The sequence below is a fragment of the Acidovorax sp. GW835-FHT14B10 genome (assembly GCF_058793725.1).
Map to the genome: position 1 here is coordinate 1 of NZ_JBXAGC010000010.1, position 54,935 is coordinate 54,935.

At 59.6% G+C, this 54,935-nt stretch carries 58 protein-coding genes and 4 pseudogenes (1 of these 62 running past the window's edge); 42 read left to right on the top strand and 20 right to left on the bottom strand.

Features of this window, described 5'->3' with window-relative positions; all coding sequences use genetic code 11:
• Both AC1Q5S_RS09350 and AC1Q5S_RS09355 read left to right on the top strand, forming a co-directional pair.
• Window positions 1-279: pseudogene (locus AC1Q5S_RS09350) on the top strand (hypothetical protein); the annotation flags it as partial.
• Between the two features lie 100 nt (window positions 280-379).
• Entirely contained in the window at window positions 380-730 is a 351-nt protein-coding gene (locus AC1Q5S_RS09355; protein ID WP_008904206.1) for a DUF4148 domain-containing protein, read from the top strand.
• A gap of 407 nt (window positions 731-1,137) precedes the next feature.
• Here the strand turns inward: AC1Q5S_RS09355 and AC1Q5S_RS09360 are convergent, their stop codons facing one another.
• Both AC1Q5S_RS09360 and AC1Q5S_RS09365 read right to left on the bottom strand, forming a co-directional pair.
• Window positions 1,138-2,526, bottom strand: coding sequence for a heavy metal sensor histidine kinase (locus tag AC1Q5S_RS09360; protein ID WP_492238699.1), 1,389 nt, complete (start codon window positions 2,524-2,526; stop codon window positions 1,138-1,140).
• Window positions 2,527-3,210, bottom strand: coding sequence for a heavy metal response regulator transcription factor (locus AC1Q5S_RS09365; protein WP_011804755.1), 684 nt, complete (start codon window positions 3,208-3,210; stop codon window positions 2,527-2,529).
• Window positions 3,211-3,355: 145 nt separating this feature from the next.
• Between AC1Q5S_RS09365 and AC1Q5S_RS09370 the strand changes: the two are divergent.
• The 11 genes and pseudogenes from AC1Q5S_RS09370 to AC1Q5S_RS09420 all read left to right on the top strand — a co-directional run.
• Window positions 3,356-3,507 (top strand): annotated as a pseudogene (locus AC1Q5S_RS09370) (cupredoxin domain-containing protein); the annotation flags it as partial.
• A 33-nt stretch (window positions 3,508-3,540) separates the two neighbouring features.
• A complete protein-coding gene (locus tag AC1Q5S_RS09375; RefSeq protein ID WP_492238700.1) occupies window positions 3,541-3,885 on the top strand; it encodes a copper-binding protein in 345 nt (114 codons plus the stop codon).
• A 90-nt stretch (window positions 3,886-3,975) separates the two neighbouring features.
• Entirely contained in the window at window positions 3,976-4,449 is a 474-nt protein-coding gene (locus AC1Q5S_RS09380; RefSeq protein ID WP_492238701.1) for a hypothetical protein, read from the top strand.
• 25 nt (window positions 4,450-4,474) lie between these two features.
• Entirely contained in the window at window positions 4,475-4,750 is a 276-nt protein-coding gene (locus tag AC1Q5S_RS09385; protein ID WP_066691667.1) for a DUF2933 domain-containing protein, read from the top strand.
• Complete coding sequence (locus tag AC1Q5S_RS09390; protein ID WP_119558837.1) at window positions 4,747-5,415, top strand: methyltransferase family protein; 669 nt, start codon at window positions 4,747-4,749, stop codon at window positions 5,413-5,415. Before AC1Q5S_RS09385 ends, AC1Q5S_RS09390 begins: the two co-directional genes overlap by 4 nt.
• Before the next feature lie 51 nt (window positions 5,416-5,466).
• A complete protein-coding gene (locus AC1Q5S_RS09395; protein WP_011804760.1) occupies window positions 5,467-5,760 on the top strand; it encodes a heavy-metal-associated domain-containing protein in 294 nt (97 codons plus the stop codon).
• A gap of 84 nt (window positions 5,761-5,844) precedes the next feature.
• Window positions 5,845-6,096 (top strand): DUF2933 domain-containing protein, encoded by a 252-nt coding sequence (locus AC1Q5S_RS09400; RefSeq protein WP_066691671.1) that lies wholly within the window; start codon window positions 5,845-5,847, stop codon window positions 6,094-6,096.
• Window positions 6,097-6,099: 3 nt separating this feature from the next.
• A complete protein-coding gene (locus AC1Q5S_RS09405; protein ID WP_305335783.1) occupies window positions 6,100-8,433 on the top strand; it encodes a heavy metal translocating P-type ATPase in 2,334 nt (777 codons plus the stop codon).
• A 20-nt stretch (window positions 8,434-8,453) separates the two neighbouring features.
• Window positions 8,454-10,292 (top strand): DUF3141 domain-containing protein, encoded by a 1,839-nt coding sequence (locus AC1Q5S_RS09410; protein WP_492238702.1) that lies wholly within the window; start codon window positions 8,454-8,456, stop codon window positions 10,290-10,292.
• 104 nt (window positions 10,293-10,396) lie between these two features.
• Window positions 10,397-11,443 (top strand): YVTN family beta-propeller repeat protein, encoded by a 1,047-nt coding sequence (locus AC1Q5S_RS09415; protein ID WP_087748589.1) that lies wholly within the window; start codon window positions 10,397-10,399, stop codon window positions 11,441-11,443.
• An 80-nt stretch (window positions 11,444-11,523) separates the two neighbouring features.
• Window positions 11,524-12,108 carry a hypothetical protein gene (locus AC1Q5S_RS09420; RefSeq protein ID WP_087748571.1) on the top strand — a complete coding sequence of 195 codons (585 nt, stop codon included), beginning with the start codon at window positions 11,524-11,526 and terminating at the stop codon, window positions 12,106-12,108.
• Window positions 12,109-12,350: 242 nt separating this feature from the next.
• Here the strand turns inward: AC1Q5S_RS09420 and AC1Q5S_RS09425 are convergent, their stop codons facing one another.
• Together AC1Q5S_RS09425 and merR (AC1Q5S_RS09430) are read right to left on the bottom strand one after the other, a co-directional pair.
• On the bottom strand, window positions 12,351-12,686 hold the full coding sequence (locus AC1Q5S_RS09425) for a YnfA family protein (protein ID WP_087748572.1): 336 nt from the start codon (window positions 12,684-12,686) through the stop codon (window positions 12,351-12,353).
• A 2-nt stretch (window positions 12,687-12,688) separates the two neighbouring features.
• A complete protein-coding gene (gene merR, locus AC1Q5S_RS09430; protein ID WP_087748573.1) occupies window positions 12,689-13,096 on the bottom strand; it encodes a mercury resistance transcriptional regulator MerR in 408 nt (135 codons plus the stop codon).
• Window positions 13,097-13,138: 42 nt separating this feature from the next.
• Here merR (AC1Q5S_RS09430) and merT (AC1Q5S_RS09435) point away from each other — a divergent pair, with 42 nt between their 5' ends.
• From merT (AC1Q5S_RS09435) to AC1Q5S_RS09480, 10 genes are all read left to right on the top strand, one after another.
• Window positions 13,139-13,510, top strand: a complete 372-nt coding sequence (merT, locus tag AC1Q5S_RS09435) for a mercuric ion transporter MerT (RefSeq protein WP_087748574.1) — start codon at window positions 13,139-13,141, stop codon at window positions 13,508-13,510.
• Between the two features lie 12 nt (window positions 13,511-13,522).
• Window positions 13,523-13,807 carry a mercury resistance system periplasmic binding protein MerP gene (gene merP / locus AC1Q5S_RS09440; RefSeq protein WP_087748590.1) on the top strand — a complete coding sequence of 95 codons (285 nt, stop codon included), beginning with the start codon at window positions 13,523-13,525 and terminating at the stop codon, window positions 13,805-13,807.
• Complete coding sequence (locus AC1Q5S_RS09445; protein WP_406564148.1) at window positions 13,804-14,025, top strand: GDCCVxC domain-containing (seleno)protein; 222 nt, start codon at window positions 13,804-13,806, stop codon at window positions 14,023-14,025. The genes merP and AC1Q5S_RS09445 overlap by 4 nt, the downstream gene beginning before the upstream one ends.
• Window positions 14,026-14,457: 432 nt before the next feature.
• Window positions 14,458-14,595, top strand: coding sequence for a hypothetical protein (locus tag AC1Q5S_RS09450; RefSeq protein ID WP_198314822.1), 138 nt, complete (start codon window positions 14,458-14,460; stop codon window positions 14,593-14,595).
• The gene (locus AC1Q5S_RS09455) at window positions 14,592-15,872 is read left to right on the top strand and encodes an MgtC/SapB family protein (RefSeq protein WP_492238703.1); all 1,281 of its coding nucleotides are present in this window, start codon (window positions 14,592-14,594) and stop codon (window positions 15,870-15,872) included. Before AC1Q5S_RS09450 ends, AC1Q5S_RS09455 begins: the two co-directional genes overlap by 4 nt.
• Window positions 15,873-15,928: 56 nt before the next feature.
• A complete protein-coding gene (locus tag AC1Q5S_RS09460; RefSeq protein ID WP_086926362.1) occupies window positions 15,929-16,186 on the top strand; it encodes a DUF2789 domain-containing protein in 258 nt (85 codons plus the stop codon).
• Entirely contained in the window at window positions 16,176-17,447 is a 1,272-nt protein-coding gene (locus tag AC1Q5S_RS09465) for a TolC family protein (protein ID WP_369825320.1), read from the top strand. Before AC1Q5S_RS09460 ends, AC1Q5S_RS09465 begins: the two co-directional genes overlap by 11 nt.
• Window positions 17,444-19,057, top strand: coding sequence for an efflux RND transporter periplasmic adaptor subunit (locus AC1Q5S_RS09470; protein WP_492238704.1), 1,614 nt, complete (start codon window positions 17,444-17,446; stop codon window positions 19,055-19,057). The genes AC1Q5S_RS09465 and AC1Q5S_RS09470 overlap by 4 nt, the downstream gene beginning before the upstream one ends.
• Window positions 19,058-19,072: 15 nt before the next feature.
• Complete coding sequence (locus tag AC1Q5S_RS09475; protein ID WP_024815539.1) at window positions 19,073-22,252, top strand: efflux RND transporter permease subunit; 3,180 nt, start codon at window positions 19,073-19,075, stop codon at window positions 22,250-22,252.
• Between the two features lie 147 nt (window positions 22,253-22,399).
• Window positions 22,400-24,049 carry a hypothetical protein gene (locus AC1Q5S_RS09480; protein ID WP_291324367.1) on the top strand — a complete coding sequence of 550 codons (1,650 nt, stop codon included), beginning with the start codon at window positions 22,400-22,402 and terminating at the stop codon, window positions 24,047-24,049.
• Between the two features lie 388 nt (window positions 24,050-24,437).
• Here AC1Q5S_RS09480 and AC1Q5S_RS09485 read toward each other — a convergent pair whose 3' ends face one another.
• On the bottom strand, window positions 24,438-24,860 hold the full coding sequence (locus AC1Q5S_RS09485) for an HU family DNA-binding protein (protein WP_492227209.1): 423 nt from the start codon (window positions 24,858-24,860) through the stop codon (window positions 24,438-24,440).
• Between the two features lie 188 nt (window positions 24,861-25,048).
• Here AC1Q5S_RS09485 and AC1Q5S_RS09490 point away from each other — a divergent pair, with 188 nt between their 5' ends.
• A complete protein-coding gene (locus AC1Q5S_RS09490) occupies window positions 25,049-25,678 on the top strand; it encodes a hypothetical protein (RefSeq protein WP_086926367.1) in 630 nt (209 codons plus the stop codon).
• Window positions 25,679-25,808: 130 nt separating this feature from the next.
• Window positions 25,809-26,915, top strand: a complete 1,107-nt coding sequence (locus tag AC1Q5S_RS09495; RefSeq protein WP_492238705.1) for an IS5 family transposase — start codon at window positions 25,809-25,811, stop codon at window positions 26,913-26,915.
• Window positions 26,916-27,161: 246 nt separating this feature from the next.
• On the opposite strand, the gene AC1Q5S_RS09500 is transcribed toward AC1Q5S_RS09495, so the two are convergent.
• Window positions 27,162-28,046 (bottom strand): EamA family transporter, encoded by an 885-nt coding sequence (locus AC1Q5S_RS09500; RefSeq protein ID WP_492238706.1) that lies wholly within the window; start codon window positions 28,044-28,046, stop codon window positions 27,162-27,164.
• 294 nt (window positions 28,047-28,340) lie between these two features.
• Between AC1Q5S_RS09500 and AC1Q5S_RS09505 the strand changes: the two genes are divergently transcribed.
• From AC1Q5S_RS09505 to AC1Q5S_RS09515, 3 genes are all read left to right on the top strand, one after another.
• Window positions 28,341-28,964 (top strand): cytochrome c oxidase subunit 3, encoded by a 624-nt coding sequence (locus AC1Q5S_RS09505; RefSeq protein ID WP_492238707.1) that lies wholly within the window; start codon window positions 28,341-28,343, stop codon window positions 28,962-28,964.
• 9 nt (window positions 28,965-28,973) lie between these two features.
• Entirely contained in the window at window positions 28,974-29,252 is a 279-nt protein-coding gene (locus AC1Q5S_RS09510) for a hypothetical protein (protein ID WP_492238708.1), read from the top strand.
• 254 nt (window positions 29,253-29,506) lie between these two features.
• Complete coding sequence (locus AC1Q5S_RS09515) at window positions 29,507-30,613, top strand: IS5 family transposase (protein ID WP_492238709.1); 1,107 nt, start codon at window positions 29,507-29,509, stop codon at window positions 30,611-30,613.
• Between the two features lie 163 nt (window positions 30,614-30,776).
• On the opposite strand, the gene merR (AC1Q5S_RS09520) is transcribed toward AC1Q5S_RS09515, so the two are convergent.
• The gene (merR, locus tag AC1Q5S_RS09520) at window positions 30,777-31,211 is read right to left on the bottom strand and encodes a mercury resistance transcriptional regulator MerR (protein ID WP_005798840.1); all 435 of its coding nucleotides are present in this window, start codon (window positions 31,209-31,211) and stop codon (window positions 30,777-30,779) included.
• Between the two features lie 71 nt (window positions 31,212-31,282).
• Between merR (AC1Q5S_RS09520) and merT (AC1Q5S_RS09525) the strand changes: the two genes are divergently transcribed.
• Entirely contained in the window at window positions 31,283-31,633 is a 351-nt protein-coding gene (gene merT / locus AC1Q5S_RS09525; protein WP_012806011.1) for a mercuric ion transporter MerT, read from the top strand.
• A 60-nt stretch (window positions 31,634-31,693) separates the two neighbouring features.
• Here merT (AC1Q5S_RS09525) and AC1Q5S_RS09530 read toward each other — a convergent pair whose 3' ends face one another.
• The 4 genes from AC1Q5S_RS09530 to AC1Q5S_RS09545 all read right to left on the bottom strand — a co-directional run bounded on the left by AC1Q5S_RS09530 (window position 31,694) and on the right by AC1Q5S_RS09545 (window position 34,008).
• Window positions 31,694-32,839, bottom strand: a complete 1,146-nt coding sequence (locus AC1Q5S_RS09530; protein ID WP_180987928.1) for an acetate/propionate family kinase — start codon at window positions 32,837-32,839, stop codon at window positions 31,694-31,696.
• Window positions 32,840-32,852: 13 nt separating this feature from the next.
• Complete coding sequence (locus AC1Q5S_RS09535) at window positions 32,853-33,101, bottom strand: hypothetical protein (RefSeq protein WP_172734524.1); 249 nt, start codon at window positions 33,099-33,101, stop codon at window positions 32,853-32,855.
• A gap of 33 nt (window positions 33,102-33,134) precedes the next feature.
• Window positions 33,135-33,443 (bottom strand): flagellar hook-basal body complex protein FliE, encoded by a 309-nt coding sequence (gene fliE / locus AC1Q5S_RS09540; RefSeq protein WP_013722284.1) that lies wholly within the window; start codon window positions 33,441-33,443, stop codon window positions 33,135-33,137.
• Window positions 33,444-33,699: 256 nt separating this feature from the next.
• On the bottom strand, window positions 33,700-34,008 hold the full coding sequence (locus AC1Q5S_RS09545) for a hypothetical protein (RefSeq protein ID WP_005794613.1): 309 nt from the start codon (window positions 34,006-34,008) through the stop codon (window positions 33,700-33,702).
• 243 nt (window positions 34,009-34,251) lie between these two features.
• Between AC1Q5S_RS09545 and AC1Q5S_RS09550 the strand changes: the two genes are divergently transcribed.
• The 5 genes from AC1Q5S_RS09550 (at window position 34,252) to AC1Q5S_RS09570 (ending at window position 38,326) form a co-directional block, all read left to right on the top strand.
• Window positions 34,252-34,518, top strand: a complete 267-nt coding sequence (locus tag AC1Q5S_RS09550; protein WP_422204160.1) for a hypothetical protein — start codon at window positions 34,252-34,254, stop codon at window positions 34,516-34,518.
• Window positions 34,515-35,945, top strand: a complete 1,431-nt coding sequence (locus tag AC1Q5S_RS09555; RefSeq protein WP_492238710.1) for a TolC family protein — start codon at window positions 34,515-34,517, stop codon at window positions 35,943-35,945. Before AC1Q5S_RS09550 ends, AC1Q5S_RS09555 begins: the two co-directional genes overlap by 4 nt.
• 16 nt (window positions 35,946-35,961) lie before the next feature.
• Window positions 35,962-37,374, top strand: coding sequence for a multicopper oxidase family protein (locus AC1Q5S_RS09560; RefSeq protein WP_005794621.1), 1,413 nt, complete (start codon window positions 35,962-35,964; stop codon window positions 37,372-37,374).
• 33 nt (window positions 37,375-37,407) lie between these two features.
• The gene (locus tag AC1Q5S_RS09565; RefSeq protein WP_348682439.1) at window positions 37,408-37,899 is read left to right on the top strand and encodes a cupredoxin domain-containing protein; all 492 of its coding nucleotides are present in this window, start codon (window positions 37,408-37,410) and stop codon (window positions 37,897-37,899) included.
• Window positions 37,900-37,978: 79 nt separating this feature from the next.
• Window positions 37,979-38,326, top strand: a complete 348-nt coding sequence (locus AC1Q5S_RS09570) for a copper-binding protein (RefSeq protein WP_005794624.1) — start codon at window positions 37,979-37,981, stop codon at window positions 38,324-38,326.
• A 547-nt stretch (window positions 38,327-38,873) separates the two neighbouring features.
• On the opposite strand, the gene AC1Q5S_RS09575 is transcribed toward AC1Q5S_RS09570, so the two are convergent.
• Together AC1Q5S_RS09575 and AC1Q5S_RS09580 are read right to left on the bottom strand one after the other, a co-directional pair.
• Window positions 38,874-39,685, bottom strand: a protein-coding gene (locus AC1Q5S_RS09575; RefSeq protein ID WP_492238711.1) for an IS5 family transposase whose coding sequence is annotated in 2 segments (ribosomal slippage) — window positions 38,874-39,355 and window positions 39,355-39,685 — 813 coding nt in all. Because the reading frame shifts where the segments join, the coding sequence is not laid out codon by codon here.
• 295 nt (window positions 39,686-39,980) lie between these two features.
• On the bottom strand, window positions 39,981-40,235 hold the full coding sequence (locus AC1Q5S_RS09580; RefSeq protein ID WP_492238712.1) for a transposase: 255 nt from the start codon (window positions 40,233-40,235) through the stop codon (window positions 39,981-39,983).
• Between AC1Q5S_RS09580 and AC1Q5S_RS09585 the strand changes: the two are divergent.
• The 8 genes and pseudogenes from AC1Q5S_RS09585 to AC1Q5S_RS09620 form a co-directional block, all read left to right on the top strand.
• Window positions 40,235-40,906 (top strand): annotated as a pseudogene (locus AC1Q5S_RS09585) (site-specific integrase); the annotation flags it as partial. The gene AC1Q5S_RS09580 and the pseudogene AC1Q5S_RS09585 overlap by 1 nt on opposite strands.
• A gap of 162 nt (window positions 40,907-41,068) precedes the next feature.
• Window positions 41,069-41,233, top strand: coding sequence for a hypothetical protein (locus AC1Q5S_RS09590; protein WP_492238713.1), 165 nt, complete (start codon window positions 41,069-41,071; stop codon window positions 41,231-41,233).
• 443 nt (window positions 41,234-41,676) lie between these two features.
• Window positions 41,677-43,488, top strand: a complete 1,812-nt coding sequence (locus AC1Q5S_RS09595) for an NAD(P)H-dependent oxidoreductase subunit E (protein WP_492238714.1) — start codon at window positions 41,677-41,679, stop codon at window positions 43,486-43,488.
• Entirely contained in the window at window positions 43,485-44,186 is a 702-nt protein-coding gene (locus AC1Q5S_RS09600) for a 2Fe-2S iron-sulfur cluster-binding protein (protein ID WP_492238715.1), read from the top strand. Before AC1Q5S_RS09595 ends, AC1Q5S_RS09600 begins: the two co-directional genes overlap by 4 nt.
• Window positions 44,183-44,833, top strand: a complete 651-nt coding sequence (locus AC1Q5S_RS09605) for an NADH-quinone oxidoreductase subunit B family protein (protein WP_492238716.1) — start codon at window positions 44,183-44,185, stop codon at window positions 44,831-44,833. Before AC1Q5S_RS09600 ends, AC1Q5S_RS09605 begins: the two co-directional genes overlap by 4 nt.
• Window positions 44,834-44,846: 13 nt before the next feature.
• Entirely contained in the window at window positions 44,847-46,313 is a 1,467-nt protein-coding gene (locus AC1Q5S_RS09610) for a Ni/Fe hydrogenase subunit alpha (RefSeq protein ID WP_492238717.1), read from the top strand.
• Window positions 46,273-46,806: a hydrogenase maturation protease gene (locus tag AC1Q5S_RS09615; RefSeq protein WP_492238718.1), complete on the top strand. Its 534-nt coding sequence runs from the start codon at window positions 46,273-46,275 to the stop codon at window positions 46,804-46,806. Before AC1Q5S_RS09610 ends, AC1Q5S_RS09615 begins: the two co-directional genes overlap by 41 nt.
• 54 nt (window positions 46,807-46,860) lie before the next feature.
• Complete coding sequence (locus AC1Q5S_RS09620; RefSeq protein WP_492238719.1) at window positions 46,861-47,361, top strand: Crp/Fnr family transcriptional regulator; 501 nt, start codon at window positions 46,861-46,863, stop codon at window positions 47,359-47,361.
• 68 nt (window positions 47,362-47,429) lie between these two features.
• Here AC1Q5S_RS09620 and AC1Q5S_RS09625 read toward each other — a convergent pair whose 3' ends face one another.
• From AC1Q5S_RS09625 to AC1Q5S_RS09655, 7 genes and pseudogenes are all read right to left on the bottom strand, one after another.
• A complete protein-coding gene (locus AC1Q5S_RS09625; protein WP_492238720.1) occupies window positions 47,430-48,422 on the bottom strand; it encodes an ABC transporter ATP-binding protein in 993 nt (330 codons plus the stop codon).
• Entirely contained in the window at window positions 48,419-49,399 is a 981-nt protein-coding gene (locus AC1Q5S_RS09630) for an ABC transporter ATP-binding protein (protein ID WP_492238721.1), read from the bottom strand. Before AC1Q5S_RS09630 ends, AC1Q5S_RS09625 begins: the two co-directional genes overlap by 4 nt.
• A gap of 73 nt (window positions 49,400-49,472) precedes the next feature.
• Window positions 49,473-49,607: pseudogene (locus AC1Q5S_RS09635) on the bottom strand (IS3 family transposase); the annotation flags it as partial.
• 79 nt (window positions 49,608-49,686) lie between these two features.
• A complete protein-coding gene (locus AC1Q5S_RS09640; RefSeq protein ID WP_492238722.1) occupies window positions 49,687-51,141 on the bottom strand; it encodes a nickel-dependent hydrogenase large subunit in 1,455 nt (484 codons plus the stop codon).
• 10 nt (window positions 51,142-51,151) lie between these two features.
• Window positions 51,152-52,165, bottom strand: a complete 1,014-nt coding sequence (locus AC1Q5S_RS09645; protein WP_492238723.1) for an NADH-quinone oxidoreductase subunit B family protein — start codon at window positions 52,163-52,165, stop codon at window positions 51,152-51,154.
• A 2-nt stretch (window positions 52,166-52,167) separates the two neighbouring features.
• Window positions 52,168-53,625, bottom strand: a complete 1,458-nt coding sequence (locus AC1Q5S_RS09650) for a sigma-54-dependent transcriptional regulator (RefSeq protein ID WP_492238724.1) — start codon at window positions 53,623-53,625, stop codon at window positions 52,168-52,170.
• Window positions 53,622-54,935: the 3' portion of a hydrogenase maturation protein gene (locus tag AC1Q5S_RS09655; protein ID WP_492238725.1), read on the bottom strand. Its footprint extends 435 nt past the window's final position; only the last 1,314 of its 1,749 coding nucleotides appear in the window; its start codon lies beyond the right edge, outside the window — the gene reads right to left on this strand; its stop codon occupies window positions 53,622-53,624. Before AC1Q5S_RS09655 ends, AC1Q5S_RS09650 begins: the two co-directional genes overlap by 4 nt.

Here is a 54,935-nt window from a genome sequence, read left to right on the forward strand (position 1 = left end):
CGATCTACCAACACCACCTCCGCGCCAGTGCTAGCTTTTCGTACCGTCACTTATTGCACTGAAAACGAGGAGACCCCGAACTACATGCTGCGGGTCGCGGGTGCTTGCAGCCAGTCTTCGAACTGTTCCGGTTCCAGAATCACCACCATGCGCTTCTCATCCGTGGGTTTGTGGAACCAGCTGACTCGGGCCACTATGTCTTTCCACCTGCGCGCAAGTTCAACAACTCGGCGCCAACTCACGCAGCTCCTTAACAACGATGTCATCGAGCTGTCCTGATTCTGTTGGGGTGCGCTCCCTACGATGAACACATCTCCTCAACGCCTAAGCAAGGCATGAGAGATGCAATTTTCGTCCACTTTGTTAAGGAGCTTCAACCATGATCCAACAACGCCTCTCCCTGTCTTCCATGATCGCAGCCGCAGCCTCAGTGGTTGCCCTGGGCCTCCCAGGGATGGCTTCTGCCGCATACGAACATCCTGCCAACAATGAAAAGGGCGTAATCGTTCACCCGGAACACTTCAAGAGCGAGAAGACGCGAGAGCAGGTTATCGCAGAAACCAAGGCTGCTATGCAGCAAGGACTCCTTTCTTACGGAGAAAGCAACTTCCCGATCCGCACACCTGATGCAGCTGGTCCAGGCAAGACGCGTGCGCAAGTAATCAACGAACTGCGGAATGAGTCCCCTGCCGAACGCGATGCGCGTCTGCGTCTTTACTACCAGGGCTGATTGCCTAAGTTGGTGTCGCAGAAAGCTTTGGAATCCATTCTGTTGGATCGTTGGCGTCGGCCTGACTGACCTCTTGTCAGTCCAGGCCGCCGCCCGAATTTCCCTGACTCTCAACCGCCGACACACTGTCGCGAGAAGAGCTACGGACCGAGTGGGTGGCGCGAGGGCAGTCGGCCGGGGCGCATCGTACCGCGCATGCGAAAGCGACAGTCAAAACCCTATCCTTGGCTGAAGACACCCAGATCCCACGCTCACACCCAGGTCAAGCGCTACGGCCATGATTGGGCGACAAAGTAGGTGCCATTCGCCTGATCAACAAACGAGCGGCAGTCTGGTCTAAATTTCACCGGAGGCAACATGAAAGGGTACTGTTCCGCCGATGGAAGCCCTGTTGGCGTTTGGTATTCTTATAGTATCAGCCTGCTTGGAAATTCGAGGCTGAACTTTGTTCTCCCCGAGCCGGATTCAACCGTCACACGTCCTCCGTGCGCTTGTGCAATGGCCCGGGTAATTGATAGTCCGAGGCCAGCACCATCGGATTGTGGGTGCGACCGAGACGGGTCGGCACGGTAGAAGCGGTCAAACAGACGAGGAATGCTTTGAGGATCAATGTCCTCCCCCGTGTTCTCGACCGTTACGACAATGGCTTGCGCTGTCTCGCTGATGTCAATCGTTACATCGCTATGGTCTTTGGAATGGCGCAATGCGTTCGACAACAGATTGCTCAGCGCTCTGCGAAACATCAATCGGTCACCCAAGATGGCTCCATCACCGAAATGGTGTAGCGTAACACCCTTTTCTTCAGCGACGGCTTCATAAAATTCTAATAAGGCCTGGGCTTCCTTGGCTGCAGAAAACCGCTCCTTGTTCGGCAAGTCAACCCCACGATCCGTCTTGGCCAGGAACAACATATCCGACACCATGCGCGCCAGGCGTTGGAATTCCTCCGCGTTCGACGCCAGTATGTCTCGATAGGTGTCAGCGTCTCGCCGGGTGGCGAGTGCAACCTGGGTTTGCGTCAGCAGGTTGCTGATGGGGGTGCGCAGCTCATGCGCCAGGTCTGAAGAGAACTCGGACAGTCGTTGGAAGTCATTTTGCAGCCTGTCCAGCATTTTGTTGAGCTCCTGCGCCAAGTCAGCCATCTCCACAGGAACTGCCTCGATGGGCATTCGCTCATCGAGACGATGAGAACTGACCGTTGTGGCCTGGGTCTTCATGGCGCGCAACGGTGCCATCCCTTTGTAGGCTGCGAACCATCCCAGCATCCCGCTGACAAAGATGGCACAAATAGCATAGAGCACAAGCGTACGCTGTAATTGCGCCATGAATTGCATGTGATCTTCCATGTCAATGGCGATCAGGACATCCAGTGGTGGCGCCGCACTATTGGCAGGGTTGAAACGCAAGTTCAACGCGCGAAATTCACGGCCTTGATTTTTCCAACTCTGAATCTCGGAAATCCGATGCTCTGGTTTTGGCGCGTCCAAAGTGGCTGGAGGTTGAAACCCTTCAGTCCTGAAAAGAACATCCCCATTAGCGTTTTTGACAATGACAGACAAGCCGTGGTGATTGTTCAAAGATTCGCGTAAGCGCGATGGGATGTCATCGGTGGAGTTGGCATTGACTACTATGTTCTCGATCAGGTGCTGCTTGTCTTGCAGCGTGATTCGATCCAGTTCCAGGAAGTGGCGTTCGGTCGCAACCAGGAACAACATTCCAAGCCCCAGCACGACGGCTGCGGCCACCGTCGTGAAAAAGATGGCCAAACGATGGGTGAGCGAGAAGAACCGAAACATTCAAGCGTTCTCCGGTGCTTCCAGCACGTAGCCCATGCCCCGCACGGTCTGGATCAACTTGACGTCCTGGCCTTCGTCAATCTTCAGGCGCAAGCGGCGCATCGCCACTTCGATCACGTTGGTGTCGCTGTCGAAGTTCATGTCCCACACCTGGGAGGCAATCAGCGAGCGAGGAAGCACTTCTCCATGCCTGCGCAACAGCAACTCCAGCAAACCAAATTCTTTGGCTGTCAGGTCAATGCGACGGCCACCCCGCGAGACCCGTCGGCGCAGCAGATCAAGTTCCAGGTCAGCCACGCGCAATGTGTTGGTTTCGGTGCCTCCTCGGCCCCGGCGCAAGATTGTCCGTACACGGGCCAGCAACTCGGCGAATGAAAAGGGCTTGACAAGATAGTCGTCAGCGCCCAATTCCAACCCTTTGACCCGATCTTCCACCTGGTCCCGCGCCGTGAGGAACAACACAGGCATCTGCAATCCGCGATTGCGCAGCGACTGCAGCACCTGCCAGCCATCCAGTCCGGGCAGCATGACATCCAGGATCACGAGGTCGTATTCACCTTGGAGTGCCAGGTGCAGGCCATCACTACCGTTTTGCGCCAGGTCGGCCACAAATCCGGCCTCGCTCAATCCCTGGCGAAGGTATTCGCCGGTTTTAGGTTCATCTTCGACGATCAATATCTTCATGGTCACTCTCCGCTATCTGGCGTAGACGTGAGTTTGACGAGTTTCTGCGTGCCTGACACGTAGATAACAAATTTGTAATCCGGCGCACAGCTTTCTGACATGACCGCGCTTCAGAATCACCTCCATGAGATCGGTCATTTTTTGTGATGTGCCCAGCAAGGTCACGCGGGCCCTTGGCAAGCAAGGTGAGATCGTCTGGCAATTCGCCAAGAAGGCGGGCACTGCCGAGTTCGCGTGCCTGATGTCTGGTCATTCGAGGCCGGTATGAAAGGCGCTGTCAAAGTGGCTATGAAATAACCCACTTTTTTTACTCTCAATCGTGAGGAAATCATGAAAACCATCAAGAACATTCTGGCCATCTCCGCTCTTGCCATGGGCACATTCACGCCCATGGGCAGTTTCGCCCAGACCATGATGGATCACGGCAAGATGGATATGTCCCAAGCATCGGCATCCCTGACGGACGGCGAAATCAAGAAGGTCGATCAGGAAACTGGAAAGATCACCATCAAGCACGCAGAAATCAAGCACATGGACATGCCCGGTATGACCATGGTATTCACCGCGAAGGACAAGAGCCTGTTGTCCAACGTGAAGCCTGGCGACAAGGTCAAGTTCATGGTCGTCAACGAGGGCGGGAAGATGGTTGTCACAGACATTCAGCCCGCTCAGTGAGAACACGCTGCTTTAGCGTGCTGTGTCGTCGCGGATGGATTTATTGATTGCTGACTGCGACGGTTTTGTAATCTGGAGAAGGAGAGCACTATGTCAAAAATTCACCATACCCTGATCGGGGTCTGTGTCGCTGCGGCCTCACTGAGCGTGATGGCGCAAGCCGCCGATGAGCACAAGGCCCATCACCCTGCAGGTAGCACGCAGCCCGCGTCCACCCAAATGAAGACTTCCGCAAAGCCAATGGGTACGGGGCCGATGGCTGGAATGGCCAAGATGGACGAGCATATGAAGTCCATGCAAGCGATGCACGAAAAGATGATGGCGGCCAAAACGCCGGAGGAGCGGCAGGCACTCATGGACGAGCACATGAAGCTCATGCAGGACGGCATGGGGATGATGCAGCAGATGGGCGCAGGCATGCAGGGCATGGGTTGCATGCAAGGTGGAAAGGGCATGTCCTCCAACATGGCCGAGCGTCATCAGATGATGGAAAAGCGCATGGAAATGATGCAGTCCATGATGCAAATGATGATGGACCGCCTGCCTGCCACGCCGACCAAGTAACGCACCCACCTGATTGCGAGTCACCATGAGCCATCAACACGACGGACACGAGTCGCCCCCCAGTTTCTGGAGTTCTCGATACGCCATCGGCTACGTGGCGATTGGTGCCGTGGCGGCGTATTTTTTGTTGACAGAACACCTCGCGCATGTCGTCGGGGCGCTACCTTTTCTCCTGCTCCTCGCCTGCCCGCTGATGCATGTTTTCATGCACGGCAGCCACGGTGGGCATGGTCACCATGGCCAGAGCAAGCCTGATGTGTCGAAGACTGCCGAATCGCGCAAAGAAGGAGATCCCCAGTGAACCACACCGAATCTGCTTATGGCCTGTGGTCGTTGGTCATCATCAATTCAGCGATCTTCATCATGTTTGCGTTCAGCTTTTTCAAGCCTGCAACGGCCCGTGACTGGAGGACGTTTGGCGCATTCGCAGCCTTCATAGTTGCCTTGTTCGTAGAGATGTATGGCTTCCCGCTGACGATTTATCTGATATCGGGCTGGCTTCAAACCAAGTTCCCTAATCTGGATCTGCTCTCCCACACCTCGGGTCACTTGTGGTCCACCCTGTTGGGCGAAAAGGGCGACCCGCATTTCGGCGTACTGCACATCGCCAGCTACGTTTTTCTGGGCTTTGGTTTCTACCTGTTGTCCACAGCGTGGAATGTGCTCTACCACGCTCAGCGTGGCCAATCGCTTGCAACAACAGGCCCCTACGCGCGCATTCGCCATCCGCAGTACGTGGCTTTTGTGATGATTCTGCTGGGCTTCCTGCTGCAGTGGCCCACCTTGCTGACCTTGGCCATGTTCCCTGTCTTGCTCCTGATGTACGGACGTCTGGCAATCACCGAAGAGAACGAAATGCACAAACAGTTCGGTGCAACGTACGACACATACGCCCAGCGCACACCCCGGTTTATCCCTCGCATGGGCAAGGCCCAGTCGACGACTGACTCGGTGTCAAAAAGATGATCTGGAATATTTCCCCGGCGGTATACGTTTCAATTTTTAGGAGTTTGATATATGAAAACGATTGATCTGCAAGTCGAGGGCATGAGCTGCGGCTCATGCGTCAAGCACGTCACGCACGCATTGCAACCGCTGCCGGGTGTCAGTGGGGTGGAGGTCGATCTCCAGTCTGGGCATGTCCGGGTGAGCGGGGAACTGGCGCAGGGCAGCGCCCCATTGTTGATGGCATTGACGGATGCGGGTTACCCCGCAAAGCTGGCCACAGACGCGCCCATTCCCGCTGCGACCTCGCAGCCTAAAGCCTCGGGCTGCCACAGCGGCGGTGCGGGGGGCTGTGGTTGCCGATGACGGCCACGGTATTTGATTCAGGGTCGACCGGCTGGGCGCGTCCGCGCCCGCACCTTTTGCTGGCAACTTTGAAGGAGCAACGCCATGGATCAGCCTGACAACGACTCCCATGCGCCATCGTTCTGGCGCCGCCCAGCCGGCATGGCGCTGGCAACGGCTGCCGTGATCGCTGGTTTTTATCTGCTGCGAGAGCACTGGGGCCATGTTCTGGGTTATTGGCCCTACCTGCTGCTGCTCGCCTGTCCGCTAATGCACCTGATGCACGGCCACGGCGGCCATGGTGGGCACGGCAACCATGCGCAGCCGCCACGGCGCACCAACAACAACAAGGAATAAGCAATGGACATGCATGCACACCACCATCACGGCAGTCACCCCCCTGCCGAGCCAGCCTCGCCAAAGGATCTAAAGGATCCGGTGTGCGGCATGACCGTTACGGAGCAGTCTGAACACAAATTGACGCACGAAGGGCGGCCCTACTATTTCTGTAGCGCCAAGTGCCAAGGCAAGTTCGCAGCGAACCCACTGCAATACCTTGTATCTACTGCACCCGAGGACACCGCGCCAGAGCCGGCCGGCACCATCTACACCTGCCCTATGCACCCCGAGGTGCGGCAGGATCATCCTGGAATCTGTCCCAAGTGCGGCATGACATTGGAGCCAATCATTCCTCTGGACGAGGAAGACAACCATGAGTTAAAGGATTTTCAGCATCGCTTCTGGTGGACACTGCCATTCACAGTCATCGTTACTGTTCTTGCAATGTTCGGCCATCGTCTCGGGTGGTTTGACATGAACGTTCAAACCTGGGTCGAACTGGCGCTGTCCTTACCCGTCGTGTTGTGGACGGGTTGGCCCTTCTTCGTACGCGGTTGGCAGTCTCTTGTCCATCGCAGCCCCAACATGTGGACATTGATTGGCCTGGGTACTGGCGCGGCCTTTCTCTACAGCCTCGTGGCTACCGTGGCGCCGGGCGTGTTCCCAGATTCATTCATTTCCATGGGTCGCGTGGCTGTTTACTATGAGGCGGCAGTGGTCATCATCTCGCTGACCATGCTGGGCCAGATCATCGAGTTGAAGGCCCGTTCGCAAACTTCTGCGGCGATCAAGGCGCTGCTCGGTTTGGCACCCAAGACCGCTCGCCGCATCAATGCGGATGGCAGCGAAGAGGACGTGCCGCTGAACCATGTTCACGTCGGGGATCTGCTGCGCATTCGTCCCGGCGAGAAAGTGCCGGTCGACGGCGTTGTGACCGAAGGCAGCAGTGCGGTCGATGAATCCATGCTTACTGGCGAGCCTGTGCCGGTGACCAAACGGCTTGGTGACAATGTGATTGGCGCCACGATGAACACCAGTGGCGCCTTGGTGATGCGCTCCGAAAAAGTCGGTGCGGCCACCATGCTGTCGCAGATTGTTCAGATGGTGGCCAATGCCCAGCGCTCGAAGGCGCCCATGCAGCGCATGGCGGATGTGGTGGCAGGCAAATTTGTGGTCGTGGTGGTGCTCATCGCCATTGCCACCTTCTTTGTCTGGGGTTGGTTCGGTCCGGAACCTAGCTGGGTGTTTGGCTTGATCAACGCAGTGGCCGTGCTGATCATCGCTTGCCCCTGTGCGCTGGGGCTGGCCACGCCGATGTCGGTGATGGTGGCCACAGGGCGTGCCGCGACACAGGGGGTGCTGTTCCGCGATGCTGGCGCCATCGAGAAAATGCGCGAGGTGGACACGCTGATAGTGGACAAGACAGGAACTTTGACCGAAGGTAAGCCCGCTTTCGACACCGCAGTTGCCGCACCCGGCTATACAGCGGACGAAGTACTGCGCCTTGCGGCCAGTTTGGACCAAGGCAGCGAGCATCCTTTGGCAGAGGCCATCGTCAGCGCAGCACGCGCCAAGGGCCTGGAACTGATCAAGCCGCTAGATTTCGAATCCGGCAGCGGCATTGGCGTGCGCGGCATCGTCGATGGGAAGCATCTGGTGCTGGGCAACACCGCATTGATGCAGCAGGAGGGCGTGGCCACTGATGCGCTCAAGGTAGATGGCGAGCGTCTGCGCAGTGAAGGCGCCAGCGTGATGCATCTGGCCGTGGACAGACAACTGGCTGGCATCCTGGCCGTGACCGATCCCATCAAGGCCACCACCTTGGAAGCCATTAAGACTTTGCACGCCAGCGGTTTGCGCATCGTGATGGCAACTGGCGATGGTCTGACCACCGCCAAGGCCGTGAGTGCAAAACTGGGCATCGACGAGGTGCATGGCGAAGTCAAGCCCGCAGACAAGCTGGCGCTCGTGGAACGGCTCCAGAAAGAGGGCCACATTGTCGCCATGGCCGGCGATGGCATCAACGATGCGCCTGCGTTGGCAAAGGCCGATGTCGGCGTGGCCATGGGCACGGGGACCGATGTGGCCATGAACAGCGGCCAGATCACGCTGGTCAAAGGCGATTTGCGCGGCATCACCGCCGCACGCGACATCTCTATCGACACCGTCCGAAACATGCGCCAGAACCTCCTGTTCGCATTCGTTTACAACGGCATTGGGGTGCCGATTGCGGCAGGCGTGCTGTACCCATTCACTGGGTGGTTGTTGTCCCCGCTGATCGCGGCGCTGGCCATGAGTCTGAGCTCGGCCTCGGTGATTTTCAATGCTCTGCGTTTACGGCGCGGAAAAAAATGACCCCGTAGTTCGGAGGAATGATGAAAACCCCCACGTCACCACAAAAACCTCGGACCTCTCAACGCACCACGGCGGGGGGTAAGGAAGCAGCGGTGCAAGGGACGCACCGCCAGGCAGAGGATCTACCACCGACCGTCTTGGATCATTCCGAGGAGTTGTTGAAGCCTGCGCCACAGGATGCGTCCAGTGGCATGAAAAGAGCAGCTAAAGCACCTTCGGCGCAGGACTATTTCGATTACCAGCGTGATTTCTTCGAACGCACCATTCTGTTCTGGGACACGCTTCGCCAGCGCGCGAACAACATGCTGGAGCACGAGCGAGCCGGATTGCCGCCGCTTCTGGACTTCAAGTATGAAACGCTGTTGGACGCGCGCAGCTTCGAACGGTCCGTCAACTATGCACTGCTACGCATCACGGAAATCGACGGGCATTGCTGGGACGACTGCGTCGACTCTGACAAACCGCCGGTCATCATCGTCGATCCACGCGCCGGCCACGGCCCCGGCATTGGCGGCTTCAAGCGCGACTCCGAAGTCGGGATGGCCATGCGCGAAGGCCATCCGGTTTATTTCGTGATTTTCTTTCCAGAGCCGGCTCTGGGGCAAACCCTGGCAGACGTTTTGCATGTGCTGCGGCGTTTCGTCGAAGAGGTTGCAGTACGCCATCCTGGCAATGCTCCTGTGCTTTATGGCAACTGCCAGGCCGGGTGGGCGGTGGCGCTGCTGTCCGCAGACTGCGCCGGTCTGGTCGGACCGGTGGTGCTCAATGGCTCTCCTTTGTCGTATTGGGCGGGCGAGTCCGGTGTCAATCCGATGCGTCTTTCCGGAGGACTCCTTGGCGGCAGCTGGTTGGCGCATCTGACGGCCGACCTGGGCAATGGCCGGTTTGACGGGGCCTGGCTAGCGCAGAATTTCGAGAACCTCAAGCCCGAAAAGGCCGTTTGGGAGAAGTACGCCCAACTCTTCACCAACGTTGACAGTGAGCAGGGGCGCTTTCTGGAGTTCGAACGCTGGTGGACCGGGTTTTATTTCCTGAGCCGAGAAGAGATCCTCGCGATCGTTGAGAACCTGTTCATTGGTAACCAACTTGAGCAGGGCCTTTTCCAGATTTGCCAGGGTTGCACTGCTGACCTGAGGCGGATCAGGAATCCAATCGTCATCTTTGCCTCTTACGGCGACAACATCACGCCACCGCACCAGGCGCTTGGGTGGATCCCCGCTGTCTATAGTGACACCGATGATCTCAAGCGGGCAGGGCAGCGCATCGTTTACCTCACGAACCCGCATGTCGGCCATCTCGGCATTTTTGTCTCTGCTGGGGTGGCTCGTCTGGAGCACCGGGCGATCCTGGAGAGCCTGGCTGAGATTGAGGCGCTGGCACCGGGCCTCTATGAGATGAAGATCGACAACCCGTCCGGGAGCCTGGACTGCCATAAGCCCTCCTACAGCATTCGCTTTGAATCCCGTCAGGTTGAAGACTTGAAAACGGATTACCCGCAAGAAGCCTTTGAGCGGGTGAAACAGGTCTCGACATTCAATGAGGCGCTTTACCGGGCATTTGTCAGTCCCTGGGCACAAGCGTTCTCCACGCCCTGGACAGCCGAAGTGCTTAAGTGGCTCCATCCAATGCGCAGCAGTAGGTATTTGTTTTCAGAAGCATTTAGTCCGTGGATGAAAGGGGTCAGTCTGTTGGCCGAACCCCTCGCTAGGAGCCGACAGCCGCTTGCGCAGCATCACCCAATGATCGAGCGTGAGCGTGAAGCCGCAGAACAAGTAAGTCATGCGCTGGGACGACTGCGTGAAGGCCGCGACGCTGCGGTTGAGCAAGCGTTTCGTCTGATTTTTCAACGCCCTGACTAGTTTTTATGCGTCCTGGACATGATGGAAAAAACGGTGACGGCTATACCGGACCACAAAGTGGACATAGCCCTGATCTAGGGGCCGTTTCTCAACAAGGATTGATCATGATGAGAAGAAAAATCAACTGGCTTTCGACAGCGGTCCAGATCGGCCTGCTGGCCTGGTCTGGAACCACGTTGGCCGCCGACCAAGTGTATGTGGCCAATGAAAACGCTGACACGGTCAGCGTCCTCGATGCGGAATCGTTGAATACGCTGACGAACGTGCGCGTCGGCAAGATGCCCCACAACGTGCAAGTGTCGCCCGACGGCAAGCTCGTATGGGTGACCAACAACGGCGAGCCTGACCAGGTAGCAGACGTTTCTGCGCACAAGGGCATGGCCCAAGGCGACCACGATGCGATGGGAAAAGCGGGCGCGATCTGGGCCATCGACACCGCGACCAACGTAGTCGTCGCCAAGGTGCCGGTGGGTATGCACCCAGCCCATGTGGTGGTGTCACCAGACGGCCGCTTTGCCTATGTCACCAATGGCGGCGACAACACGGTCACTGTGATCGACACAGCGGCGCGGAGCCACGTGGCGACGATTCCGGTCGGTCAGTTTCCCCATGGTCTTCGGTTCAGCCCGGATGGCAAGGAGGTCTACGTCGCCAATCTCAAGGGTGGCACGGTATCGGTCATCGACACCGCCAGCCAGAAGGAGATTGCGCAGGTGCCGACCGGCAAAGGTCCGGCCCAGACTGGCTTCACGCCAGACGGCCGTTTGGCCTTTGCCTCGTTGTCGGGCGAAAACGCCATAGCCGTGATAGACCCAGAAACGCGCAAGGTAATTCGCAAGGTTGAGGTAGGAACGGTGCCGATTCAGTTGTATGCCACGCCTGACTCGCGCACGCTCCTGGTGGCCAACCAGGGTACGCGCAAGATGCCGGGCAAGACCGTCAGCATGATTGACCTGGAGACTTTCAAGGTCGTCAAGACAGTCGTAACTGGCGCTGGTGCTCATGGCGTGGTTGTTGATCGTGACGGGCGGTACGCCTATGTGACGAACATCTACGCCAATTCGGTTTCCGTGCTTGATGTGAAAGACCGCAAGGTAACGAAGACCGTTCCTGTCGGTAAGGCACCCAACGGCATCAGCGTAACGCCTTGAGTGGGGCCCGTCGCCTACACCGGTACGTACGGTACACAAAAAAGTAGAACCAGCCAGCGCCAGCCTTGCCGTATGTCCAAATGACGGTCATCGATATTCGAATTCAACGAATCACGCAGCTTTACGATTCTCTGGACCCTTCACCGCTCCATGAGAAAACACTGAGCCATGCCGTTAAAAACTATATTGTCGACTGTGCGGGTGAATATGGTCTAGATGAACCGCTTCGGCTTGTGCTCCATGTCCCGGCGCCGATCAGAGAGTACGAGGCGGAGATCACGCGAGCGATCCACGCGCACTTTCAGGCGCAGCATGCACAGTGCAGGCGCCGGTATCGCCGAAGGGTGCGACAGGGCATGCGCTTACTGTTCACGGGACTTGCCGTTCTGGCGACGACGCTGCTTGCACGAGCCTTATTGGTTAATCCTGGCAACAGCAAAGTGCTTATTGCCATTAGCGAAGGCTTGTTGATTATTGGCTGGGTGGCAATGTGGCGCCCGATCGAGGTCCTCTTGTTCGAGCGTGCAGAGAACCACCAAAACATGGCACTTTTTGAGCGTCTTTCCCAAATCGGCGTGGAGTTCGCCCCTGAAGAGACCGCGGTGGACCCAGGGGATAAAAGTGGCGAGACCAGTGACCTACGGGCACCGGGTTTACTGCCTTGACGGCGGGAATACTTGGAGAACCCAACAAGAGGTAGCGTTGTTATACAAGCCAGCACCGTAAGTTCTCTTTTTCATTGAGAGTCTGAACTCTGGGCGGCCGGAGCAACGGAAATACGGATCCTCTGTTGGCGTCTTGACCGTGCAAGGGCAGAAGTCCGCTGTTTTCGCGAGTTGGAGGGCAGACGGTTGCGTTTTTCATCTGGATTAGCGGAGACGACCGAGAACGGAGAGCTCCGGGAACGTCAAGTATCCGTCGCAGGTTGCAGGGCGATCACCGACATGCCGGCCAGCGCGATGGCCGCTCCCACGAAGTCCCAACGGGTCAAGGCAACACCGTCGACGACGTGCAACCAGACCAGCGCCACGGCGATGTACATCCCGCCGTAAGCCGCATAGGTTCGCCCGGCAGCTGTCGGGTGCAAGGTCAGCAGCCAAGCGAACAACGTCAAGGAAACGGCAGCCGGCAAGAGCAGCCATGCCGACTTGCCCTGCTTTACGACCAGCCAGGGCAAGTAGCAGCCAACGATTTCAGCTACTGCCGTCACCGCAAACAGAATGGCAACTTTCAAGAGTTCCATCGTCACGCTTCCTGCAGCGCCTGGATCATCGGGCAACGCACCTGTCCCCTTGCGGCGCAGCAGCGCTGCACCAGTGCTTCCAGGACTGCCTCAATGCGGTGGAGATCGGCGAGCTTGGCGCGCACATCCCTGAGCTTGCGTTCGGCTTGTTCGCGGGCCTCGGGGCAATGCGACCCGTCCTCGAGCTTCAGCAAGTCCCCGACTTCGTCAAGGCTGAAACCCAGCCGTTGCGCCGATTTAATAAAGCGTACCCGGGCCAGATTTGCCTCGCCGTAGCGGCGGATGCCGCCCAGGGGGCGGTCGGGCTCTTGCACTAAGCCCTTGCGCTGGTAGAAGCGGATCGTCTCAACATTGACCCCAGCGGCCTCGGCTAAGCCACCGATGGTCAGGGTTTCGGTTAGTTCATTCATGGCACTTGACTCCGTACTTAACTACGGAAGTAAGCTTAAACGATGAAACCCGATTCCCCAACTGAAACTCGAAGCGGCGGCGGGCGTGGTGCGCTGTTAACCGGCGGTCTGGCGGCCATCCTCGCCTCCACTTGCTGCCTCGGGCCTTTGGTGTTGATTACGCTTGGCGTCTCCGGGGCATGGATTAGCAATTTGACCCTGCTCGAACCCTATCGGCCCATGTTCATCGGTGCCGCGCTTGTGGCACTGTTTTTTGCGTACAGGCGGATATGGCGAGCGCCAGCAGCCTGTGAGGCTGGGCAGGCTTGCGCGCTACAGCAAGTCAACCGAAGCCACAAGTCGTTGTTCTGGACCGTGGTGGCGCTAGTCATCGTCGCGCTCGGATTCCCGCTGATCGCTCCCTGGTTTTACTGAATGGAGATTGCTATGAAAAAACTCGTTGCTCTGGCCATGGTGGCCGCTTCTGCTTCGCCCCTCTGGGCTACCACGCAGAGTGTCACGCTGTCCGTGCCCGATATGAACTGCGCCACCTGCCCGATCACAGTCAAGAAGGCGCTTACCAAGGTATCCGGCGTCAGCAAGATCGACGTGAATCTGGATCGGCGCGAGGCCAAGGTGACGTTCGATGATACGAAGGCGAATGTCGAGGTCCTCACACGCGCCACTAGGAACGCAGGGTATCCCGCGACCGTGTTGGGAGACGCCAAGTGACTGCGGTGATACTGGAATCGACGCTGACCTGCCCCGAGTGCGGCCACGCCAAGACAGAGACGATGCCCACGGACGCCTGCCAGTGGTTCTACGAGTGCGAGCAATGTCACACCGTGCTAAAGCCCAAGTCGGGTGACTGCTGTGTGTACTGTTCTTACGGCTCAGTGCCTTGTCCGCCGATCCAGGAACGTGGCAAGGGTGGCTGCTGCAGCGGCTGACGCTTTCCAATGACACGCTCACTGCCGCACCGTTTGTGCAGACTCCAATGAAGCTGGGGGCCAACTGTGCCGATCGGGCGATCCGGCCGGCGCGAACCCAAGATTGGCTGCGTGCCCCAAACTCTTAACGAATGAGTCAAGCGTCACGAGATCAATTCGGGCGCCAGGGACGCCATCACCACATCCAAGTTGAACTTCCGCAACACTGTTGTGCGGGCCCATGTGGCCATCAAACGCGCCAACGTTCATCGGTGGCTGATATGCCACGCTCCAAGAAGTGCATGACAAAGATGTAATCTTTGAAACATATTCCGGTCAGCCTTGGTCTCGCAAAATGCATAACGTGCATTCACACAAGGTAGGTGGATACCAATGCGAAGTACAACAACCTGAAAATCAGTGACCGAGGGTGCGATGCTGCGTGAGGAACTTATGCTGAGCCTGGATTGGACCGATGAGGTGGCGCTGTTCAATGGAGACTCGCGTTATACCGGTAGTGCGGTCCTGGTGCCTGGCATGCGCAAGATCGTGCATGCGGCTACGCAGGCCATCAACGTAGAGCACCGATGAACAGCTACGAACTCCCCCCGGGCGCCCCGGGCTTGGTTGCCGCGCTTGCTGTCGGTCTGGTGATTGGCCTGGAGCGCGGCTGGCACGATCGCGAATTGCCGGAGGGTGGACGTGTTGCAGGCCTGCGCACCTTTGCGCTGACCGGACTGCTCGGTGGCGTGCTTGGGCATCTGCAGCCAGATTTCGGCGCTTGGCCTTTGCTGGGTGCGCTGCTCGGACTCGCCCTGCTGCTGACGGTGTCCTACGCCCGTAACGCCAAACTGTCGGGTAACCTGAGTGCCACTACCCCGGTGGCGATGCTTCTCACTCTGGTCCTGGGTGCCTTTGCGGCACACGGCAACATCACCTTGGCGTTGTCGGCAGCAGTGGTTGGCGCTGTGTTGCTGGATCTCAAGCCGACCTTGCACGGTTGGTTGCGTTTGATCGATCACCGCGAATTGACTGCATCGCTGCAACTGCTGGTGTTGTCCATGGTCATCCTGCCTTACCTGCCCAATACGGGCCTCGGGCCCTATGCCGCGCTCAATCCGTACCAGCTGTGGTGGGCAGTCATCCTGATTGCGGGCCTGTCGCTGACGGGTCACTTTGCCATGCGGATCACCGGCGCGCAAAGGGGTGTGCTGTGGACCGGGATCCTGGGAGGACTGGCATCTTCCACCGCAACCACGTTGGCTTTGGCTCGCTACGCACGCGAGCAGCCTTCGCTGACAGGCGCGGCGGTAGCCGGCACGTTGGCATCCTGTGGCGTCATGTTTTTTCGCATGGTCGTTCTGCTGGGTGTCATCCAGCCGGCGCTGCTGTCCACCTTCGGCAGCGCCCTGGTGGTCACTGGCGTGGCACTGCTGTGTATTGCGCTATGGGGGTGGCGCAAGTTGGACCGCACTGTAGTGGGGGAGGGCGCTGTCGGCGCGATGGCGCCATTCGACCTTGGCACCGCGCTCGGTTTCGGTGTGCTGCTCGCTGTCATGAGCGTCCTGGTGCCAGCGGCAAAGCAGTGGCTGGACACCAGCGGCCTCTATGTGCTGTCGGCGGTTTCAGGCCTTGCCGACGTGGATGCGATCTTGATCTCGGTCGCTCGGCTGCATGGTGCCGGTGGATTGTCCACGGGCGCCACCGTCACGGCGCTCGGTCTCGCGACATTGGCAAACATGGTGGCAAAGGTCGGCATCGCCTGGACGACAGGCGGCGCGCAGGTCGGTAAATCGGTTGTTTTCGGCTACCTGGGCGCGATGGCGTCGGGAGTGGTCGTATTGGTGTTGAGCTTGACGTTTTCGTGAGCGTCCACCGGCCACGTCTTCAGAATTTTTGTATTTAAACAATAGGGACCACCGCTATGGAAAAGTCATTTCATCGCTTCTCTGAACTATTTGCCCAACTCGGCCTGCGCATGGACGCGGCAGGCATTAGGGAGTTCTTGGAGGAGCACGCTCCACTGCCGCCCGATGTGCTGCTGGCCGATGCGCCATTCTGGACGCCTGCTCAGGCGACTCTGTTGCGCGAAGAGCTTCTGGAGGATGCGGACTGGGCCGAAGTGGTTGACCAGTTGAATGTTGCCTTGCGTGCCGCCAAGGGAGGTCCTGATGCCGAATAGGTTTCGCCTGTCGTTGGGTGTGGTGCTGGTCGCTCTCGCCTTGAGCCCGATGGTTCGGGCCCAGGAGGCCAAGCTGGGATCGAGTGTCGAAGGGTTGCTGCAAGCGGCCAGGGATAGAAACCCAGAAATCGCCAGCATGCGTTTTGATGCGGATGCGGCAGCAGAGCGCGTCGCGCCAGCAGGCGCCTTGCCGGATCCTAAATTCCGAACCGAATTGCGTGACATCACGCGCATGGGAGAACAAAACCCCACGCTATTGCCAGGGCGCGTCGGAAGCACCCGCTACGTGCTGATGCAGGATTTTCCCTGGATGGGCAAACGCGGTCTGAAGCGTGAGGTGGCTGAGTCACAAGCACAAGCTGCGAGAAGCCGTGCAGCAGGCGCCTGGGTTGAACTGGCTGGCAAGATCAAGACGACTTATGCCGAGCTCTATTACCTGGACCAGAACGATCGCTTGTCGCGGGAAATTCTCGACCTGATGGCGCGATTGGAAAAAGTCGCGCAGGTCCGCTATGCGGGCGGGCTTGCTGCGCAACAGGATGTGATCCGTGCGCAGGTGGAGCAGTCCACAATGCGCAACGAACTGATTGCACTGGACGCTGAGCGTCGCCAACTCCAGTCCAAGTTGAATGCGCTCGTGGGGCGTCCGACCTCGGAGATTTTGGCTGCACCCGAGCAGATCCGCGCCTTGCCGTCGCCGGAGCAAGTCAGCTTCGCAGCGCTGGAAGGGCGCGCCCGGATGAACAATCCGCTGCTGCGCACGGAAGAGTCCCAGATCAGGGCGGCCGAGAAGAACCGCGAGCTGACCTACAAGAACCGCTATCCCGACTTCAACGTCGGTATCTCTCCGATTCAGTACCGAGGCTCGATCAAAGAGTGGGAGCTGATGGTCGAGTTGAATATTCCCCTGCAGCAAGATTCGCGGCGCGCCCAGGAGCGGGAGTCCGAGGCCATGTTGGCCGCTGCACGCTCACGCCAGGAAGTCGTCACGAATCAAGTCCTGGCAGACCTTTACGCCAACGTGGCAGGTTTTGAGTCCGCCCGGCGCTCTCTGGCGTTAACGACCGAAAGTCTCTTGCCGCAGTCGGAGTTGACCTTCCGCTCTGCGCTGGCTGGGTACCAGACGGGCAAGGTGGATTTTGCGACCTTGCTGGACGCGCAGCGCCAGATTCGTCAGTCCAAACTGAATCAGATCAAAGCCGGCGTGGAAGCGCAGAAGCGGCTTACCGAAATTGAACGCATCGTGGGAGAAGAACAATGACAACAGGTTTCAAGGCCGGCGTATTCCTGGCTATCGTCGCCGCAGGGTTGGCGGCGGGTGGTGGCTATTGGATGGGACAGCGCCAATCAGAAGCCCGCAGTGGTGACCAGACTGCGTCGCAGGGCGCCTCTGCCGGTCCTACCAAGAAGGAGCGCAAGGTACTTTTTTACCGTAACCCGATGGGGTTGCCCGACACATCTCCCACACCGAAAAAAGATCCAATGGGGATGGACTACATCGCGGTCTACGAGGGAGAGCAGGAAGAAGCAGAAACCAACTCCAATCAAATTCGCATCAGCACCGAAAAGATTCAGAAACTTGGCGTTCGCACCGAGGCGGTGAGTCTTCGCTCTCTGGACAAGGTAGTGCGTGCCGCCGGACGCATTGAACCAGACGAGCGCCAGACCTTCACCATTGCTGCCAAATTTGAGGGCTATGTTGAGCGTCTGCATGCCAACGTTACCGGGCAGACGGTGAACAAGGGGCAGCCACTCTTCGAGGTATATAGCCCCGAACTGGTGTCTGCTCAGCGCGAGTACGCCATCGCGGCACAGGGTGTTGACGCGTTGAAGGATGCCTCTGGTGAGGCACAGCGTGGCATGCGTGAGCTGGCCGACTCCAGCCTGGCGCGGCTTCGCAATTGGGATATCTCGGACGAGCAGGTCAAGACCTTGGCCAAATCCGGCGACGCACGCCGCACGCTGACATTTCGCTCACCAGTGGCAGGGATCATCACCGACAAGAAGGCCATCCAAGGTATGCGATTCATGCCGGGCGAAATGCTCTACCAAGTCGCCAACCTGTCCTCGGTCTGGGTCATCGCCGATGTCTTCGAGCAAGACATCGGCTTGGTCAAGTCGGGGGGCAAGGCCAAGGTGCAAATCAATGCCTACCCAGACAAGGTGTTCCAGGGGACAGTCAGCTATGTGTATCCCACCCTGAAGCCTGAAACCCGAACGGTGCAGGTGCGCGTGGACTTGTCGAACACGGGTGGCTTGCTCAAGCCTGGCATGTTTGCCCAGGTGGAACTTCCGACCGCCAGCAAGGGGGCGGTTTTGACGGTGCCGACTTCGGCCGTGATTGACAGCGGCACGCGCCAGATCGTCCTGGTGCAGCTCAAGGAGGGACGATTCGAACCCCGCGATGTCAAAGTGGGCGCACGCAGCGACGACCGCATTGAAGTCACCGAGGGCGTTCGCGAGGGTGAGCAGGTGGTCATCGCTGCCAATTTCCTGATCGATGCAGAAGCCAACCTCAAGGCGGCCGTGGGCGGCTTTGGGCACTCCTCACATGGAACTAAGTCGGAAGCACAAGGCACCCCTGATGCGAGCAAGCCCGCTGCCGCCGTCGGGCACCAAGGTGAGGGCAGGGTGGAGGAGTCTGATGCGAAGGCCGGCACGGTGACCATTGCCCATGGTCCCATACCCTCCCTCAAATGGCCCGCAATGTCCATGGAGTTCAAGGTCTCCAACAACGGGCTGATGACGGGCTTGCAACCTGGCACAGCGGTGGTCTTCGAGTTCGTTGAGCGTGGACAGGGTGAATGGGTGGTCACCTCCGTGAAACCCGTGGGCAAAGCGGCGGCCACTCCGCACGCCGGCCATAACTGATCTTCAGGGAACAACATGCTCGCGAAGATCATTGACTGGTCAGGAAGAAACAGCTTCCTGGTGCTGCTTGCCACGCTGTTTGTCATTGTCGCAGGGGTGTTCGCTGTGTTGCGAACGCCTCTGGACGCGCTGCCGGACTTGTCCGACGTTCAGGTCATCGTCTACACCGAATACCCTGGACAAGCGCCCCAGGTGGTTGAGGATCAGGTCACCTATCCCTTGACCACCGCCATGCTGTCGGTACCCAAGTCCAAGGTGGTGCGCGGCTTTTCCTTCTTTGGAGCGTCCTTCGTCTACATCATCTTTGAGGATGACACAGACATCTATTGGGCGCGTTCGCGCGTGCTGGAATACCTCAATTTCGCATCCAGTCGAATGCCCAAGGGGGTCACGCCGCAAATTGGCCCTGATGCCACCGGTGTGGGTTGGGTCTACCAGTACGCTTTGATCGCCAAGGACCGGACGCTGGCCGAGTTGAGAACTTTGCAGGATTGGTACCTGCGCTACCAGCTGACCAAGGCGCATGGCGTCGCTGAGGTGGCATCCGTCGGTGGCTTTGTCCAGACCTACCAGATCACCGTCGACCCGGTGAAGCTGCGGGCCTACGGCATTCCTTTGGCCAAGGTGTCACAGGTCGTGCGCGACTCCAATCGTGACGTCGGCGGCCGTGTGGTGGAGATGGCCGAGACAGAGTACATGGTGCGCGGAAAGGGCTATCTGCGCGGCGCGGCGGACATTGAGAACCTGGTCGTCAAGGCCGAAAAAGGAACACCAGTATTGATTCGAGACATCGCTCGCGTTGAACTCGCTCCCGATGAACGGCGCGGCCTGACCGAACTCAACGGGGAGGGGGAGGTGGTCTCGGGCATCGCCATGGCCCGCTATGGCCAAAACGCCCTGGAAGTCATCCATAACCTGAAGGAGAAAATTACCGAAGTTTCGGCAGGGCTGCCGCAGGGCGTCAGCATCCAGGCTGTTTACGACCGATCTGACCTGATTCATCGGGCCATCGATACGCTCAAGCGAACGCTGATTGAGGAGAGCCTGATCGTTGCCTTGGTCTGCATGGTCTTTCTCATGCACGTCCGTTCAGCCCTCGTGGCTATCTTGATGTTACCCGTAGGGGTGCTGATCTCATTCATCGCGATGCGCTTGCTGGGCATGAATTCCAACCTGATGAGTCTGGGTGGTATCGCCATTGCGATCGGTGCCATGGTGGATGCGGCCATCGTCATGATCGAGAACGCCCATAAACACCTGGAGCGGCTCCCACCCGAGCACAACAGCAAGCAGCGGGTCGAGGCCATGATCGCCGCGTGCAAGGAGGTTGGCCCGGCACTGTTCTTCTCGCTACTGATCATCACCGTGTCGTTTCTGCCCGTGTTCACGCTCGAATCACAGGAGGGGCGCATGTTCTCACCGCTGGCGTTCACCAAGACGTTTTCTATGGCAGGAGCGGCGCTGTTGTCGGTGACGCTGGTGCCGGTGCTCATGATGATTTTCATTCGCGGACGCATCATGCCGGAGTCCCGTAACCCGGTGAACCGGTTCCTGATCTGGGTCTACCGACCCATCATCGCTGGAGTGATGCGCTGGAAGAAGGTGACCATTGCCATTGCCCTGGTCGTGCTTGGGGTGTCGTTCTATCCGGCCAGCAAGCTGGGGTCCGAGTTCATGCCGACGCTCAATGAAGGCACTTTGCTCTACATGCCTGCTTCGCTGCCGGGCATGTCGATCACCAAGGCCGCCGAGTTGCTTCAGACGCAAAACAAGATCATCAAGAGTTTTCCAGAGGTTGAATCGGTCTACGGTAAGGCAGGACGGGCCAACACGGCCACCGACCCAGCACCGACCGAGATGTTCGAGACGGTCATCAACCTCAAGCCGGAGTCAGCGTGGCGATCTGGCATGACCATCGACAAATTGATCGCCGAGATGGACAAGGCGCTGCAGTTTCCTGGCGTCTCCAATGCCTGGACCATGCCCATCAAGGCGCGCATCGACATGCTGTCCACCGGTATCCGCACACCCATTGGTATCAAAGTCTTCGGCAAGGACTTGAACGAAATGGAACGCCTGGCGCGGGAGATCGAGACCGTAGTGAAATCTGTGCCCGGCACCACCTCGGCATTCGCGGAGCGGATCACAGGCGGCTTCTACCTGAACATCGAGCCCGACCGCGCCCAACTGGCACGCTACGGTCTGGCGGTGGGTGATCTCCAGGAGGTCATTGGTACGGCGCTCGGCGGTGACATGGTGACCACCACGGTGGAAGGGCGAGAGCGTTTTGGCGTTACGGTTCGCTACCCACGCGAATTGCGGTCTGACCCGCAGCAGATCGCCCGCGAAGTGCTGGTGCCGACCATGGATGGAGCCATGATTCCGCTGGGCCAGGTTGCCCGCGTGGAGGTGGCCAAGGGCGCCCCTGGCATCCGTACCGAAAATGCGTTGCTATCTGCCTACATTTTTGTGGACATCCGTGAGCGTGACATCGGTGGCTACGTCGCCGAGGCGCGCAAAGCAGTGAATGACCAGGTCAAGTTCCCGCCCGGCTACTACGCCACATGGAGCGGTCAGTTTGAGTCTATGGAGCGTGCCATCGAGAAAATGAAATTCGTTGTGCCAGTAACGCTGTTGCTCATTTTCCTGCTGCTGTACCTGAACTTCAGGCGACTGACGGAGACTTTGATCGTCATGCTGTCGGTGCCGTTCGCGTTGGTTGGCGGCGTCTGGCTGATGTGGTGGCTTGGCTACAACCTCTCTGTCGCAGTTGCTGTGGGCTTCATTGCCCTGGCTGGTGTGGCCGCTGAAACCGGGGTCGTCATGCTGATCTACCTGGACCACGCCTGGGAAGAGATCAAGGAAAAACGCCGCTCTGAAGGGAAAGAGCCAGGAGTTGGTGACCTTTACGAGGCAGTCATGGAGGGCGCCGTAGAGCGTGTTCGTCCCAAAATGATGACGGTCGTTGCCATCATGGCGGGCCTGCTGCCCATCATGTGGGGGACCGGCACCGGCTCGGAAGTGATGAGTCGCATTGCCGCGCCGATGGTCGGTGGCATGATTTCTTCGACCGTGCTCACGCTGGCTGTGATTCCGGCGCTTTACGCACTGGTCAAACAGTTTGAACTTCGAAGACAGCGCGCTTCGGGAACGGATTCACAACCCATCCGACCCACTCTGGGGCTTGATGCATGAGCCATGAGCGCTTCCTTGATGTGCACCAGAAATACGTGCAATGGGCAGAGAAAATCACGCTGCCCCCTGGCGCCGACGCGGGGCGTGGGACAGGCTCTAAAAGGAGGCGCTCTACTTGTTTCACCAACTGCTCTGACTCCTCTCTCAATGCACAACACACCAAACTGCGAGTTGACCTCCTTTGAGAAGCTCAACCGCGACTGCTTCTGTCTGAGCCTGGATCCTGCGGCGCTGGCGGCTGCGCTCGATGCCGAGTTGGGCTCTCCGAGCTTGTCGCAGCTAGTGCGCGACCGATGCCCCTACCTTTTTGCTGCGCAGCCTGTCTTCGTGGCGCGGCCTCCTCTCGAACGAATGGCCCGCGTCGTGCAAGCCATCGAGGCAGTGGTGGCACTCCCGGCCTACCGGGAGCAGGTCTTGGCGGATGCCCCCGCCATTGCGCGGGCCGGCACCGGTGGCTCCCAGGGCGTGTTCTTCGGCTATGACTTCCATCTGGACCAAGACCGTCTCGGTTTGATCGAAATCAACACAAACGCTGGTGGTGCGATGCTGAATGCGGTGCTGGCCCGTGCTCAGCGCAGCTGCTGTCAGGCTGTGCAGGCAATGGTGCCAAGCCGCGGCGCCGTCGCAACGTTCGAGCAGCGGCTGGTGGACATGTTCCGCCGTGAGTGGCGGCTGGCCGGTCACTCACGGCCGTTGGTCTCGATCGCTATCGTGGACGAAGCGCCGCAGCAGCAATACCTGTATCCAGAGTTCCTGCTGTTCCGGCAGCTGTTTGAGCGCCATGGACTGCAGGCCATCATTGTCGATCCCTCCGAGCTGGCGTGCCGTCACGGCAGGCTCTGGCACGGCGAACTCGCCATCGACGTGGTTTACAACCGTGTCACAGATTTTTATCTGGATCTGCCTGCCAACGCCGTGCTGCGACAGGCTTGGCTGGAACAGGCAGCGGTTCTCACGCCCCATCCGACGGCGCACGCGCTATACGCCGACAAGCGGCGACTGGCCTTGTTCAGTGACGATGGTGCGCTGCGGGAGCTGGGCGTTGCTGACGACGACAGGCAGGTGCTGCTGGCGAACGTGCCGCGCACCGAAGTGGTCGATGAGGCACATGGTGACCGGCTGTGGGCGGCTCGTCGTAGCCTGTTCTTCAAACCCGCGGCGGGCTTCGGTAGCCGCGCCGCGTACCGAGGTGACAAACTCACGCGCCGGGTCTGGCAGGAGATCATGACGGGAGCCTATGTAGCACAGGCCCTCGTGCCTCCGGGCGAACGCGTCATTGCGAATACGGAGGGACTGCAGTCCATGAAATTCGATTTGCGCGCCTACGCCTATGCCGGCGACGTTCAGTGGGTTGCTGCACGCGTGTATCAGGGACAAACCACGAACTTCCGCCAGCCGGGCAGTGGCTTTGCCCCCGTCTACACCACCGTGGATGGCTCCGGCCGCGGAATGTGCGAGCCGGATGTCGAACACGCGTCCTATGTGTTCCTGCTCGACGAGGCGGGGGACGTGCACGCCTTGCCGCATGTGCTGTATGTGGCGCTTGCCAGGGGTCAGGCCTTGGCACCAATGTTGGCGGACCAAACTCTGCGCCTGGCGGACTGGTATGTACGGCTTCGGGCCGATGGGGTGCCGGGTGCTGTGGTCAACGAGACCTATGGGTTTGTCCGCTTCGACCGAGAGGGGCGGTTCAAATTGGAGGCTGCGCCAGGAGATGCCGCATGGCCTACTCCTGAGGAGCACCGACGGATGCAGGAGCTGCTGTTCTCCATAGACCTGGAGCCCAACGGCGCCTGATCATAGGAGCCGGGAGGAGGGTGGGCCGCCCAACGAAGTGAATCATTTGGGTTGCCGCAAGAACGGTCAGACGATGATGCGTGGCTTCTGGCCTGGCAATATGCAGATGGTCACGTCGCATGGGCGAGAGCCAACTGTCAGTCAAATCTGTCCGAAAACAGGCGGATGACGATTGACACAATTGCGACTGTCAACCGCTGTCTTTCGCTGGGCTCGAACCGAATGGTCTGTGCCTTGCGCAGCCTAGTGACGAGAAACAAGCCCGGGCCTGATCCCAGATTAAGCAGGACGTCCAGCTTTCAAGTTTAGTAACTTTCCCCCGGGGCGTAGCCGGGGGCGGCGCACTCAGGCGGGCGCAGTTCGCGAGCCTACCCGCCTGATTGCTGGATCAGAGCGTTGCGTCCTTGAGCTTCTTCAACGCGCGCGTCTTGATCTTCACCGATGCAGGCTTGGCGGGGAACCAGCGCTCTTCACCCGTGAAGGGATCCTTGCCAAAACGCTTCTTCTTCGCAGGAACCTGCTGCAAGCCGATCTTCATCAGGCCGGGCAGGGTGAACTCACCCGATCCCTTCTTGTGCACCGAACCCAGGATGGCGGTTTCCAATGCGGCGAAAACTGCCTTGGCTGCCTTGGGCTCCACACCAGATTGCTCAACCAGATGGGCGATCAGCGTGGTCTTGTTGAAAACCGTCTTGATGGGCTTGATGGCAACCGCTGCCGGTTTGGTGGCAACAGGCGCGACCTTCTTGGCGGCGGGAGCCACTTTCGTAGTCTTCTTGGCGGGGGTGGATGTCTTCTTTGCAGTTGCCATGGTGGATCTTGTTGGGTTTGTGGGTCGAAATTCGCTGCCGGATGAATTCAGGCAGGCGATCCGGATTCTAGGAGCAGTGTTCTGACAGTTCCCGTGCAGCGTACTTGTGGGCTCTCCAATAAACTCAATCTTTCACGGCAACAGCATCGAGCAGCATGCCAAGCCAAGATACCTTTTCAGGAGCTCACATGTCCATTTCTCCCTCGACCCTGTTGGCCCTGCAAAAGGCTGGGGAGGGCTTGCACACCGCCCGAGAGGCATTCGCGCAGGAAGTCCAGTCCAACGCTGGCCGTGTGGTCGGTATTGTTGCCAGTGAGCCCTTCAGTTCCGAGGCCGACCGCGCCTATGCCCAATTGCGCGCCGTGGCGCGCATGGCGCATGAGTTGCAAAGCATCGAAGAGCAACTCAAGACTATGTACGGAGGAGCTGCGGAAATGATGCAGCCCGAGACGCCAGTCATTGTTGCGTTGCCGGACCATGGAAGGCGCTCTCATGCTCATCAAGGCGCGGGAGACCTGGACGAAGCAGAAGACGTGGTCGTCAAGCCCGCGCCGCGCCGGCAGTCGCTCAAGACCAAACCGCTGCGAAAGCGGACGAAGGAAACGGCAAGCCAGCCTCAACGCTTGAGTTCAAACGACGAAAAGGTCCTGGCGCACCTGAAAAAGGTATTGGACCGCCGCAGTTGGGTGACTTTGACCCAGGGGACCATTGCCCAAGGGGCGGGAATCCCTCTGGGTTCCGTCGGCTTGGCGATGAGGAGGTTGGTTGCCGCCGAGGCTGTGCGCGAGCGGGGCAAAGGGACTTATCGGCTGGCATAGTGCGGCATGCAATTCACTTTTGAATCCACTGCCTTAGCAGGCTGCTGAAATACCCTCCACCTTCACTCCTCGGTTGACGCCTTGCCACGACAATCAAGGCACCCCTACCGACCAGACAGACGAGCCATCCATGCGCGGAGCCGACACCTTCACCGAGAGCCTGTTCACCATGCGCCACCTCGATGACTTCGTGCCCGCCGATCACCCCTTGCGCGTGATCCGTGTGATGGTCAATAAAGCCCTGGCCAACATGGACGAGCTGTTTGCCCGGATGTATGCGGCCGACATCAAAGGCGGGCGCCCCAGCATTGCTCCCGAGAAGCTGCTGCGCGCCATGCTCATCCAGGTGCTCTACAGCGTGCGCTCGGAGCGCCAGCTGATGGAGCAGACCCAATACAACCTTCTGTTTCGCTGGTTCATCGGCCTGGCCATGGACGACGCAGTCTGGGTGCCCACTGTCTTCAGCAAGAACCGTGAACGCCTGATCGAGCACGATGCGGTCATCGAATTCTTCAACCAGATCGTGCAACAAGCCCAGGAGCAGGAGCTGCTCTCGGGCGAGCACTTCAGCGTGGATGGCACCCTGATCCAGGCCTGGGCGGGCCACAAGAGCTTTGTGCGCAAAGACCGCCAGGGCGACGACGATACCGACGCGGGCAACTTCAAAGACCAAAAGCGCAGCAACGACACCCATGAATCCACCACGGACGGGGATGCACGGCTGTACCGCAAGGGCAAGACTGCCAGCGAACTGCGCTTCATGGGCCACACACTCACCGACAACCGCCACGGGCTGGTGGTCAGCGCCGTGGTCACACAGGCCGACGGATATGCTGAACGTGAAGCGGCCAAGGCCATGATCAACGATGCGCGACAGGCACTGCCCGGTGATGACCCCATCACGATCACGCTGGGCGCAGACAAGGGTTACGACGCCAAGGAGTTCATCGACGCGCTGCAAGAGATGAACGTGCTGCCCCATGTGGCGCAGAACAAGTCAGGGCGCCAATCTGCGGTGCCCGATGTGATCGCAGACAGCGAAGGATACGCCATCTCGCAGCGAAAGAGAAAGCTGATCGAACAAGGCTTTGGCTGGGCCAAGACGGTGGGGCACATGCGCCAGGTGCTGGTGCGCGGGATCAAGAAGGTGGACCAGATGTTTGTGCTGACGATGGCGGGCTACAACCTCACGCGGTTGCGCAGCCTGGGGCAAATCCGTCTGCAGGGGCAGATGTGAAGGCAAAAGGGGTAAAAAAACCGTGCTTTGCGACTGAAAGCAGGCGATTTTGAGGGGTTGACTTTCAGGATACGGAAAAATGCGGCTACAGCCGCTGAACAGGTTCGGACGCTGGGGAGTATTTCAGCAGCCTGCTAGCGCTTGCCCATCAAGCGCCAGCAGCTATCAAAAGGTGAGCAATGACACCCTGGTAGCTCGCCAACACGGCCCCAACGAGCCAGCCCTCGCCCGCAACGCCACCCGGCATCACGCCGACTGAGGCTGCACCGCCACAGCAGCGGACTGGCGTGCGGTGGCCGCACTGCCCATCGACGCCGCCACGATGCACCCAATGGCGAGCCACTGCACCCCGCTCAGGTGCTCGCCCAGCAGCGGCAGTGCCAGCAGCGCGGCCACGGCGGGCTCCATGCTGATCATGATGCCAAAGGCCTCTTTGGGCAGGCGCTTCAAGGCCATCATTTCCAGCGAGATGGGAATGGCACTGGAAATGGCCGCCACGCACAAGCCCACCAGCAGCACCGAGGGGGACAGCAGCGCAGCGCCTGCATGCACCACGCCCACGGGCACCACCACCATCGCCGCCACCAGCAGGCCCAGCGACACCGACTGCCCCGCGTGCAAATGCCCGGCCCGTTTGCCGTAGATGATGTACAGCGCCCAGAACACAGCGGCGCCCACCGAATACATCACCCCCACGGGGTCCAGCGTGCTGCCGCTCAGCCCCAGGGGCAACAGCAAGCCCAGGCCCACCATGGCCAGCGCCACCCACACAAAATCCATGGCACGGCGCGATGACCAGATGGCCACCGCCAGCGGCCCGGCAAACTCGATGGCCACTGCCAGGCCAAATGGCAGGGTCTGGATGGACATGTAGAACATGAGGTTCATGGCACCCAGCGCAGCGCCATACAGGGCCACGGCCTTGGCATCGGCCCGCGACAGGCGCCAGCGCCAGGGGCGCCACAGCAGCATCAACACCGCCGACAACCCCACCCGCACCGCGGTGGTGCCCTGCGCGCCCACGGCCGGAAACAACACCTGCTTGGCCCACGAGGTGCCGAGCCCCAGGGAAGTGTCGGAGCCAAGAACGGCCAGGAAGGGAAAGAAGCGTTGAAGGCGGGATACGGTCATGCACGCAATGTAGTGGGTTTGGTGGGGGCTGGGGGCTTTGCGATGCACGGGCTGACGTTCGGCACCGGCAACGTGCAGGCAGCCTCCCAACATGATGTATGTCAGTTTCTGCTACGCAACCAAAGCGGCCTGGCTGATACGGTGCACACGCCGCCAAACTCCGTATACTGGAGCAGACGGGCAAGGAACTGTGTCAGCAGACGGAGCACCCGCAGTCGGGCCTTTACCGCAGTGGCTTGCGCCACAGATCTTGCCAAGAAAGACCACCGGCCCAGGTGGTGAGAGGCACAGCCCATGAGCGATTTGACTTTGCAAACACCCGTGCCGGAGACACCGGCGAACACATCCGCCGCCCGAGTTCCAAGTGATTCGCTGCCGGGGCTCAAAGGCATGTGGGTGGCCGTCTGCCTGGAGTATCTGGAGTTCACGATGTTTTTCAGCGTGTACTTTGTGGCACGGTGGTTCCACCCCCAGGCGTTTCAGGAAGGCGCAGCGCGCTTGTGGACATGGGGTGGCGTGGCGGTGACGCTGGTCATGCTGACCAGCGGATATGCGCTGACCCAGGCGATTGCGGCGTTTCGGCAGGGCAATGCGCAGCGCGCCAAGCAATGGCAGGGGGCAGCGCTGGCGATTGGGCTGCTTTACCCGGTGATCAAAATGCTGGAGTGGCGGTGGAACCAGGCACACGCAATTGATGCCAGCAGCGGGATTTTTGTGGTGGTGTACTACTACCTCACCATCAATCACTTCCTCCATGCATGCTGGGGCCTTGGCGGCATGGTGTGGTGCCTGGCACGCGCCAAGGTGGGGACGTACTCCAGCACAGACGTGCGGGGTCTGGAGGCCCTGGCCACGTACTGGCACGCCACCGACTTGGTGTGGCTGATGATTTTTGCCCTGTTTTATGCCCTAGTTTGAAGGCCCATGATGAAACCCACACCCACCTTTGTCGCCTGGCTGCTCATGGTGGCACTGACGTGCCTGAGTGTGTTTGCAGCCCACTTGGCACATGCAGGACTGAGCCGTGGGGCGATGAGCGCGAGCATCGCCCTCATCGCTTGGGGCAAGGGGCTGTTGCTGGTGAGGCACTTCCTCGAAGCGCACAGGGCAGGCCCGGTGTTCCACCGCATCGTTCTGGGGTTCGCCGCCTTGGCCCCCCTGGCCTTGCTGGTAAGCGGCTGGAGAGAAGCCGCCGCCGGCCTGTAGGCCGCCCGCCGTTCAGCCACCCGCGACCCGGTGCACCCTGCCGCCCCACACCACATCACCCGGAAATCACCCGGAAGTCACCACCGCACAGGAAAGGCCAGCTCGTAAGAACCTGCTCAAAGTCGGTTGAGCGCAGCGTAACCCGACAAGGCGCCGCTCCTACCAGGCTGCTGAAATACTCCCCACCGACAGTCCGCGACAGCCGCCCAGCCGTGACAATCAAGCCCCCCACTGACCAGACAGACGAGCCATCCATGCGCGGAGCCGACACCTTCACCGAGAGCCTGTTCACGATGCGCCATCTCGATGACTTCGTGCCCCTTGATCACCCCCTGCGGGTGATCCGCATCATGGTCAACAAGGCCCTGGCGAACATGGACAACCTGTTTGGTCAGATGTATGCGGCTGACATCAAAGGCGGGCGTCCCAGCATTGCCCCCGAGAAGCTGCTGCGCGCCATGCTCATCCAGGTGCTCTACAGCGTGCGCTCGGAGCGCCAGCTCATGGAGCAGACCCAGTACAACCTTCTGTTTCGCTGGTTCATTGGCCTGGCCATGGACGATGCCGTTTGGGTGCCCACCGTCTTCAGCAAGAACCGCGAACGTCTGATCGAGCACGATGCGGTCATCGAATTCTTCAACCAGATCGTGCAACAAGCCCAGGAGCAGGAGCTGCTCTCGGGCGAGCACTTCAGCGTGGATGGCACCCTGATCCAGGCCTGGGCGGGCCACAAGAGCTTTGTGCGCAAAGACCGCCAGGGCGACGACGATACCGACGCGGGCAACTTCAAAGACCAAAAGCGCAGCAACGACACCCATGAATCCACCACGGACGGGGATGCACGGCTGTACCGCAAGGGCAAGACTGCCAGCGAACTGCGCTTCATGGGCCACACACTCACCGACAACCGCCACGGGCTGGTGGTCAGCGCCGTGGTCACACAGGCCGACGGATATGCAGAGCGCGAAGCGGCCAAGGCCATGATCAACGATGCGCGACAGGCATTGCCCGGCGATGACCCCATCACGATCACGCTGGGCGCAGACAAGGGTTACGACGCCAGGGAGTTCATCGACGCGCTGCAAGAGATGAACGTGCTGCCCCATGTGGCGCAGAACAAATCAGGGCGTCAATCGGCGGTGCCTGACAGGATCGCGGGCAGCGAAGGCTACGCCATCTCCCAGCAAAAGAGAAAGCTGATCGAACAAGGCTTTGGCTGGGCCAAGACGGTGGGGCACATGCGCCAGGTGCTGGTGCGCGGGATCAAGAAGGTGGACCAGATGTTTGTGCTGACGATGGCGGGCTACAACCTCACGCGGTTGCGCAGCCTGGGGCAAATCCGTCTGCAGGGGCAGATGTGAAGGCCAAAAGAGCAGAAAACCGTGGTTTGCGGCTGAAAACACCTGGTTTTACGGGCTGACTTTCAGAATACGGAAACTGCTGCGACAAACGCACTTGCAGCCGCTGAGCAGGTTCGGCCGTAGGGGTAGTATTTCAGCAGCCTGTTAGGCGTAGTTCCCTTGGCTACACCGCGTCGGTACTGCGCGGTTCTTTCTTCCCTTGCAGTGAAGCAATCAGCGGGCAAGAAACATTCCCCTGCCGCAGGTGGCAGGCACACACAAGTTCGGAAAGCACCGACTCCATACGCGCCAAGTCAGTCATTTTTTCGCGCACGTCCTTGAGCTTGTGCTCGGCCAGACTACTGGCTTCCTCGCAATGGGTGCCATCCTCCAGCCGCAGCAGTTCGGCTATTTCATCCAGACTGAAGCCCAGCCGCTGGGCTGATTTCACGAACCGCACCCGCGTTACATCCGCCTCGCCATAGCGGCGGATGCTGCCGTAAGGCTTGTCCGGCTCCGGCAACAAGCCCTTGCGCTGATAGAACCGGATGGTCTCTACGTTGACCCCGGCCGCCTTGGCGAAAACGCCGATGGTCAGATTTTCCAAATTGTTTTCCATATTGCTTGACTCCGTACATGACTACGGAAGTAAGGTTACGCTATCCAATTTAAATTCGAAAGGACACGCGCATGTCTGAACCACAAAACGGGCGCGGGGCGCTCTTCGCCGGCGGGCTGGCTGCCATCCTCGCCTCGGCCTGCTGCCTGGGGCCGCTGGTTCTGGTCACCTTGGGGTTCAGCGGCGCTTGGATCGGCAACCTGACGGTATTGGAGCCGTATCGGCCGATCTTCATCGGCGCGGCGCTGGTTGCACTGTTCTTTGCCTGGCGGCGCATCGTCCGACCGACCGCAGCCTGCAAGCCGGGCGAGGTGTGCGCGATTCCGCAAGTGCGCACCACCTACAAGCTCATTTTCTGGTTCGTCGCCGTGTTGGTCTTGGTCGCGCTTAGTTTTCCCTACGTCATGCCATTTTTCTACTAAGGATGGACCGGCTTGTGGGCGACGCCGAGAACGGGGCTGTTGTTGACCACGGTGCTCTCCCTATCCATCGATTTCGTGTTCGGCACTTACCGAACCATTCAACAACCTGGCAGTCTCGTGCGCGATCACCCACTGTTCGCGCGCACGCACGGCCAGCACCGCGACCGAGGACCGTGACGCCTGAAGCTGGGAGACTTCGGATGCCGGACTGAAGGCGCGATTGCGCTCCTCGTCCAGATGCAGGCCAAGGAATTCCAGGCCGTCCAGAATGCGGCAACGCAGCGTCGGGGAGTTTTCCCCTGCTCCGCCCGTGAAAGCCACCGCATCGCAGCCGCCCATCGCCGCGGCGTAGGCACCGATGTACTTGCGCACGCGGTAGGCATGGACCTGCAACGCCATTTGGGCAGCAGCATGACCATCCCGCGCGCGACTCTCGATCTCGCGCAGGTCCGAGCCCACACCCGACAACGCCTTCAGTCCACTGTCGCTGTAAAGCGCCGCTTCGATTTGCACCAGTGACAAGCCCAGGGTACGCGCGACATAGCCTGGCACGCCGGGGTCGAGGTCCCCGCTGCGTGTGCCCATCACCAGACCTTCCAGGGCCGTCATCCCCATCGAGGTGTCGACAGAGCGGCCACGGTCGATCGCGCAGACACTTGCCCCATTGCCGATGTGGCAGCTCACGATGCGCAGTTCGGATGGAGGCCGCATCAACGCGGAACTGACAGCCGCCAGTACGCTCTGGTGCGACAGGCCATGAAACCCGAATCGCCGCACCCCAACTGCGCGCCATGACTGCGGAACGGCATAGCATGAGGCGTGTTCTGGCATGCCGGCATGAAAAGCGGTGTCGAAGACCGCCACGTGGCGCACGCCTGGCCAACGCTCGCGCGCGATGCGGATGCCGGCCAGTGCAACGGGGTTGTGCTGCGGCGCCAGCGCAGCAGCCTGGTCGATCTCGTGCTCGACTTTTGCGTCCACGAAAGCCGCCTCGCGCAAGAAGGGGCCACCGTGTGCGACACGGTGGCCGATGGCATTGAGCGACGTCACGCCGGAACTTCGTACTTGCTGCTTGATCTCGTCAAACGCCGCGGCATCAACTGCGGGATGGTCGATCGTCGACTCGATCACGGGCATGGCCGATGCCGGGTCGAAAACCCCGAACTTGAGGGTCGCACTGCCGGCGTTGATGGCTAGGATGTGCATGTCTTGGTCGCCGTCAGTGCACATCGACGTCGCGACTTCCGGCCTCGGCAGTATGAGCCAGCCAGTACAACAGGACAACACACAGTGCGAGCAGCGCATGGAGCCACCAGCCCAGTTCATGGGCTCGGTGCTCCAACACCCCGGTACTAAAACGGCTCTTCAGGCGGTCAGCAGTTAAAGCTGGAGGGGCCTTTGTCAAAAAGGCTCCAACTCCAGCTTGTTCGCCACGTGAGCCGGCGATTTCAGCAACGAGTGCGCTCATTACCTGCATTTTTACTGCTTCGCCTTCGGCGCATCAGACCTGCATGTTCATTACATCGGTGTAAGCCTGAACAATTCGGTTTCGGCTCTGCAGCGTGGCCTGAAATGCAATGTTCGACTTGACTCCTGCAAGCATCGTTTCTTCAAGACTGACAGTAGGGTTGCCGAACGTGACCTCGCGGCTCAGGCGCCCAGATTCACTTTGCAATTGGCTCGTGGTCGCTAACGCTTGCTTCATCGCGTCCAAAAATCCACCGTCCTGAACTATGGGTGCTTTGGACACCAACTTGCCCACCGGAATGACTGGCAGTAGTGCGCCAAGCGGGTTTGTGATGACGTTCATGGTGTGTCCATTGTCGAACTGACGGAGGTTATGAGGGGCCCTTTTTTGCGGGAGAAATAGACCAGCGATCGATACGAAATAGTAAGTTTCGCCAGCCGATCAAGAAGCCCTGCAACTGGTGCGTAAGCCGTTCAATTGCACGGCTATGGATAACAGAAACGTCATCTTGCCGACATTGCCGTGAGTTGCCGGTACGCGCAGTGGTGTGCACCGCAAAGCATGAAGGTTGGCAGGAACCACGCAAAGGGAGCGTGGTCTACGGCAGTTGCGAAATCTCGAACACCAGTTTGGTGCTGGAGCCATAGCGGCTCATGGACGCGTGGTTCTGCTCCAGTTGGCTGTCGGGCAGATAACGGATCGGCAGCTCTGACAACCGGGAGCGCAGTGGAAGCGGCCACGGACGCGAGAAGCGCAGATGCGACGCTACGGGCTTGATGCCCTGCGCGCACGGCGCTCCAGCGTCAACTGGCGCGGCCCCTGGTGGAACCTCGGGGCCAGGCACATGGTCGCCGCACTGCCGCCCAAATACTTCACAGGCGTGGGGCTTGTATCGGTAGTTGACCATCCACCAACACCTCCAGCGTTTCACTTGAACCGCCGTAGGCGGAACCGCACGTACGGTGGTGTAAGAGGGGTGAGGGGTTACCCCTCACCCCGCTCGATCATGACAAAGATGTAATGAAGCCGTTATGCCTTTGACAGCTAGTCGTTTGCACAATGACATAAGTCAAAAATGCATCACAAATCCATGAACAATCTCTGGCTTTCACGACCTACCTCAAGCCTCTGGCTGGGCGCCGCACTAATGGTGCCATCCTTGGCATTTGCACAGATGCCAGAGGTCGAAACCGCGAAGGTGGGCTACCTGCTCTCGTACCGATCAGCCCTCTCGGGTTACGAGGCCTACAAGGAGCAGTCCGTCCAGCCCTGGAAGGCGGCGAACGACAAGGTGGGTGAAATCGGCGGCTGGCGCGCCTATGCGAAAGAAATCAAGTCCGGCCAGCCCGGGTCCGCCAAGGACGCTGCTCCCGTCACCGACCCGCATTCTGGCCATCACGGGGGAGAAAAACCATGATGCGTTTGCGTGCCACTCACGCCAAACTCGCTCTATCTGCACTCGGACTGGCGGTGCTGACCGGCTGTGCCAGCGTCAGCCTGGAGCAGAACATCGGCCGCGTTAACGACGAGGCTGGTAGCTTCACCGATGGGAAACTCGCCCTGGCTCGTACCCAGGAGGAGCGCGACCAGCGAGCGCAGGCCGCTCAAACCTTGCTGGCGGAGACCCTAAATCAGAAAGATGCCGTCCAGTTGGCCTTGGTGAACAGCCCGTCCCTGCAGACCCTGCTGGCGCAGGGTTGGGGGGAGTCAGCGGACGCCGCGCAGGTAGGCCGGATTGCCAATCCCATCTTCAGTTTTGAGCGCATGACGGCCGGCGTCGAGCTGGACTTGGGGCGTGCGCTCTCCTTTGGCCTGTTGGATCTGCTGACCCTGCCGTCCCGCTACGGTGTCGCCACCCGGAGAATCGAGCAGTCTCAGCTGCGTTTGACCAGCGACGTGGTGGACCAGGTCACGCGCGTGCGCCAGGCCTGGGTGCGCGCCGTAGCGGCGCAGCAATCGCTCAAGTATGCCAAGCAGGTCTATGACAGTGCAGAGGCCGGAGCTGAACTGGCCAAACGCATGCAGAGCGTGGGTAACTTCAACCGCATCACCCGCGCACGCGAGCAGGCTTTTTATGCCGATGCCGCCACCCGCCTGAGCACGGCCCAGCACCAGGTCACGGCCAGCCGGGAAGAACTGGTACGTTTGCTGGGGCTGGATGAAAGCCAGGCGCAGGCGCTCAAGCTTCCGGAACGTCTACCTGATCTCCCCATGCAAGCACTGGATCCGCAGGCGGTTGGCTCGCTCGCTACCAAGGCACGCCTGGACATTCGCCTGGCGCAGACCGCGCTGGATGGCGCGGCCAAGGCCCAAGGCCTGAACATGGTGACCAGCTTCACCGATATCGAGCTCACTGGGCGTCGCAACACGACATTTGACAATGCCGAGGGCACCCGCTCCACCGCACGCGGCTGGGAAATCGATGTGCGCCTACCCCTCTTTGACTGGGGCGGAATGCAGCGCGATGCGATGAACGCTCGAACGCTGGCGGCCGCCAACCAGCTTGAAGGCACGGTGCGTTCCGCGGGCTCCAGCCTGCGCGAAAGCTATTCGGCCTATCGAACGGCCTACGACGTGGCGCGGCACTACCGCGACGAAGTGGTTCCGGTGCGCAAGGTGATCGCGGAGGAGAACCAGCTTCGCTACAACGGCATGCTGATCAGCGCGTTCGAACTGCTGGCCGATGCGCGCGACCAGGTCGGTGCCGTCACGGCGGCCTTGGACTCACAGCAGCAGTTCTGGCTGGCCGATGCCGCATTGCAGGCATCCGTAATCGGACGCCCCACCAACACCACCTTGTCGGTCACCACCAGCGCTTCCAGCGACGCGGGTGCCGGTCACTGATGCAGAGACGATTGCCATGACATCCAGAAGAGATTTTTTCAAGTTCGCCGGTATTGCTGGCGGCGCCGTTGCGGCCGGCGCGGTGAGCCGTGTCGCCATGGCGGCCTTGCCCGAGCCCGTCATTCAGACCAGCCCGAACACCATGGCCCCGCTGATGCCCAATTCGGGACGACCGTACAACCCAGTGGTGACGCTCAACGGCTGGACGCTGCCCTGGCGCATGAATCAGGGCATCAAGGAGTTCCACCTGGTCGCCGAACCGGTGGTTCGCGAAGTGGCACCAGGGATGAAGGCCCACCTGTGGGGCTACAACGGACAGAGCCCCGGCCCGACCATCGAGGTCGTCGAGGGCGACCGTGTGCGCATCTTCGTGACCAATAGGCTGCCCGAGCACACCAGTGTTCACTGGCACGGCCAGCGCCTGCCCAGCGGCATGGATGGAGTGACCGGTCTGACGCAGCCGGCGATTCCGTCCGGCAAGACCTTTGTCTACGAGTTCGTGGCGCGCCGCCCGGGCACCTTCATGTACCACCCGCACGGCGACGAGATGGTGCAAATGGCCATGGGCATGATGGGCTTCTGGGTCACGCACCCGAAAGCTAGGCACCCGCTGATCGACGAGGTGCAACGGGACTTTTGCTTCCTGCTCAGTGCATATGACATTGAGCCCGGGGCCGCTACACCCAAGGTCGCGGAGATGACGAACTTCAACCTGTGGACCTGGAACAGCCGTGTCTTTCCTGGTATCGACTCTCTGAACGTGCGTCTCAACGACAAGGTGCGCATCCGCATGGGCAACCTCACCATGACCAATCACCCGATGCACGTGCATGGCCACGAATTCGTGGTCACTGGCACCGATGGCGGCCCGACGCCCAAAAGCACGCGCTGGCATGAAGTAACCACCGACGTGGCCGTGGGGCAGATGCGCCAAATCGAGTTCGTCGCCGACGAGGAGGGCGACTGGGCTTTCCACTGCCACAAGAGCCACCACACCATGAACGCCATGGGGCACGACATTCCCACCATGATTGGCGTGGATCACAGCGGCCTTGCCAAGAAAGTCAACAAGCTCATCCCCGACTACATGGTCATGGGCGAGCGCGGCATGGCCGACATGACGGAGATGGAAATGCCGATTCCCGACAACACCATCCCGATGATGACCGGCCAGGGGCCGTTCGGCTCGGTGGAGATGGGTGGCATGTTCAGCGTGCTCAAGGTACGCCGCGACCAGAAGCCGGGCGACTACAAGGATCCGGGCTGGTACAAGCATCCCGCAGGCACGGTGGCGCATGAGTACACCGGCCCCATGGCCGAGCCCGCGCGCTTCAGCGCCGAGGGCGGCCAGTCCATGCCGCGCGTTCGCAAGCCTGCAACGCCGACCGAAGTCAAGGTGCGCAAGCCCACTTCGCATGGTGAGCATTGAGTTTTCCCTTCAGTTATCAACGAGAGCCAATCCATGAAATTCACGCGATCCACTATTTCTCAATTCTTCGCTATGGCTGCACTGGCCACGTCCGGGGTAGCCTTCGCCAGCGGCACCCATGCAGGTAGCCACAGTGATGGGGGTGAGACAGCCATTGGCAAACCCGGCGTTGTCGCCAAGGCCGGTCGCATCATTACCATCGAAATGAGCGACAACATGCGTTACACGCCGTCGAACATTCAGGTCAAACAAGGCGAAACCGTGCGCTTCGTTGTCAAGAACGTCGGCCAGGTCAAGCACGAACTCAGCCTGGGCACCGAGAAGGAACTGCTGGAGCACCTGGAGCAGATGAAGAAATTCCCGGACATGGAGCACGACGAACCCGGCAAGGTCACGCTCGCACCGGGCAAGCAGGGTGAAATCGTCTGGCAGTTCACCAAGGCGGGCGCCGTGAACTTTGCCTGCCTGATGCCTGGCCACTATGAGGCCGGCATGAAGGGCGCCATCCAGGTAGGCCGCAAGTGATGGTCTGAAGCGCCCACCACAGCTGGCCGAGCCATGGCCGGGCCTGACCATAGATCCATCCATTTACCCAGAGGTCACCATGAACACCATCCAACGTCTGCTCACCATCTCCGCTCTGGCCATGGGCGCTGCCCTGCCGCTGGCGGGCCATGCCCAGGTCAGTCCCAATTCAGGCCAGACTTCGGCGCCCGCGCCCGCACCCGCATCCATGACCGATGGCGAGGTCAAGAAGGTAGATCTGGACAACGGCAAGATCACCCTCAAGCATGGGGACATCAAGAACCTGGACATGCCCGGAATGACTATGGTCTTTGCCGTCCGCGACAAGGGCCAACTCACCAACCTCAAGCCCGGCGACAAGGTGCAATTCATGGTCGTCCAGGAAGGCGGGAAGATGATCGTCACCGACATCCAGCCCGTGCGCTGAGAAAATTCACAACCGCGGCATCTCGTCGGGCGCGGCAGCCCTAGTCAGCCCCTCCACCAAAAGGAGGATGCATCATGTTTCACATTCGCCATACCCTGATCGGCCTCTGTGTCGCCGCCGCCTCCGTGGGCGTGCTGGCGCACGGTTCCGACGAGCACAAGGACCAGGCTTGCTGAAACCGAAAGGGGTCACCACGCCAAGCTCCTGGAAGCCAATGCCGCCCAGACACGGTTGGCGGCGGAGCGGGACAGCGCACGCGCCGCTATGGCCGAAAGCGCCAGGGTCAACCAGGCGCAAGGTGCTGAGCTGCAGCAAGTCCTTCAGGCGGTGGCGCAGCACAAGGCTGAAGCGGAAACTCTGCGCACGTTGGTCGCACAGTTCAGGCCACCGCAGAAGTCCGCTCGCCGAAAGCGGGCCAACGAGGCGCCAGAAGGTCAATGAATAGCGCCCAGCCATTGACGGTTGATGACGCTACGCAGGTCTTGGCGATTAGCGTCATTTTGAAATAAAAAACTTACTCTTAATAAGAAAAAGCTTATAAGAGCGGCTAACAAAACTTGTGCAACGAGCGGACGCAGATGACGCAGCAGGCCAGGGAAAGCAAAGCCAAATGAATGTCGATGCGGCGTTCAAAGCGGATGCGCAGCTTGCCAAAGGCGGCCAGCCACGCCTGCGTTCGCTCGACCACCCAGCGGTGGCGACCGAGTCGATCATTGCGCTCGATGCCTCTGCGGGCGATGCGATCCTGGATGCCCCGGCGCAGGAGATGCGCGCGGCAGCGCGGATAGTCGTAACCCTTGTCGGCATGCAGTTTGTCGGGCCATCTCTGTGGTATGCCGCGCTTGCCGCGCACCGCTGGCAGAGCGTCGACCAATTCCTCGAGAACGACCGAATCATGGCGATTGGCCCCGGTGACGCAGAACATCAGCGGGATGCCCTGGCGGTCCGTGACGAGGTGGCGCTTGCTGCCAAGCTTGCCACGGTCCGTAGGGTTGGGGCCGGTGTGCGGGCCCCCCGGGGGCTGGGCACGCTGGCTCCATCCATACAGGCGCGGCTGAGATCGAGCTGGCTTGCGCCACGCAGCTCGGCCAGCAAGACCTGGTGCAGACGATGCCATACACCGGCCGCTTGCCAGTCGCGCAGTCTGCGCCAGCAGGTCATGCCGCTGCCAAAGCCAAGTTCCTGGGGAAGCTCTTCCCACGGGATGCCCGTGCGCAGCACGAAGAGGATGCCGCTGAGCGCAAGTTCGTCGTCCAACCGGGGCCTTCCTCCCTTGGGCGAGGGCTGCACCACGGGCAGTAATGGCTTGAGCTTTTTCCATAGCGCTGCGCTGATTTCTTTGTTTTTGTTTTTTGCCATGCCTCGTCAAACACCTCAGGTGCGATTGGCGATGACATCGTTTTGTTAGCCGTGGTGCGCCTTGGCCGCCCCGAAGACTTGGACCACGCGCGCGAGCAGCCGCTCGGCGCCGGCGCGCATATCGATGGGCTCGACAGCCAGCCACACCGCGTCGATGCGGATCACTTGAGCAGCTCCCGCAGCCACTGCGCACACTCGGCCGCCGTAGCGCTGGGCCAAGTCACCGTAATCGCCGTGCCGCCTCGACGAAGCTCCACCCGAATGTCCGCCGGCACCGCCGCAACCGGCGGCAACGCTAACGGCACGAACGTCGGCGTGGCCTTCGCCGCCCCTGCAGCGGGCCTATGGCTGGCTGCGCGATTGCTCCGCAAGCATTCCGCTCAGCGTCGAGGACCCATTTACGCACCATGTTCGCGTTCAACTGGTTGGCCAGCGCAACGGCTGCGATCGACACGCCAGGCTGCCGACATGCCCGAATGACCGTTGCCTTGAACTCGGCACTATGGCGTCGCCGCCCGCGCCCAATCGGCGCCTCAACAAAAGTGTCCATCTGTCCGCATAAAAGTTACGCGGACACGAGACTCCCATGCCGGGCGATGTCTATCAAGATGGGATGGCCAGCCGCTTACCCAGAAAAAGGATGCGCTGACGAAGGATCCATTGCAGGCGTTGCTCGCAACCTGCGACGACTCGCTGCGCGGCAGACGCGACCGAGCCCTGCTGCTGTTCGCCTGGGCCAGCGGAGGAAGGCGCCGATCAGAGGTGGCCGGCGCGGACATGCAGTTCCTCAAGCGGGTCCCGGAAGGGTTCGTCTACACCCTCGCCTACTCCAAGACCAACCAGCCCGGGGTCGACCTGCCCGAAAACAGCAAGCCGCTGCTGGGCCCTGCCGCCGCGGCGCTCGAGGATTGGCTTCAGGCCACCGGGATCTGCTCGGGGGCGATCTTCCGCAGGATCCGCAAAGGCGGGCATCTCGGGGAGCCGCTCTCCCCTGCTGCGGTGCGGGATATCGTGAAGCAGCGCTGCACCTTGGCGGGGATCGCGGGGGAATTTTCTGCGCATTCACTGCGCTCGCGCTTCGTGACCGAGGCCGGGCGGCAGAACATGCCGCTGGCCGAGACGATGGCGCTGACGGGCCATCGCAGCGTCCCGACGGTGTTGGGTTATTTCCGCGCGGAGGGCAATTTGTCGAACGCTGCAGGGCGGCTGCTCGAAGAATAAGGTCATGTGGCGCTTGCCCTCTGCTGATACTCCCTTCACCCTTCACCCTTCACGCAAAGGCGCCATCTGTCCTCCAGAACCGCGACGATTTGCCCCCCCTAACTTGGCGACTTGCTAATGGTTACAGCGCGATCACGGCCAGGCCCACGAGGGCACTGCGACTTGGACGACACGGTCGCTGCCCTGCAGGAGGAGCGGGACACGACTAAAGCCGCAACCGTTCTGGCGTTTGAGCACCGACTGGCGCTGCTGGTGCTGCGCGAGATCGACTGGCGTGACGGCAAACGTCTGACGCGTACGCGTGGTGCGGCTGCCCACCGGCGGTAACGTCGCGCAGCGCCTGCGCCAGCAGCGCGTCGAGGCCCGCGAACTTATGCGCCATGAGATCGACCAGTGGCCGGGGTTGGGGCAATGGCCAAGCCCCAGCACGGCTGCATTCCCGCCACCGTGTGGACCGGACACATCTCTTTCGAAGATTGCCTGCAACCGATAGCTGGCCTTCCAGTGATTTGCTCGCTGTACCGTGGGCTGGTTTTCAGCGATCAAATTTCCGCAATAGAAACAATCAGTTAGATCGAGATCCTAGGGTATTCCCGTTGTCTGCTGTGTGTTGGCGCGTGAATTGCATTTGATGGTCGCCTGCGCATCAAATCAGGTCACAAATTCCCAGGATGTTTTGGGCCGCAGGGCGGGTCAAGATTGGGTCGGCGGGGACGCGACATACCCGTCCCAGCTCTATTTGGGACCAACTTTACATAGGACAAAAGTTTATGAAAAAGATCCACCAAATACTTAAGCGCCACAACTCAGATAGAACCCGTTTAATGGATATTCTTTGGGATATCCAGCATCAGTGGGGTTACATTCCAGATGCAGTCCTGCCAGAAATGGCGAACAAACTTGGTTTGACTGAGTTGGATATACGGGAGACCTATTCCTTTTATCATTTCTTTCTTGGCAAGCCTCCCGCAAAGCATCAGATTTATTTAAGTGACACCGTCATCGCACGATTGAACGGCTATCAGGCCGTCTACGATGCCCTTGAGCAGGAGACCGGATGCCTCTTTGGCGAAAAAGACGCCACAGGAACATTTGGCCTGGAGACAGCATCTTGTATCGGTCTAAGCGATCAAGAACCTGCGATGCTGATCGGCAAGGAGGTTTTCACAAGGTTAACTCCTGAGAAAATTTCGCGCATCATCACTCGTTTGAAAAGTGGTGAATCGCCTGCCGATATTGTCAATCCCGAGGGATTCGCGAGCGACACGTTGGCTTATATCCACACCATGGTGGAATCTAACATCCGCAGCGAAGGCGCTGTATTTTTTAAGAACAAGACTGATTTCAAGGACTTGCTGAGTAAAGTTATTAACACTCCTCGAGAGGTAGTTATAAAAACTGTTTCTGAGTCCGGATTGCGAGGACGCGGTGGCGCTGGTTTTTCAACCGGTCTCAAGTGGCGCCTATGCTCTGATAATGATGAGAAAACCAGATTCGTCATCTGCAATGCCGATGAGGGCGAGCCGGGCACATTCAAAGACAGAGTTTTGTTGACGGAATCCCCCAAGGAAGTGATATTCGGACTGATCACCGCTGGCTATGCGATTGGCGCGCAGGAGGGAATTATTTATCTGCGCTCTGAATACTACTATCTCAAAGACTATCTTGAAAAACAGCTGGCCGATTTCCGCGCAGAGGGCATGCTAGGCAGGAGTATCGGCGGAAAACCTGAGTTCAATTTCGACATACGCATACAAATGGGCGCAGGCGCTTACATTTGTGGCGATGAAACTGCCTTGATTGAATCGATGGAAGGTAAACGTGGCACACCGCGAGTGAAGCCTCCCTACCCAGTGAATGCAGGCTATCTCGGCAAGCCAACCAGTGTCAACAATGTAGAAACGCTTGCCACTGTCACTCGAATCATGGAAGAAGGCGCGCCTTGGTTTAGCGACATGGGCACAGCCGAGTCAGCCGGCACAAGGCTAGTGAGTATTTCCGGCGATTGCGATGCGCCAGGAATTTATGAAATCGAGTGGGGCATTACGCTCAACCAGGTTTTGGAGAAAGCGGGAGCCAAAAATGCTTGGGCCGTTCAAGTCAGCGGCCCGTCAGGGGATTGCGTCTCGGTCGAGAAAGAAGGTAACAGGGCAATCGCTCTGGAAGATCTCTCGTGTAACGGTTCATTCATGATCTTTAATCGTTCTCGTGACCTCTTGGCTGTCGCCAGGCACTTTACCCAGTTTTTTGTGGATGAATCTTGCGGGATCTGTGTCCCCTGTCGTTCCGGCAACGTCGATTTGTTCAAAAAAATAAACCGCGTCATCGAAGGCAAAGCATGTCAAAAAGATCTTGATGAAGTGGTTGTCTGGGGAAAGATGGTGCGCAAAACGAGCCGTTGCGGGCTTGGCGGCACCTCGCCTAAGCCGATCCTGACGACAATGGAAAAATTCCCGGAAATATATCAGGAAAAATTGATAAAACAAGATAGTCCGCTGCTGCCTTCATTCGATCTAGAGGAAAGCCGTAGGGGATACTTGGAGGCGATCTCTACACTGAACAACAGGAGAACTCAATCGTGATTCAAATCAAAATTGATGGGAAAAACCTAAACGCCCCGAAAGGCGCGAGGCTGGTCGATGTCGCACTGGAAAACGGCATTTACATTCCAACCCTTTGTTATATGAAAGGTCAGCCCTGTCTGGGCACCTGTCGAGTTTGTTCGGTGAAAGTGGGGGGGGCAGTTGTCGCCGCATGTACCGTTCCTGTCGCTCACGGCATGGAAGTCGAGGTCAATGAGCCAGAAGTCGCGGATATGCGCAAGGCACTGGTTGAAAGTTTGTTTGCTGAGGGCACTCATAACTGCCCAAGCTGCGAAAAAAGCGGACGCTGTGACTTGCAGGCAGTGGGTTATGAGGTTGACATGATGGTGTCCCGATTCGAGTATCGATTCACACCACGAAAAAAAGATTATGGATCCGACAAGATTCTGCTCGAACGGGATCGTTGCATTTTTTGTCAGCGTTGCGTGGAATTTGTTCGGGATGAGGAAACAGGCAAGAAAATTTTCAGCATCAGCGGCCGCGGCGCCAACTCACGCATTGAAATTAATGTTGAACTAGCGAATAAAATGAGTGCTGAGCAAGTCGCCCGTGCGGTTGATCTTTGTCCGGTCGGCACAATCATTGAAAAAAAAGTTGGTTTCAACGATCCGATCGGGAGAAGAAAATTCGACATCATGTCAGTACGTGAACGTGCATTAGACGGAGAAGACAAATGAGCAATCAGCCTGTGAAGGAAGTTAATGTCGCTGAAAGCGTAATGTACAGCCATGATTTGCCAAAAACCCCGGCGGACGCCGAGTTTCTGGCAAGCCAAGAAGGAAAAATCAACGTGGCGATGATTGCCCTTGTCGGATGCTGGGGCTGTACTCTGTCATTTCTGGATATGGACGAACGGCTTTTGACTCTTCTGGATAAGGTCACCATTCTGCGTTCATCACTGACTGACATCAAACGCATTCCAGAACGTTGTGTGGTTGGGTTTATTGAAGGCGGCGTCGCCAGTGAGGAAAATATTGAGACATTGGAGCATTACCGCGAAAACTGCGATATTTTGATTTCAGTCGGTGCCTGCGCTGTCTGGGGTGGCGTACCTGCCTTGCGTAATCAAGGGTCACTCACCGAGTGTCTTGAGGAAGCCTATATCAATTCCCCTACAGCCGTCTCCGGGACAATTCCCATTATCCCTCATCACCCTGATCTTCCCAAGATTACCACCAAAGTTTATCCAAATCACGAAGTGGTCAAGATAGACTACTTTATCCCCGGCTGTCCGCCTGATGCAGATGCTATTTTCAAGGTGCTGGATGACATAGTAAATGGCCGCAAAGTGGATCTGCCGGCATCGATCAATCGATACGATTAAAAGGAAAACCATCATGAGCAGAAAACTCATTATCGACCCCGTTACCCGCATCGAAGGCCATGGAAAAGTCATCGTCCAGCTTGATGATGAGAACAAGGTCGTTGACGCGAAGTTGCTGGTGGTTGAATTCCGCGGATTTGAGAAATTCCTTCAGGGGCATCCTTACTGGGAAGCGCCCATGCTTATGCAGCGCATTTGCGGGATCTGTTTTGTGAGTCACCATCTGTGCGGAGCCAAAGCACTGGATGATATGGTGGGTGTCGGCTATTCCACACATAATCTGATTACCCCCACTGCTGAGAAGATGCGTCGGCTGGGGCATTACGCACAGCAACTGCAATCCCACGCGACGGCTTATTTTTACCTGATCGTGCCAGAAATGCTCTTTGGCATGGAGGCGGCGCCCGAAAAGCGCAATGTCCTGGGTTTGGCGGTTGCTAATCCGCAGCTGGTTAAACGGGTGGTCATGCTGCGCAAGTGGGGGCAGGAACTGATTCGTGCTGTGCTGGGAAAGAGAATGCACGGCATCAGCTCCATTCCTGGCGGCGTGAATAACAATCTAACGACGGAAGTACGGGATAGATTCATCAAAGGAGACGCCGGGATTCCGAGTATCGATCAAGTGGTCGAATATGCGATGGAAGGTCTTCAACTGTTTTATGACTTCCATGAGAAGAATCGCGCGATGGTGGATAGCTTCGGGGATGCGCCGGCATTGGACATGTGTTTGGTCGACGGTAACGGCGACGTCGATTACTATCACGGCAAGATGCGCATTATAGACGGCGACAAGAACGTCGTTCGAGAACTGGATTATCATGATTATCTTGACCAGTTTTCTGAAGCGACAGAAGAGTGGAGTTACATGAAGTTTCCGTTCTTGAAGGAGCTTGGCAGAGAAAAAGGTTCGGTGCGGGTCGGTCCATTGGCGCGCGTGAATGTCACAAAATCGTATTCAACGCCGCTCGCCCAAGCTGCGCTGGAAGAGTTCCATGCCTATAACAAGGGCAAGTCCAGCCACAAAACGTTGCATACCAACTGGGCCAGAGCAATAGAAATACTTCATTCGGCTGAACTCATTAAGGAGTTGCTGAACGATCCTGATCTGCAAAAAGAGCAGCTGGTCGTCACCTCAACGGCTGCCATGTGGACAGGAGAAGGCGTCGGCGTGGTGGAAGCACCGCGCGGCACGTTGCTGCATCACTACAAGGCAGATAAGCAAGGCAATATCACTTTCGCCAACCTGATCGTTGCCACGACACAAAATAATCAGGTAATGAATCGCACCATTCGCAATGTGGCTGAGGAATACCTGGGCGGGAAGGCCGAAATCACCGAGGGCATGATGAATGCGATCGAAGTAGGCATCCGTGCGTATGATCCCTGCCTGAGTTGCGCGACCCATGCACTTGGTGAAATGCCGCTGGAGGTGACGCTTTATGACGCAGGAGGAAATCAAATTGATCAATGCCGGAAATAATCTCACACTGAATCATTTCGACTCTGATTCAGCCCTGATTTACGGCATAGGCAATATTGGCCGTCAGGATGATGGCCTGGGCTGGGCATTTATTGACTGGTTGGAAGCATCCTCTATCTGCTTAAAAGCGGAGAAAGTAAGATTTTATCAGCTCAATCTGGAAGACGCAGATTTAATCAGCCGTAAAGAGCGGGTGCTATTTGTCGACGCCTCAAAGGATACGACGGTTGACAGCTTTCGCTTGTATAAAGCCGAGCCAAAAATGGATTTCAGCTTTACCTCGCATGCGATGTCCATAGAAACCATCATGGCCACTTGTGAGCAGTGTTTTGGCAAGATTCCGGAAGTCTATGTGCTGGCGATCAGGGGCTATGAATGGGAGCTGCAAATCGGGTTGACTGAGCAGGCTAAAAACAATTTGCATCTGGCGACCAATCACACCTATCGCGCCGCAAGGGTGCCGTCTCCAAAGCCCGGCGATCGCTTGTCATAGCCGATCACTACTCGTCATTACTGACATATCTGATGTAACATCTGGAGAGATATAATGAAAGCAAATGCCAAAGAGATCGCAGCATTAATCCACAACGCACCCATTGGGAAATACATTGGCGAAGATGGAGCAAAAATACTTGCGGAACGGGCGGCCCAGAAAATTGATTTGACGGATGATGAAGTGCTATGTGAAAAGGGCATTTCAACGAACAGTTTTTATATTGTGACAAAAGGCCGTTTAGCGATCGTCAATGAAGGGAAAGAAAGACAGACTCCTGCCGTTTTGCATGTTCTCGAAAAAGGCGATCTGGTTGGAGAACTGAGTTTTATTGATGGCTCTGCTCACGCTGATACGGTGCGCTCTCTGGGGAGTTCCTCTGTTATCAGTTTTAACAAGGCTGACATCGACCCGCTAATAAATGACCACCCGGAGCTCGTGTTCAATTTTATGCGCGCAGTCATCAAACGCGTTCACAGCACATTAACGGCAATTAATCGCCAGCAAAACGAACTGCTCACCTATATTCAGACTGGCGGCAGAGGGAGGCTGTAATAAATTACTCACCTTTAGCCCAATAATGCGGTCAAAGGTCAGTTTAATCACTATGATTTTATAGCAAATCAGATGCGGCCTTCTTCCACGGCGTGGCAGGCGACCTTCACGCCGGCGATGCTCAGCAGCTGCGGCCGCTCGGCCTTGCAGCGCTCGTTGGCATGCGGGCAGCGCGGGTGGAAGCTGCAACCGGTCGGCGGGTTCAGCGGATTGGGCACCTCGCCCTGCACCGGCGTGCGGGCGCGGCCGGTGTTGTGCATCTCGGGAATCGCGTCGAGCAGCATGCGCGTGTAGGGATGGCGCGGGCTGGCAAACAGGGTCTGCTTGTCGGCCAGCTCGACCAGCCGCCCCAGGTACATCACGCCGACCTGGTCGCTCACATGGCGCACCACGGCCAGGTTGTGCGAGATGAACAAATAGGTCAGGCCGCGCTCGCGCTGCAGGTCTTTCATGATGTTGAGCACCTGCGCCTGCACGCTCACGTCCAGCGCCGAGGTCGGCTCGTCGCAGACCAGGAACTCCGGCTCGGTTGCCAGGGCGCGCGCGATCGAGATGCGCTGGCGCTGGCCGCCGGAGAACTGGTGCGGGTACTTCACCATGTCCAGCGGGCTCAGGCCCACGGACTCGAGCAGTTCGCCCACCCGCGCTTTGAGCGCGGCCTTGTCGGTGATGAGGCCGTGCTCCTTGAGAGGCTCGCCCACGATGTCTTCCACGATCCAGCGCGGGTTCAGGCTCGCGTACGGGTCCTGGAAGATCATCTGGATGCGGCGGCGCAGCTTACGGCCTTCGGGCACCTTGAATGCCGCATGCGCATCCTGTCCGTCGAAGGTCAGGCCGCCGCGCGTCGGCTCGTACAGGCCCACGAGCAGCCGGGCGACCGTGCTCTTGCCGCAGCCCGACTCACCGACCAGGGCCAGGGTTTTGCCCTTCTCGATCTCGAAACTCACGCCGTCGACGGCCTGCAGCATGAGCTTGGGCTTGCCTTCGAGCACGCGGTTGAGCCAGGGCGCGGAGACATCAAAGGTCTTGGCCAGATCATGGGCTTGGACCAGGGCGCTCATGCCGCACCTCCGCGGCTCGTCGCGTCGTGCAGCCAGCAGGCCGCGCGCGTGGCGCCGGCGTCCATCAGCTCGGGGCGCTCGCTCTTGCAGCGGTCGAAGACTTTGGGACAACGCGGATTGAACGCACAGCCTCGCGGGATGGCGTTGAGGCGCGGCATCGCGCCGGCGATCTGGTTGAGACGTTCGCGGTCCACGGTCATGTCGGGTATCGAGGCCATCAGGCCCACGGTATAGGGATGAGCGGGATGGTTGATCACCTCGTGGACCGGGCCGATTTCGGCAATGCGGCCCGCATACATCACTGCCACGCGGTCGCAGGTCTCGGCAATCACACCCATGTCGTGCGTGATCAGCATGACGGCCGCGCCATGTTGTTTGCAGAGGGTCTTGAGCAGGGTGATGATCTGGGCCTGGATCGAGACGTCAAGCGCGGTCGTGGGCTCGTCGGCCACGATCAGCTTGGGCTCGGCCGCCAGGGCCAGCGCGATCACCACGCGCTGGCGCATGCCGCCACTGAACTGGTGCGGGTAGTGGTCGATGCGCTGCTCGGCTGCCGGAATGCCGGTGTCCTGCAGCAGGCCGATGGCGCGCTGGCGCGCCTCCTCGGCGCTCACGGGCAGATGTGTCTGCATGGTTTCCACCAGCTGCCGGCCCACGGTGTACAGCGGGTTCAGCGAGGTCAGCGGATCCTGGAAAATCGCGCCGATCCGGCGGCCGCGGATGCGCCGCATCTGCTCATAGCCCAGGTTGTCGATGCGCTGACCTTCGAGCAGGATTTGCCCGCTGGCCACCCGGCCCGGCGGCTCCAGCAGACCGATGATGGAGGCACCTGTCAGCGACTTGCCGGCGCCCGACTCGCCCACCACGCCCAGGATCTCTCCGGGCGCAATCTCAAAGGAAATATCGTCCAGCGCGCGCAGCGTGCCGCAGCGGCCGGGAAACTCGACCACGAGGTCTTTGACTTGCAGAAGACTCATTGTGACCTTGCCCGCGAAATATGAATCCCATAGCCGAGTTCACAGATTCGCTGTTTTCGGTTGACCCCCCGAGCCAGCGTTGCCCGTATTGCATCGGGCTCATGTAGCCCAGCGACGAATGCAGGTACCAGACCAACCAGTCGATGACCTCGTCCTTGGCCTGCCGGCGGGTCTCAAACCGCATGCCATGTTGTGATGCCTGCTTTATCTCAAACGGAGATTGATTCATCGATGCCACTGTGATTTTTCCAGTGTGACCTCAGAAATGGATGGATAGACAGGGCGACTCAGTGCACCGTGCACACCATGCAAGGGTCGAATGAGCGCACAATGTGCTGCACCGCCACGGGCGTGATTTCACCGTCTTGCACAGGTGCGCCTTCTAGGGCCTGCTCCAGTGCCCCAGGCGTTCCTGCAGCGTCGCGCGGGGAAAAGTTCCAGGTGGTGGGAGCCACGATCTGGTAGTTGGCGATCCGCCCGCGGCTGGTCACGATCCAATGCCCCAGACTTCCCCGTGCCGCTTCGCTCAGGCCGACGCCCACGCCTTCTGCGGGCATGGGACTGGGCACGCAATAAGCCTCGTTGGCCTGCAACTGCTGCAACCAGCGCTCCATCATTGGTACAACGCGGGCCAACTCCAGCACACGTGCGAGCACCCGCGTGTACACGGTGCCGCCATGTTGGCCCACGGCATCGAGGACCAGCGGATGTGCCGAAGCCAGTTGACGCGCAATGGCACCGGTTTCCACCACCTCGCCGGCCAAGCGGGGAGCCTTGTTCCAGGTGTAGGCGCCGGCCTTGTCGGGCTCAGGCAACGTGATTCCATCAAGGGGATGGCGCGGACCAATATCGGTCAGCCAGGTGTGGGTGGTATCTTCCCGAATGGCGGCGGGATCGAGTCCAGCCAGCGTCCCGGTGCTGGCGTGCCACACACCGGGCGACAGTTCGAAGTCGCCTTGCGGCTGTGGGTAGGCCCCATAACTCAAGTAACGACCCGGTCCCGGTCCGAGGGTGGCCAAAGCGGTGTCTTTCGCGATGGTTAGGAACAGGCGCAAGTCGCCGTCCCAAGGGTCTTGCGCATGCCACGCCCACAGCGCGTCCTCACTCGCGATAGCCGCCACCTGCTCCAGCGGTGCAGCAAAAAGTTGGCGCTCCAGAAACTTGCGGAATTCGCGCACACGGGCCAGCAAGCGTATGCGTTCTCCTGCCTCCACAGGGCGGGTGGAGCCGCCGGGCTCGATGCTCTGCGTATGCGGCCACTTGCCGGCCAGCGTGCCCAACAGAGTAAACCAGCGCTGCCGCGCGGCAATGGCGCCGCGCGTGTGCTCGCCGGTTTGCGGGGCGAAGCGCCGCCCCGCCTCGGCATGCCAGGTCTTCTGCTGGTACACCGGCCGCGTGAAATCGGGCATGAAGAACAGGTAGAAATGCGTAAGGTGATCGGCCAGGTTCTCCGTGGCGAGGATCAGGTTGGTGGCATGCTGGCCGTTGGGCGGCATCTCAATGCCGCCGAGATGGGCCAGCGCACGCGCCGACGCCACCGACTGCGACACGGAACAGATGCCGCAGATGCGAGGTACATACACCAGTGCGTCGTGCGGATTCTTGCCCAACAGGATCTGCTCGAAGCCCCGGTACATCGGCGCGTTGACGCGTGCCGACGTGACACGCCCACCATCGATGTCGAGCGTGACCTCCAAGTCGCCCTCGACGCGGTTGAAAGGGCCAACCAGCAGGCGCGTCATATTTGCGGTCTCATTTCAATCGCGTCTTGCGCGCCACCGGCGTGACCACCAGATGGTCCGCCACGGCGTTGAGCTTGACCCGTTTGGGCGTGGCGGATTTCGACAGCGACGCCAGTGCCACAAACCAGGCCTTCGGCATGTCGGAGGGCAAGCCAATCGGGATGCCAGCGATCTTGGGCGTTTCGTGGAACGGGTGGCCTGGTTCCTGAAAGCCCGGCTCGGTGCAGGCGATACAGGCGTAGCCGCCACGGGTGCACGAGCCCTCGCCATTCCACAGGCGCGTGTTGCAGTCGGCATGCACCTGAGTGCCCTTGCAGCCCATGTGCTCCATCATGCAACCAAGGTCAGAAGGTTTCTCGGCGCTGGCCTTGAATTCGTAGTACTCGTTGCGGGTGCAGCCGTGGTGCACCAGCTGGTCGGCATAAAAGCGCGGGCGGCCCAGTGTATCCAGGTCGGTCACTCTGAAAGCGTTGGCAGCCATCGCCATAAGACTGTCGATGACCCAACTCGGGTGTGTGGGACAGCCGGCGATGTTGATCACCGGCAGGCCGCTTCGGGATCGGAATTCGCTGCCCAGCAGGCCGCCGGGGCGGTCGTCGTCGTACTGCAGGCCGCAGGCATCGGTGGGGTTGCCGCCGCCCGCCGTGATGCCGCCCCATGCGGCGCAACTACCCACGGCCACCACGTGCAGGGCTTGCGTGGCCAGCCTTGCGACCCAGTGGATCATCGGGATGCCGGTGCCCGCCAGGATGTGGAAGCGACCTGTGCCGTGCGGCCCGCGCAGCAGCGAGCCTTCAATACAAAGCGCGTCCAGTCGCAGGGAGCCGTCGATGATTCGCTCCAGCATTCCGCTGAGTTCGTGGCCACTTTCGAGCGACAGCGATGGATGCCACAGCAGGTTGATGCCCGCGTCGCGCAACTGGCCATGAAAGTCGGTGGTGTCGGCGCATAGCAGCGACATACTGCAACCGCCGCAGCCGCCAGACTGGAGCCACAGCACATTGAACCCGGCAGATGTACCCATAATCAACCCTTCAGTCCGAACCGGGCCATTTTGCCGCGCAAACCCACGCGCGACAAACCCAGTTCCGCGGCAGCACGAGTCTTGTTCCAACGGTGGCGCAGCAGAGTTTCGCGCAGCACCATTGCCTCGATGGCGTCCAGCCGATCGGCCAGGGTGCCGCTGCTGGGTAACGCTGTGGTCTGCGCGGCCTGTGTCGCAATCGACAGCCCCGCCTGGCCACGCAAAACGCGCAGCGAGAACGCCTGCGCGCCCACCGTCTCGCCGCCGGTCAGTGCCACGGCGCGGGCAATCTCATTGCGCATTTCGCGGACGTTGCCGGGCCACGGGTAGCCCATGATACAGGTCATGGCTTCATCGGTCAGCGTGGCACCGGGGTGGCCGAGTTCGGCGCTGACTTCCGATATTAGGCGGCGCGCAATCGGTTCGATGTCGCCTGCGCGTTCACGCAATGGCGGTATGGTGAGTGATACGCCGGCAATGCGGTAATACAAGTCTTCACGAAACAGCCCGTCGTGCACCCGTTGCTCCAGGTCGCGATGGGTCGCCGCGATTACGCGTACATCCACCGGCACTGAACGTGCCGCGCCGACGGGGCGCATCTCACCTTCCTGCAGCACGCGCAGCAATCGCACCTGGAAGGCCGCCGAGGTTTCGCCGATCTCGTCCAAAAAAACCGTGCCGCCATTAGCGCGCTGAAACAGGCCGGGATGGTCTTCATAGGCCCCCGTGAACGCACCACGCTTGTGGCCAAACAGCTCCGACTCCAGCAGGGTGTCTGGGATGGCGGCGCAGTTTTCCACCACAAATGCCGCACCTGCGCGCGGGCTCGCGTAGTGCACCGCACGCGCCAGCAGCTCCTTGCCAGTCCCCGACTCCCCGAGTATCAGCACGCTCAGGTCATAACGGGCCACGCGCGCGGCCACCTCGCACACTGCGTCCAGCGGACTGCCGACGGCGCGTTCGATGCGGTCGAAATCAAAGAGATTGCGGGCGCGCTCCAGTCTGCTGGCCGCGCGCTGGCGCAGCACCGGAGCGCTGGTACGCAGTTCCAGGTGCAGCCAGTTGGTGCTGCGCTGCAGGGTTTGCACCTCGACAGCGTTGCGCACCGTGCCCAGCAGATGGTCAGGAACCCAAGGCTTGAGAATGTACTGGTAGATGCCGGCGTCGTTGATGCCAGCGATGATGTCTTGGGAGTCGGTGTAGCCCGAAATCACGATCCGCACGGTATCGGGCCAGCGCTCCCGCACCTCCTTGAGGAAGGCGACGCCTGTGAGCCCGGGCATGCGCTGGTCGCACAGGATCACGCTCACTTCGTGACGCTCCATCTGTTCGCGCGCTTCCTCGGCGTGGCTGGCCGTGAGCACGGTGAAGTCCTCCTCCAGCGTCCGGCGGATCGCATCCTGCGAACGCACCTCGTCGTCCACGATCAGGATGGTGGGCAGGCTGTCGGCCGGGTTCATGGTCGGTGCAGGGCCAAGTGCCGCGGCGTCCACGCATGGGGCAGCTTGTGCACGAAGTGGTAGCGGGCCACGTGGTAGCTGGGGTCAAAACCGTAAAAATTGCGATGCATCCGCGACATCTCTTCCCTGCGATATGCTGCCAGCGGCAGAACAGCCTCGTCAGTTGCGCGGTTTTGTTGCTTCTGAGCCATCCGTTTCGAAAATAAATCGTCGGCGGCGGCCAAGGCCAGCGCATTGTCGATAACCCCAAGCTCGAAAGCCGCAGGCTGGCCGTCAAGGCAGCGGTCGATAAGGCCGATGCCCTTGGCAGCGGCCGCTGACACCGGCAGGCGCCGCTGCACGAGTTCACGCGCGCGCTCGGGCCCCAGGCGCCGGGGCAACAGATAGGTCCAGTACTCCGAGCCGTAGAGATTGCCCATGTTTTTATAGTGGGGATTCAAGATCACCCCACGATGCGCCCACACTTCGTCGGCAGCCAGCGCCAAAAACGCCCCCCCTGCCCCGGCGTTGCCACGCAGCACTGACACTGTGATACGGTCGGTCAGGGTAATGATCTCGAGCGCCACGTCGTTCATCGCGTTGATGTTCCGCCACGACTCGTCAGCCGCACTGTCGCCCGGTCGGTGCGCAGCGGCTTCGATGCAATTCAGGTGGATGCCGTTGCTGAAGAAATCGCGACCGCCCATCAAGAGCAGCACGCGCGTGTCGCGCCGCCGCACCTCGCGCAGCGCCGCCAGCAGACGTTCGCACTGGCCCGTGGACATGGCGCCGTTGTAGAAGTCGAACGACAGGCAGCCCACGCGGGCGCCGACCGGCCCGAGTTCGCGGTAACGGAGCTCGCCCCACTCGTCATCCGCGCGCTCGAGCGGCACGTCCAGCAGGGGCAGGACTGCAGACTGCTGCGCGAAGGCGAGCGTTGCCGGCATCTTGAACGCCGGTCCGTCGCCGCAGGCGAGCGGATTGCGGGCCTGCCCGATCCACACACCGCCGTCGATGGTCCGGCGCAGCAGCGCGCCGTCGCGGCGGGCCAGCACCGTGCCCGGTGGCGCGGCCGGCAGGGCCCCGAGCGCAGCCGGCGTCGCGACATGGCCATCGAACAGATGGCAATCCAGGCCGAACAGCTCGTCACGAACGCCGGGCTGACCATCGGCGCTGCGCAGCTTGGCGAGAACCTGGGCCGTGCTGTCCTGAGCCCAGTCGATGCGTCGCGCCGCCTGTGGCACCACGGGGCGCCAGCCGGATGCGTCGGGGAGGGCAACCGCCGACACCGGCTCGCTGCGGGCGTCGCCCCCCTCGGCGAACTTGTCGAC

Excerpts from the sequence above, each read along its gene's own strand:
- AC1Q5S_RS09380 (WP_492238701.1), top strand. The coding sequence starts at position 3,976 with ATGTCAAAAATTCACCATACCCTGATCGGGGTCTGTGTCGCTGCGGCC.
- AC1Q5S_RS09420 (WP_087748571.1), top strand. The coding sequence starts at position 11,524 with ATGACGGTCATCGATATTCGAATTCAACGAATCACGCAGCTTTACGAT.
- merR (WP_087748573.1), bottom strand. The coding sequence starts at position 13,096 with ATGAATGAACTAACCGAAACCCTGACCATCGGTGGCTTAGCCGAGGCC.
- AC1Q5S_RS09500 (WP_492238706.1), bottom strand. The coding sequence starts at position 28,046 with ATGACCGTATCCCGCCTTCAACGCTTCTTTCCCTTCCTGGCCGTTCTT.
- AC1Q5S_RS09625 (WP_492238720.1), bottom strand. The coding sequence starts at position 48,422 with ATGAGCGCCCTGGTCCAAGCCCATGATCTGGCCAAGACCTTTGATGTC.
- AC1Q5S_RS09610 (WP_492238717.1), top strand. The coding sequence starts at position 44,847 with ATGAGCAGAAAACTCATTATCGACCCCGTTACCCGCATCGAAGGCCAT.
- AC1Q5S_RS09605 (WP_492238716.1), top strand. The coding sequence starts at position 44,183 with ATGAGCAATCAGCCTGTGAAGGAAGTTAATGTCGCTGAAAGCGTAATG.
- AC1Q5S_RS09455 (WP_492238703.1), top strand. The coding sequence starts at position 14,592 with ATGAACAGCTACGAACTCCCCCCGGGCGCCCCGGGCTTGGTTGCCGCG.
- AC1Q5S_RS09485 (WP_492227209.1), bottom strand. The coding sequence starts at position 24,860 with ATGGCAACTGCAAAGAAGACATCCACCCCCGCCAAGAAGACTACGAAA.
- AC1Q5S_RS09415 (WP_087748589.1), top strand. The coding sequence starts at position 10,397 with ATGATGAGAAGAAAAATCAACTGGCTTTCGACAGCGGTCCAGATCGGC.
- merT (WP_012806011.1), top strand. The coding sequence starts at position 31,283 with ATGTCTGAACCACAAAACGGGCGCGGGGCGCTCTTCGCCGGCGGGCTG.
- AC1Q5S_RS09630 (WP_492238721.1), bottom strand. The coding sequence starts at position 49,399 with ATGAGTCTTCTGCAAGTCAAAGACCTCGTGGTCGAGTTTCCCGGCCGC.
- AC1Q5S_RS09570 (WP_005794624.1), top strand. The coding sequence starts at position 37,979 with ATGAACACCATCCAACGTCTGCTCACCATCTCCGCTCTGGCCATGGGC.
- AC1Q5S_RS09565 (WP_348682439.1), top strand. The coding sequence starts at position 37,408 with ATGAAATTCACGCGATCCACTATTTCTCAATTCTTCGCTATGGCTGCA.
- AC1Q5S_RS09355 (WP_008904206.1), top strand. The coding sequence starts at position 380 with ATGATCCAACAACGCCTCTCCCTGTCTTCCATGATCGCAGCCGCAGCC.
- AC1Q5S_RS09545 (WP_005794613.1), bottom strand. The coding sequence starts at position 34,008 with ATGGTCAACTACCGATACAAGCCCCACGCCTGTGAAGTATTTGGGCGG.
- AC1Q5S_RS09530 (WP_180987928.1), bottom strand. The coding sequence starts at position 32,839 with ATGCACATCCTAGCCATCAACGCCGGCAGTGCGACCCTCAAGTTCGGG.
- AC1Q5S_RS09640 (WP_492238722.1), bottom strand. The coding sequence starts at position 51,141 with ATGACGCGCCTGCTGGTTGGCCCTTTCAACCGCGTCGAGGGCGACTTG.
- AC1Q5S_RS09535 (WP_172734524.1), bottom strand. The coding sequence starts at position 33,101 with ATGAGCGCACTCGTTGCTGAAATCGCCGGCTCACGTGGCGAACAAGCT.
- AC1Q5S_RS09395 (WP_011804760.1), top strand. The coding sequence starts at position 5,467 with ATGAAAACGATTGATCTGCAAGTCGAGGGCATGAGCTGCGGCTCATGC.
- AC1Q5S_RS09620 (WP_492238719.1), top strand. The coding sequence starts at position 46,861 with ATGAAAGCAAATGCCAAAGAGATCGCAGCATTAATCCACAACGCACCC.
- AC1Q5S_RS09515 (WP_492238709.1), top strand. The coding sequence starts at position 29,507 with ATGCGCGGAGCCGACACCTTCACCGAGAGCCTGTTCACGATGCGCCAT.
- AC1Q5S_RS09470 (WP_492238704.1), top strand. The coding sequence starts at position 17,444 with ATGACAACAGGTTTCAAGGCCGGCGTATTCCTGGCTATCGTCGCCGCA.
- fliE (WP_013722284.1), bottom strand. The coding sequence starts at position 33,443 with ATGAACGTCATCACAAACCCGCTTGGCGCACTACTGCCAGTCATTCCG.
- merR (WP_005798840.1), bottom strand. The coding sequence starts at position 31,211 with ATGGAAAACAATTTGGAAAATCTGACCATCGGCGTTTTCGCCAAGGCG.
- AC1Q5S_RS09615 (WP_492238718.1), top strand. The coding sequence starts at position 46,273 with ATGACGCAGGAGGAAATCAAATTGATCAATGCCGGAAATAATCTCACA.
- AC1Q5S_RS09460 (WP_086926362.1), top strand. The coding sequence starts at position 15,929 with ATGGAAAAGTCATTTCATCGCTTCTCTGAACTATTTGCCCAACTCGGC.
- AC1Q5S_RS09475 (WP_024815539.1), top strand. The coding sequence starts at position 19,073 with ATGCTCGCGAAGATCATTGACTGGTCAGGAAGAAACAGCTTCCTGGTG.
- AC1Q5S_RS09490 (WP_086926367.1), top strand. The coding sequence starts at position 25,049 with ATGTCCATTTCTCCCTCGACCCTGTTGGCCCTGCAAAAGGCTGGGGAG.
- AC1Q5S_RS09505 (WP_492238707.1), top strand. The coding sequence starts at position 28,341 with ATGAGCGATTTGACTTTGCAAACACCCGTGCCGGAGACACCGGCGAAC.
- AC1Q5S_RS09360 (WP_492238699.1), bottom strand. The coding sequence starts at position 2,526 with ATGTTTCGGTTCTTCTCGCTCACCCATCGTTTGGCCATCTTTTTCACG.
- AC1Q5S_RS09385 (WP_066691667.1), top strand. The coding sequence starts at position 4,475 with ATGAGCCATCAACACGACGGACACGAGTCGCCCCCCAGTTTCTGGAGT.
- AC1Q5S_RS09560 (WP_005794621.1), top strand. The coding sequence starts at position 35,962 with ATGACATCCAGAAGAGATTTTTTCAAGTTCGCCGGTATTGCTGGCGGC.
- AC1Q5S_RS09510 (WP_492238708.1), top strand. The coding sequence starts at position 28,974 with ATGAAACCCACACCCACCTTTGTCGCCTGGCTGCTCATGGTGGCACTG.
- merP (WP_087748590.1), top strand. The coding sequence starts at position 13,523 with ATGAAAAAACTCGTTGCTCTGGCCATGGTGGCCGCTTCTGCTTCGCCC.
- AC1Q5S_RS09580 (WP_492238712.1), bottom strand. The coding sequence starts at position 40,235 with ATGGACACTTTTGTTGAGGCGCCGATTGGGCGCGGGCGGCGACGCCAT.
- AC1Q5S_RS09410 (WP_492238702.1), top strand. The coding sequence starts at position 8,454 with ATGAAAACCCCCACGTCACCACAAAAACCTCGGACCTCTCAACGCACC.
- AC1Q5S_RS09400 (WP_066691671.1), top strand. The coding sequence starts at position 5,845 with ATGGATCAGCCTGACAACGACTCCCATGCGCCATCGTTCTGGCGCCGC.
- AC1Q5S_RS09555 (WP_492238710.1), top strand. The coding sequence starts at position 34,515 with ATGATGCGTTTGCGTGCCACTCACGCCAAACTCGCTCTATCTGCACTC.
- AC1Q5S_RS09650 (WP_492238724.1), bottom strand. The coding sequence starts at position 53,625 with ATGAACCCGGCCGACAGCCTGCCCACCATCCTGATCGTGGACGACGAG.
- AC1Q5S_RS09465 (WP_369825320.1), top strand. The coding sequence starts at position 16,176 with ATGCCGAATAGGTTTCGCCTGTCGTTGGGTGTGGTGCTGGTCGCTCTC.
- AC1Q5S_RS09595 (WP_492238714.1), top strand. The coding sequence starts at position 41,677 with ATGAAAAAGATCCACCAAATACTTAAGCGCCACAACTCAGATAGAACC.
- AC1Q5S_RS09480 (WP_291324367.1), top strand. The coding sequence starts at position 22,400 with ATGCACAACACACCAAACTGCGAGTTGACCTCCTTTGAGAAGCTCAAC.
- AC1Q5S_RS09375 (WP_492238700.1), top strand. The coding sequence starts at position 3,541 with ATGAAAACCATCAAGAACATTCTGGCCATCTCCGCTCTTGCCATGGGC.
- AC1Q5S_RS09425 (WP_087748572.1), bottom strand. The coding sequence starts at position 12,686 with ATGGAACTCTTGAAAGTTGCCATTCTGTTTGCGGTGACGGCAGTAGCT.
- AC1Q5S_RS09645 (WP_492238723.1), bottom strand. The coding sequence starts at position 52,165 with ATGGGTACATCTGCCGGGTTCAATGTGCTGTGGCTCCAGTCTGGCGGC.
- AC1Q5S_RS09365 (WP_011804755.1), bottom strand. The coding sequence starts at position 3,210 with ATGAAGATATTGATCGTCGAAGATGAACCTAAAACCGGCGAATACCTT.
- AC1Q5S_RS09450 (WP_198314822.1), top strand. The coding sequence starts at position 14,458 with ATGCTGAGCCTGGATTGGACCGATGAGGTGGCGCTGTTCAATGGAGAC.
- merT (WP_087748574.1), top strand. The coding sequence starts at position 13,139 with ATGAAACCCGATTCCCCAACTGAAACTCGAAGCGGCGGCGGGCGTGGT.
- AC1Q5S_RS09405 (WP_305335783.1), top strand. The coding sequence starts at position 6,100 with ATGGACATGCATGCACACCACCATCACGGCAGTCACCCCCCTGCCGAG.
- AC1Q5S_RS09495 (WP_492238705.1), top strand. The coding sequence starts at position 25,809 with ATGCGCGGAGCCGACACCTTCACCGAGAGCCTGTTCACCATGCGCCAC.